Here is a 57,671-nt window from a genome sequence, read left to right as displayed (position 1 = left end):
GAACGAGTTCGAGCTTGAAGCAGAAGAGCTCTTTGCACGTGCAATATGCCATGAATGCGAACACCTTGATGGACATATGTATGTAGAAAAGGTTGCCGGCGGAGTAGAAGGACTTGTAGATAACGAAGAACTTTATAAGGACGAAAACTAATGAAAATAGTATATATGGGAACTCCTGATTTTGCTGCATATGCACTTAAAAAGCTCTATGAAGCAGGACATGAAATAGTATGTGTTGTCACACAACCTGACAAACCAAAAGGAAGAAGCGGTAAGCTCGTATGCTCTCCTGTTAAGGAATTTGCTCTTGAAAAAAATCTTCCGGTATATCAGCCTGAGAAGATAAAGGCAGCAGATAGTGTTGCATATCTTAAAAATATAGAGGCAGATCTGTATGTAGTAGCAGCTTTTGGACAGATACTGTCTCAGGAGGTTCTTGATATTCCAAGGCTTGGATGTGTTAATATACATGCATCACTCCTTCCTAAGTACAGAGGAGCAGCTCCTATTCAGCAGGCACTTCTTGATGGCAACAAAGAGACCGGTGTAACACTCATGCAGATGAATGCAGGGATGGATACAGGTGATATCCTCATGCAGGAAAGTCTTGAGATCACTGATGAGGATACAGCAGGTACTCTTTTTGACAAGCTTATGGAACTTGGCGGCGATATGATAGTAAGAGCTGTTCCCAAGATAGAAAAAGGCGAACTTACACCTGTGCCTCAGGATAATGATAAGGCAACCAAAGTTGGTAAGTTTACAAAAGAGATGGGACTGATCGACTGGACCAGGGATGCAGCATATATAGACAGACTTATAAGAACTATGGATCCATGGCCAAGTGCGTATACACATATGGGAGATAAGACTCTTAAGATCTGGAAGGCAAGACCTGTTGATAAGACATCTGATGCAAAGGCCGGCGAAGTATTTGAAGTATCCAAAAATACATTTATGGTAGCAACAGGCAAAGGAAGTCTTGAAGTTCATGAAGTTCAGCTTGAAGGCAAAAAGCGTATGCCGGCAGGTGATTTCATGAGAGGGAGCCATCTGGAAGCAGGCCAGCTTTTTAATTGATAGAAGATAATAAGTCAACATAAAAAATAAAAGACTTAAGATTAAATCTTTACATGATAATATGACTCGTGACCGTAGATATAGAGCCATAAGGAGGTATTATAATGGGTTATTATTATTATTTTGACTGGACATATATTCTTGTAATCGCCGGAGCGCTTCTAAGTCTTCTGGCAAGCTGGAATGTAAAATCGTCATACAACAGATATGCAAGGATTGCTAATATGCGAGGGCTCACAGGCGCAGAAGCAGCAAGACGCATCCTGGAAGCCAACAATGTGATGAACGTTCAGGTACAGCATGTAAGAGGTGAACTTACAGACCATTATGATCCGAGGACACAGACAGTTAACCTTTCTGATTCTGTCTACAATTCTACATCTGTTGCGGCGCTTGGCGTAGCAGCACATGAGTGCGGACATGTAATGCAGCATGAGACAGGATATGTTCCGCTTCAGATCCGAACAGCTCTGGTACCGGCTGCCAACATCGGATCAAGATTTGGTATATATATTGTAATACTTGGACTTATACTTGCATTTGAGCCGTTAACAACTATAGGAATCTGGGTGTTCTCACTTGCAGTTTTATTCCAGATAGTAACACTTCCTGTAGAATTCGACGCATCAAGAAGAGCACTTTCAATGCTTGAAGGCTACGGAATGATGGGACAGGAAGAAGTTGGCGGAGCAAGGAAAGTACTCACCGCAGCAGCTCTTACATATGTTGCAGCAGCCGCTGCATCTGTGATGAGTCTTGTTAGACTCCTTATACTTAGGGACAACAGAAGAAGATAATGATTAGTGAAAGAGAAATAGCACTTGATATAATAATGGAAACAGATAAGGGAGATGCATCGCACTCCCTTATTCGTGATGTTCTGGGAAAATATGACTATCTGGAGCCCAGGCAGAAAGCTTTTATCAAAAAGCTGGCCCAGGGAAGTCTTGAACGTCGTATAACACTTGATTATATAACAGATAGCTTTGCAAGTGTCAAAACTGCAAAGCAAAAGCCACTCATAAGAAGTCTTCTTAGGATGAGTGTGTATCAGATTTTCTATATGGATCAGGTTCCTGACAGCGCTGCGATCAACGAAGCAGTTAATCTGGCAGGCAAAAGAGGATTTAAGAATCTCAAGGGATTTGTAAACGGTGTTCTTAGAAATATCTCAAGGCAGAAGGATAAGATAACCTTTCCTGCGCCTTCAAAAAAGGATAAAAAAAGTCAGATCACCAGCCTTTCTGTAACCTATTCCATGCCAGAGTTTATATGTAATCTTTTCCTTAAAAATTATGGATACGATAAGACAGAAGACATTCTTAAAGCTTTTTTAAATCCGCGTCCTGTAACCATCAGGATGGACGAGAGACTGTCCAAGGAGGAAATGAAAAGACTTGCAGACTCTATGATAGAGGAATCCGGAGACAATTTTGCTATCAAGCAGCATGAACTTCTTCCATATGCATATGAGCTGATACACACAGATAATATCCAGTATCTGCCAGGTTATGAAGAAGGTAACTGGATGGTTCAGGACGTTAGCTCGATGCTTGTAAGTGAAGTTGCAGGTCTTAAAAAAGGAGATGTCGTAATAGATGTGTGCAGTGCTCCCGGAGGTAAAGCCCTGCATGCTGCAGCTAAGCTTGCAGCATTGGAAAAAAACGCTGAGCCCTGTGATGAAAAACCTCATGTCTATTCCCGGGATCTTACTGGCTTTAAGACAAGAATAATCGAGGAAAATGTTGATAGAATGGGGCTTTCTGATATCGTGACTGTTGAAGTTCATGATGCTTTGGAACATGATGAAGCTTTTGAAAATAAAGCTGACGTTCTGTACTGCGATCTGCCATGTTCAGGTCTTGGAATTATAGGAAGAAAGGCCGATATAAAGTATGGTGCATCCCAAAAGTCACTTAAATCGCTCTCTTGTTTACAGCAAAAGATCCTTGAAAATGTCTGGAATTATGTAAAACCTGGCGGAAGCATGATGTATTCGACCTGTACTATCAACCCTTATGAGAATGAGAAGATGGTTGATTATATCTGTGAGAATCTGCCCTTTGAAAGAGTGGATATTACTATGTCTGTTCCTTCTGCGCTTAGAAATGAAGAAAGCCTTTCAAAAGGATACCTTCAGCTTCTGCCTGGAGTATACGATACAGATGGATTCTTTTTGGCTAAGCTTAGAAGAGTCTGAATACATGATCTGATATTCAGAACATAATAAGATCGTGATATGAATACAAGCGATTAGTTAAGGATATCAGCTTTAAAGTAATATAGAATAATGGGATTAAAAGTAATATGAGCATTATCCCAAAATAGGAAAAAAGTAATGAATGATAGTAATATAGACAACAACATAGATAACAAAATATCAGATACACTTCCTGATATAAAATCAATGCCTCTTCCAGAGCTTACACAAGCTATCATAAGCCTTGGCGAACCTAAGTTTCGTGCTAAGCAGCTTTATGAATGGATGCACAAAAAGATGGCAGGAAGCTATGATGAGATGACCAATATACCAAAGTCTCTCAAAGAAAAGCTTAAAGCTTCGTATTCCTATACATCGCTAAAAGTAGTAGATGTTCAGGAATCTAAGCTTGATGAGACCAAGAAATTTCTCTTCGGACTTTCTGATGGCAATGTCATCGAAAGCGTATTTATGAAGTATAAGTTTGGTTGCAGCGTATGTATATCATCTCAGGTTGGATGCCGTATGGGATGCAGATTCTGTGCTTCTACTATAGACGGCGTAGTAAGATCCTTGATGCCCGGAGAGATGTTGGATCAGATATATGCAATTTCCAGGATCACAGGACAGAAGATATCTCACGTAGTAGTAATGGGTTCAGGTGAGCCTCTTGATAACTATGACAATCTACTGGTATTTATACGTATGCTTACAGGTGAAGATGGTATGAATATGAGCCAGAGGAATCTGACTGTGTCTACATGCGGCCTTGTTCCTAAGATCAGAGAGCTTGCAGGAGAACATTTTTCTATCAATCTTGCCCTGTCTTTACATGCTTCAAATCAGGAGAAGAGACAGAAACTTATGCCTATAGCCAATAAGTATGAGCTTTCTGATGTTATTGATGCCTGTCGCTATTATTTTAATGAAACCGGAAGACAGCTTACATTTGAGTATTCGCTTGTAGCCGGAGTTAATGATACTACGGAAGATGCCCAGGAACTGTCAGAACTTTTAAAAGGTCTTAATGCAATAGTAAACCTTATCCCTGTAAATCCGATCAAAGAGCGTGACTTTGCGGCTCCGACACGGGAGAATGCCCTTGCTTTCAAAAATAAACTTGAAAAAAGCGGAATAAATGTTACTATAAGAAGGGAAATGGGCAGGGATATTGACGGTGCATGCGGACAGCTTCGCAGAAGACACCTTAACGAAAATTGACCTGCTAATTTTAATCTCGGCTCAATTACGGCCGGATGGAGGAGTATCTTGATCAAATCGTTTTCCATAACTGACATTGGAAAAGAACGCGAGCTGAACCAGGATTATGTATTTGAATCCCAAGAGAGAATTGGAAATCTGTCCAATCTCTTTATTGTTGCTGATGGTATGGGAGGACATAATGCAGGAGATTATGCGTCACGTTTCAGTGTGAATAAAATAGTTGAAGGAATAGAAGGCTCTTTTGAACAGAGCCCTGTTAAGATTCTGAATCAGTCTATACAGAATGCTAATGCCAAGCTTCGCCGCGTTGCAGAAGAAGATATTAGTATGAAAGGTATGGGAACGACTCTTGTCGCAGCTACTATAATGGGACATTTTCTGCAGGTAGCCAATATCGGAGACAGCAGATTATATATCATAAATGGCGATAACATCAGACAGATTACCAGAGACCATTCTCTTGTTGAAGAGATGGTCAGAATGGGTGGTATCGACAGAGAAGCTGCGCGTAATCACATTGACAAGAATATAATAACCAGAGCTGTAGGAGCTACAGACAAACTGGATATCGACTTTTTCCAGGAAGAGATTAATGCTGGCGATATTATACTGATGTGTTCAGATGGTCTTACTAATATGCTGAGCGATGATGCAATCAGGGATATAGTCAACAGGCAGGGTGAGATAGAGGATAAGGCCCGAGTACTTGTAAATGCTGCCAATGAGAATGGTGGTAAAGACAACATTTCAGTTATCCTTATTGAAATCTCGGAGGAAGATAGATGATTAGAATCGGGATGATCATCGGCGACCGCTATGAAATTCAGGAAAAAATCGGAACTGGCGGAATGTCCGATGTATACAGAGCACTTGATCATAAATTAAATCGTCCTGTTGCAGTCAAGGTACTGAAGCAGGAATTTTCAGAGAACCAGAATTTTGTACAGAAGTTTCGTTCTGAAGCACAGGCAGCAGCTGGCCTGATGCATCCAAATATTGTCAATGTCTATGATGTAGGCAATGATAAGGGAGTCTACTACTTCGTAATGGAGCTTGTAGATGGAATAACTTTAAAGAAATATATTGAAAAGAAATCAAGACTTACAGTCAAGGAAGCTGTAAGTATAGGAATACAGGTCGCAATGGGACTCGATGCTGCTCATAAGAACAACATAGTCCATCGTGACATTAAGCCTCAGAATATCATGATCAGTAAGGACGGCAAGGTCAAGGTTACTGATTTTGGTATAGCCAAGGCTGCGTCCAGTAATACTATTACTTCAAATGTAATGGGATCAGTTCATTACACTTCTCCTGAACAGGCAAGAGGTGGTTTTTCTGATGCCAAGAGCGATATCTATTCGCTTGGTGTAACCTTGTTTGAGATGGTAACAGGACGTGTTCCTTTTAACGGCGATACAACAGTTGCTATTGCGATAAAGCATATTCAGGAACAGTTCCCGTCTCCTTCTATTTATGCTCCGGATCTTCCTATAAGTGTTGAGAAGATAATCCTTAAGTGTTGCCAGAAATCTCCTGATCGCAGATACCAGAATGCTACAGATCTTATTAAGGATCTGAAGCGCTCACTTATCACACCTAATGAAGATTTTGTGGTACTTGTTGATCCTGATGAAGAAGGTGCTACCAGAATAGCATCTGACGATGAGCAGGAGATGATCAGAAATGGTAACCCTCAGGGCGGTAAAACAGGTGAGATGCGCCTAAACGATACCGGCACGATAGGTTCTGATGATCAGATCAAAACTGTAAGGAACAACCGTAATAGCAGGGATATACAGAGCAGCCCTAATTCACAGCGTACATCAAATGACAAGAATTATCGTGATGAGTACGATGAAGGTGATTACGTTTATGACAGATCCTACAGACCCGGCAGCAAGAAAAGGAAAGACGTCAGATCAGACGATAGTCTTGACAAGATAATGATACTTATGGCTGTAGTTGCAGTTGTACTTGTATTTGTTATCATTGCTTTTATTGTAGGTGGACACATGGGGCTTTTTGGGGCAGGTACGACAGGAAGCTCAGCTACCGTTTCGTCTACTCAGGCAGCAGGATCTGATGCATCAGGGATCATAGTTCCTGATGTTGTAGGCATGTCCTACATAGAAGCCAAGACTACCCTTCAGGACAAGGGGTTTAAAGTTGAAAAAGTAGATGATAATGAAAGTTCTGAAGCTAAAAATGTAGTTGTAGCACAGACTCCGTCAAAGGATACAAGGCAGGCAAGCGGAACTACAGTTACCATAACAGTAAGTACAGGTGCGCATATGGCTGCATCTGATACCGCTTCTTCAGAGTCTAGTGCTAATGAAGTTGTAATGCCTAGTGTTATAGGTCTTGATGAAGCTTCGGCAAGACTTGAGCTCGTGGAGATGGGTTTTTCTAACAGCAATATCAATGTAGTTATGGTCAATAATGAAGATGCTTCACTTACAGATCTTGTGATCAATCAGACTCCTGCCAAGGGAACCAAAGTATCCACAGACTCAGCGATCAATCTTGAGGTTTCTGTAGGACCTAAGGCGGCAGCAGCATATGTATTTGTAGGCAATATAGAAGCACCTACAGAGAACACCTATTATACAAGCGGAACTACAGTTAATGTTACGATAACAGCAGCTGACGGAACACTTTTGTTCAGTTCTGCTACAAGTTCTTTTCCTATATCTGTGATACAGAGTCAGAATCAGGCGTACACATCCTCAACAACTGCAACTCTTGAGATGAGTTTTGTAGTCAATACCGAGTCTGGAACTGTGACACAGTCAGTAACAAGGACAGTTTCGCTTACGCAGATGCAATAATTGGAGATTTAATGCAAGGAAAGATTATAAAAGGAATAGCAGGTTTTTATTATATAGATACTCCTTCCGGCAAGCTGTATGAGTGCCGTGCAAAAGGTATATTCAGGCAACAGAAGGTTAAGCCGCTGGTAGGTGATGACGTTCTTATGGATGTAGTATCTGAAGATGATGCCACCGGCAATGTAATAAAGATCCTTCCACGCATGAATGAATTATTAAGACCACCTGTTGTAAATGTTGATCAGGCTCTTATAGTATTTGCAATAGTTCATCCGGATCCATCCTATAACCTTCTGGACAGATTCCTTATAATGATGAAACAGCAGAATCTTCCGGTTATCATATGCTTTAATAAACAGGATATAGCAGGTGAAGAAGAGCAAAGAGAACTGGAAGAAACCTATGAGAAGTGCGGATATAAGGTCCTTTTCATAAGCGTTGTAAACGGCAATGGAATAGATGAACTTAAGAGCCTTCTAAAGGGCAAGACTACAGTACTTGCAGGACCAAGTGGTGTAGGTAAGTCATCTCTTATAAATCTCCTGCATCCTAAAGCTATGATGGAAACAGGAGAATTATCCAAAAAAATAGAAAGAGGTAAGAATACCACAAGACATTCAGAACTCTTTCATGTAGAAGGTTTAAGTCTTGATACCTATATCATGGATACGCCCGGATTTACTTCATTGTACCTTAAAGATGTAACTACCAGAGAACTTCCCTTATATTATCCTGAATTCGAAGCTTATGAGCCGGAGTGCAGATTTGGAGGCTGTTCTCATATTACAGAACCTGACTGCGGCGTCAAAAGAGCTGTAGAAAAAGGCCTTATATCCCGTATCAGATACGAGAACTATAAAGTCCTCTATGATGAACTGAAAAATGCCAAGCCTGTCTATGGCAGAAAAGAAGGAAGAAAACCAATGTGATCATTACTCCCTGTGTAAGCAAAGCATAGGGAGTTTTACTTTGAATATAATCTCATCATCTGTACATTCTGCCCATATCATACCACCATGCTGGTTTATGATCTCCTTGGCTATTGATAGGCCAAGTCCATAGCTTCCATTATGAGACCTGGAAGAATCTGTCCTATAAAATCTTGTGAAAATATCTCTAAGCTCCTTATCAGAAAGCTTGTCACCTTTGTTGGACACAGATAACAGAATATTAGAAGAATATTGCTTTGAGAGTGACATCTTGATGGCTGTGCCGTCATAAGCATATTTTCCGGCATTATCAAGGAGAATATCGATGACTTCACGAAGTTTGCTGAGATCACCTTTGACAAAAAGTTTTTCATCTACACTTGTTTCAAGCAGGTGGCCTCTTTCGAAAAGTTCAACTTCCATAACCAAAGACTCATCTGTAACTAGTCCGGAAATATCTACAGGAATGAAGTTTTCTTTTGGTATACCCCTGTCTATACGGGCAAGATCAAGAAGGTGGGTTATAAGAGTCTTCATTTGATGAGATTCTGTGAGTATGTTTGAAATGTATTTCTTTTGAGAAGTGGAAGAGGTTTTTGTTTTGTTCAATAGCTCTGCATTGGTCAGGATGACTGTCAGAGGAGTCTTGAGCTCGTGAGATGCATCTGCTATAAACTGTTTTTGCTGGTTCCAGGCAAATTCCGTAGGTTTTATTATCCATTTTGAAAGATATATGGTCATAATACTTACAATGACAAGTGATACTACGTACATTAGCATACATGTTCTGAAAAGAGAATCAGTATATAATTCATCTTCCATGGAACTTTCAATAGCATACCAGGTTCCTGCAGCTGACTTTGAATAGTTGTAGTAAAGGTGGGAGTTTTCAAGCATAAAGTCTGATTCCCCGTAATAATCACTTTGTATCTCTCGATAGATCTGTTCGAGCTGGCTTCTACTGTACTGCATGCTGTAGTATCTTGTGATAGTTCCTACATGATTGACATAAAAAGCGGAATATGTAAGCGAGGAAGGATTGTCCCTTGGAGACAGGATCTCCTCAGGCTTATCAAGGATAACATTAAGAGCATTGGAAGCATTGCTTCTTGCAAGATTAGATTCTAATATAGGGATACTTACAAAGAGAATTCCAAGTAGTATCGTGGCTATGATAATCATTATTACGATAAATCTTTGCTGTAATCTTTTGATCATATAATCAATCCTTTGTCCCAAATAGATTTGGTATTCACTCCAAGTGATACCCAACGCCGCGAACTGCGCATATGTTTACGCTGCTCCCCAACTTTTTAAGCTTCTTACGAAGAAAAGCCACATATACTTCTACATTATTCTCAATAGCTTCTGAGTCATAGCCCCATACCTGATCGAGAATCCTTGATTTTGGAATGTTGCTGCTTCCGGCCTGCATCAGAAGTCGCAGCACATCGAACTCCTTAGAAGATAGTCTTATGCTTTCTGCTCCGCAGCTCATACTTATGCCTGTAAGGTCAAGTCTAAGGTCTCCAAAGGTTATCTCGTCCACCTGGTCCTTCTGACGCCTTGTAAGAGCGCGTATGCAGGCGATAAGCTCTCTTGATTCAAAAGGCTTTGTAAGATAATAGTCTGCGCCGCTGTCAAGGCCTCTTACTCTGTCATCCAGATCAGACTTTGCGGTAAGCATTAGAATAGGGGTTCCATTGTGCTCTCTTCGAAGAGTAGTAGCAACTTCAAAACCATTGATCTTTGGGAGCATGACATCCAGAACTATAAGATCATATATTTGCAGGCGTGCCTTATCAAGTCCGTCTACACCGTCATAAGCAGCTTCTGCTTCGTAGTTATTTGATTTTAATAGCTCTACTATTGAGTCTGCCAGAATCTGCTCATCTTCAACAACAAGAATTCTCATATGTATTCTCCATTTAAGGCGCCCCAGAGATGCTTTGGACACCTGCATCATTATGTGTTTTCAGGTAATAGTTACAGTTTTTAGAACATATGAATTTTAGCTTTATTATCTAGAAAAGACATATGTTTATGTAGCCCTATATCTTTACGACCGGTCCTAACATAATTGTACTATATAAAAAAAGAAAGAAGTAAAGTCTTTCTATGCACAGCTCCATCATACATTCTACAACATATCATCAGTTGCTGAAAAAAATCTTAAATCAAGATTACCATAAGCAGTGGTTTTAAAACGTAATAATAAATTGAATGTCATGATAAATAAAATATCTCATTAAGCCGATAACCATAGTGGACGATTTAAGAAAATATAAACGAGTGAGCACATCGATTTTGGGAGGTCTTTATGAATAAATCCAAATCAGTTAGATCAATAATAAAAAAAGCAGTCTCTATAATCATTGTAACTGCCTTTACGATGATAATGTTTTTTGAAAGTACATCCATAGTCAGCCGAGCAGAAGATCCCTATGAGATACTTCTGTCAGCTACTACTGTATATAATGGCGTTGATTATAGCGCAGAATATGATGCCTATTGTTATTACATGAACTATGCGGATATAAGAGCTGCATTTGGAATGGACCCATATGCGCTTATCATGCACTATGCCCTTTATGGAAGATTTGAAGGAAGGATAGCCAACAGGCTTATAGCTACAGAAGAAGTCGTAGTACCATCCGGAGACGATTCGGTATCCGTAATTGATATAAACAAGCATGATAACGGAGGCATGAGTGCCAAACAGGAACAGATAGCAAGAAGCAAAGCTTCACAGATAGCCACTGAGATCAAAAAGGCAGCTGCAAACTATACTCCCAAAAAAGGAACAGGAGTAGAAGTCCTTGAATGTGCATATGCTGCCGGAATAGTCCAGGCATACTGCAATGACGGTACATATACAACATCAGGCAAGAATTATAGAACAGCCTATGGAGTATTTGTAGCACGCGAATATTCAAGCGAAGGTGCTACAAGAGCTCTCGGACTTATCCTTGATTATCTTGGAATACGCTGGGAGCATGCCAATATAGGAACATACGCTGATCAGTGGTGCAGAGTCATAGTAGATGGTCAGGAAGGCTTTGCAGATGGTATAAACGGCGTTGCAGGCTATGGCAAGAGTTCACTTGAAGGCGGCGATGGCAAAGAGATAAGCTATGCTGATGTAAGAGCAATGTTCAGCGTATATTGATAAGCTGACAAAGGCTATATAGTGTGCGAAGGGATCGCGCTTTAAATCTATAAGCAGGGAAGCTGACAAGAGGCTGCATGTCATATACAAGTGTTACTAATATATCAGTAAAAAAATATTTGGCTCTAAATAAATTATTGAAAATGACTAGAAAAGCCGCAGTGGTAATCCTTGCGGCTATTCTTGTTGTAATAAATACACCCCTTTATTCAAAAGCAGAAGAACTAACTACTATTACAGTCAATACTTTTGATAAGCCTGAGAAAATAACAGCTATCCATATAGGGCAGAATGTTAACCAGATATCCAGCAATTCTTTTGTCAACATGTTCAATCTCAAAGAGATCACAGTTAGTGAGAATAACCGCTATTATTCATCCTATGACGGATGCCTTTATGATAAGAAGCTCACAACCCTTCTGTGTTTCCCTCAGGCAAGAAAGTCAGCATATATACCGGATTCTGTGGTCACTATAGGAGTAGATGCCCTCGACGGAGTAGAGACGGATCTTAAGAAGCAGGTAGAGAATACTATAGCCTACAATAGCGAAGCAGGAGCAGCAGAGCAGGATATATTAAATCCGCATCTTGTTTATACTGATAGCGGAGTCATGTGGGATGATGGCAGAGGCAATCTAATGCCTGTCAATGACGGCCTCATGCTCGTTGTAGCGCAGTTTGTAACAGACAATACAGATAGCAAGATGAGACAGAATGAACAGCTTAGAAGCTGCTACAATAGTCTCATAGAGAATACCACGTACTCTGACTATTTCTATGTACCTTCAGGTAACTGGACCGGTGAAAAAGCTCTATCGACTCTTTCAACCAAAGTAGGAGACTCTTACGGCATGTCTGCGGCCTTTGCATATATAGCTGCAAGCCTTGGCTACAAGACAAGAGTTATAGTTGGTGTGATCACAGATAGCGAAGGTAAGAGCCAGTCTGCGGCCTGGGTTCAGGTAGAAATTGACGGAACTTACTACGTATTTGATCCTGCCATGGAGAAAAACCTGGGAGAAGACTGCTATAAAATCTCTGCTACGTCAAGTACAAACGGAATTACGCGCAAAAATAGTGCGTCTTATACTGTGATTTTTTGACCAAACGTTCTAGCTTTTTAGCTAAATAATCCTCAGATATAGTATAATTATTAGGGATTTTATCTCAAATTATATTAAGGTATTGACTATACAACGCATTTTGCGATATTCTATATCGCGATGATTTTTTATGTTCTTTAATCATGAACATATAGATTCTCATTTTTTTGAAGAAAAACAGGAATCTATGGATTGTGTTTTATGCCCATTTTATCTTTGATCAGATAGTCAGCATTCATGCTTCAAGTTATAGTTATTTTCAGGAGGAATAAAGATGTCTAAGACACCGTTTATTATAGGAATCGCAGGAGGAACCGGCTCAGGTAAGTCCACTTTTACCAACAGACTCAAACATATATTCAAGGATCAGGTAACTGTCCTTTATTATGACAACTATTATAGAGCACATGATGATCTTCCCTTTGAAGAGAGGAAAAAGATCAATTATGATCATCCTGATGCATTCGAAACAGACCTTCTTCTCGAGCACCTTAAGATGCTTAAGGCAGGCAAGTCAATTGAGTGTCCTGTTTATGACTATACACAGCACAATCGTTCAAATGAAGTTACAGTTGTAAATCCAAGTAATATCATCCTTCTGGAAGGTATCCTTGTACTTGCAGATGAGAGACTTCGCGATCAGATGGATATTAAGATTTTCGTAGAAGCTGACGCAGATGAGAGAATCCTGCGCCGAGTAGTTCGCGATGTTAAGGAAAGAGGAAGAGATATAGACAATATCGTAGATCAGTACCTGACAACAGTTAAGCCTATGCACTATCTCTATGTAGAGCCTACCAAGATGTATGCAGATATTGTTATCAACAGTGGAATGAATGACATGGCTCTTGATGTTATGGCAACCAAGATCAATTCACTTATAGAAGAAAACTAAACATATTAGTATCAGAGCCGATGCGAATGCATCGGCTTATTTTATGACCTTTATTGCGGCGGTTCTGATTGCCTTTTATCGCATAAAAATGTCACCTGCCGGATGAAATGTGTAATTCGTCAGAAAACTATTTACAAGCTCATTATTGTAGGTATAATAGCAAAAGTTTATGTAATAGAATTGGAGCAAAGAAAGGACAAAAATATTAATGAAAAAAGTAATAAAAGTAATACTTGTACTAATGCTTATCTTCAATATCTTCAGCACAGTAAGATATGGTATAGATACTTTCGGAGAAAAGGATATTGACTGCGAGAGAGTGACTATAATCGACAAATATGAGATTGGATCAGGCGTAAGAGGAACTTCCGATTATATGAAAGGTGAAAATGAAGATGGATACTACAAGATAGTTGGATATGATTATGATATAGGAGATACTGTTAAGATATATCTGAACGTTGATTCAGTCGGTGCTAATGGAAGTGACCCTGAGTGGTATACATCCAGAGAGATGGCTGAAGGAGTATCTACAGCAGGCTTTGTATTCTTCATGATCCTGACAATTATCAATGTGATAATAGTAAAAAAAGTGTTCAAACCTCAAAAAAACGTTACCTAAGTATAATCCCGCATCAGGCCGTGTGTCTGATGCTTTTTTATGCTCTGCCTCGGAGGGTGGTGTATGTTTGGCAAGTGCGAAGTTTGGCTAAATAATACTCTTTTAACGGTTTATTTGTGGTAAACTAACACCGTTATATTAATCCGGTAAAGGGTATTGTATATGAAATGGTTTAGCAAGGGTAATATTCAAAAGCAGTTATTATCAATATATATGATCGCAGGATTGGTGCCTATTGGTATTATAGGCACTATTTTGCTTGTCAGTACATTTTCTATGTTCACGGGATATAACAGAAATCTCTTGGAATCTTATGGGCAGAGGGTGTCTACAACGCTTTTTGAAATAACTACTCAGGCTTATAACATATCAGAGAAGTTTGCCTACAGTCAGTCCATGTGGAATACTTTGTCATGTGAATATACAAGCTTTGATCAGGAAAAAGATACTATAGATGAAATAGATATAATAGACAGTTATAACTATGAATATACTGCTATAGAAAGTGTAGAGATCTACTCTGACAATCCCTACATTCAGGATTATAGGCAGTTCTATGAAGCTACGGATACCATCAAGGATTCAAAATGGTATCAGAAAGCTATAAGCCGTAAGGCTGCATTCTGGGAAGGGCTTCCTCGGCAGGATGAGAATGGGACGACCTACTATAATATCTGCCTTATCAGGCAGATCCCTCTTGTAGATTCCAAGTATCATGCGGTTCTTGTAATGAGGCTTAGTGATAACTACTTAAGGACCAGGCTTAGAGAGCAGCAGTATAGCGTGGTGATATCTGTCAATGAGGGCAGCGTATCTTTTTGCTCTGACAATTCATATTATGGGCAGGAGCTGACGAACCTTATACCTGTAGATTACAGCAAGGAGCATTATACCTATCAGGGTACTAAGCGCATAAATGGTCGTATGTCCATGCTAAATGGCAATACTCTTTCTGCTTACAGGGTAGATTCCAGACTATATATCACTACTATTGATTATAATTCTATAAGTAGATTTATTGTGATACTTGTATTTATCATAATAATCCTCTTGCTGGCTCTTATAGTGCCTTATGAGATACTGAGGCTTTTCTCAAGATATTTTTCTGATAGAGTTGTGACTTTAAAAAGTGCTGTACACAAGGTATCAAGCGGAGAGTATGATATCGTACCTTCCCTTGAAGGAGAGGATGAGATATCAGAAGCTTTCTCTGATCTTGTCATCACAGCCCATGAGATCAAACAGCAAAATGAACAGATGTATAAAGCGCAGCTTGACAAAAAAGAGCTTCTAAGCAGGCAGAGTCAGATGGAACTTAAGATGCTCACAAGTCAGATCAATCCGCATTTTTTGTATAACACTCTTGAAACTATCAGGATGAAAGCAGTAACTGCAGGTGACAGGGAGGTTGCAAAGGCCATCAAGATCCTTGGCAAGATGTTAAGATTTGTCCTTGATAAGGGCAATAGCGATGAAGTAAGTCTTGCAAGTTCTCTTGACCATGTAGAGAATTATCTTTCTATCCAGAAGATGAGATTTGGCGACAAGGTGGGCTATGAGATCCATATAGATGATGATATAGATCCTGAGTCTGTCACGACCATGCCTCTGATAATCCAGCCTCTTGTAGAGAATGCAATACAACACGGCCTTAGGGAAAAAGAAGGTAATGGCATCATAAGAGTAGACATTACAAAAGTTATGTTGGAAAGCCCTGAAAAAGATTCTAAAAGTGCTTTGAAGATAACCGTGACAGATAATGGTGAAGGTATGTCAGCAGAAAGGCTAAGTGAACTTAAAGAGAGTATCAAGACGCCGTCTGATGACGGCAGCAGTATTGGAATATCCAATGTTTATAACAGAATCAAACTAAAGTACAAAGATCCCTATACAATGACTATAGATTCCACCAAGGGCGTAGGAACAGTCATTAATTTATATGTTCCCATACAAATCCGGCATAATTAAACTAATGTTTAAAAATTACCGTATTTTTAGTTAAATAGTTTAGGTACTGAATCAGACCTCAAAAAGTTACACTTTTGATGTATGGTTCAGTACTTATTTTTTTACTGACTGGGAGGAACAAAGTGGGAAAATCAAAAATATCTGACAAGATTTATTATGTCTATCGCATTGTCGCGATGTTATTATTCGTCATTATCTTTTTGCCTGCTGTTAACCCTGCAAGGATCAGCGGCATGGTCAATCGTAGTATTTCACTCTTAACTGCCGGATTTTCATATGGAACGCTCATAGATAACTTCGGCCGTGCTTTTAGGAAGGAATGGATACTGGAGAGCACGATGAGACTTGATAATATTTCAAGTCTTCTTGTATGTATCGGTATATTTGCCTGCAGTATCGGTGCCTGCCTATCTATTGGCAATAACAAGTGCAAACGCCTGGGCAATATATTAAGTACCGCTGGAAGTGTCGTATCATTGGCAGCTCTTCAGGGTATCTATATAGCATATACACAGGTTTCGCTTACCAAGAAGCCTGAGAAGATAGAGCCAACATTCCCGCCATTTTATTATGGGCTCTTAGTAATTCTCATCGTGATGCTTATAGTATCAGTATATGAGCTGATCATATCTTATAAAGCCCCTAAGGAAAAGAAATTCTATATGGAGACCAAATACAGGCTTTTCCTTATGCTTATGCCTTTTTTACTTCTGACATTTGTATTTAGTTACCTACCACTTTTTGGCTGGAGATATGCATTTTTTGATTACAAGTCAGGTGACACACTTTCTATGGAGAACTTTGTAGGCTTTAAGTGGTTCACACAGCTTGTAAGAAATGCAGCCACAAGAAAAGACATGATAAGAGTTATGAAGAATACTCTTGGAATGAGTTTCCTTGGTATCCTCACAAGCTGGATGCCTATGGTCTTTGCAATCTTCCTTTCGGAGATCAAGAATTCAAGATTCAGAAGATTCGTGCAGACATTTACAACTATTCCTAACTTTATAAGCTGGGTTTTGGTTTTTGCCATAGCATTCTCAATTTTCTCAACGGATGGATTTATCAGTTCTCTTATGATAAATCTTGGAATTTGGGATCAGGGCAAGAACTTCCTTATGAGCAGCGACTATGTATGGCTCAAGATGCTTATGTGGGGCCTTTGGAAAGGACTTGGCTGGAGCGCCATCATTTATATAGCAGGAATATCAGGTATCGATCAGCAGCTTTATGAAGCAGCAACTGTTGACGGAGCCGGAAGATTCCAGAGGATGTGGCACGTAACAGTTCCAGGGCTATTACCTACATTCTATGTACTGCTTCTTATGTCTATCGCAGGAATCTTGTCCAATGGTATGGATCAGTACCTTGTGTTTGAAAATTCTACCAATACAACAGACATCATGGTTCTGGATCTGTATGTATACAAAATGGGTATCGTTAACGGAGCTATCCCCTTCTCAACAGCAGTTGGTATGCTCAAATCCGTAGTATCAGTGATCCTTTTGTTTACTGCCAATAACGTATCCAAACTTATACGAGGCGAGACAATCGTTTGATACGCCATTTATGCTTATATGATCAAAAAAATTGTCTAAGTATATCTATCTGATTGAACCTGATATAGATGATTGTGACAGGAAACAAATATATAAAACGTATTATCCCAAGTGGATAGCTTATCTTATAAGGAGAAACTTATGGCCAAAACAGCACAGGAAAGAGCTGATGAAAAAGCTGAAAGGCTCTATTACAAAAAGCATAAAAAGCCCGGAAGAGTAACAGCCGGAGATATCATTTTCAATATTATCAATTACCTTGTTTTTGCTCTGTTTACACTGATATGTATTTTTCCTTTTTACTATCTTTTCATTAATACAATTTCAGACAATGAACTGGTTAGAAAGGGACTTATCAACTTCTTACCGCAAGGAATCCATTTTGGTAACTATGTAAGACTTATGGCAGTTAATGATCTGTTCTTATCTACATCAGTTACTGTAGCAAGAACAGTTATCGGTACATTACTAATGGTAACAGCATCCGGTTTTGTAGGATATCTTGTAACACAAAAAGAGATGTGGGCCAGAAGCGTATGGTACAGATTCATAATAGTTACAATGTACTTTAATGCAGGTATCATCCCGTGGTATCTGAATATGTCTATGCTGGGACTTACCAATAGCTTTGCGGCGTATATAATCCCGGGAATCGTAGCTCCCTACAACATAATTTTGGTCAAGACTTACATAGAATCTTCCATACCGGCAGAGCTTGAAGAGAGTGCTCAGCTTGACGGAGCCAGCAAGATGAAGATCTTCTCATCAATCATATGGCCTTTGTCCAAACCTATCCTTGCTACAATAGCTGTCTTTGGTGCAGTAGGCCAGTGGAACTCATTTCAGGATTCACTTATTCTCATGCAGTCTGCTCCAAAGCTCTATACTCTGCAGCACAGACTTTACATCTACCTTAATACAACATCAAACCTTGCAGCGCTTATGTCTTCCGGTAATACATCAGGTATAAGCCAGACAGTACTTGAATCAGCGCTCAACGGTAAAGTTATAAAATATACTATTTCAATGGTAACAATAATTCCGATATTGTGCGTATATCCATTCATGCAAAGGTACTTTGAAAAAGGTATCATGATGGGCGCAGTAAAGGGATAATGCAATATAAACTTTAATATCACAGGAGGGTGAAAAAGAATGAAGTATAAGAAATTACAGGCAATTCTCTTGGCTGCTTCAATGACCCTGTCACTGGCTGCATGTTCTGATTCAGCTACAAACGCAGGCGGTGACTCACAGACAAGCGCCGACGGCGCAGGTGCAGAAGGCAGTGAAAATGCTACAGATGGTGATTCAGCCGGATCATCAGATCTTGATGGGGATCTTTCAGATGTTATCCCGGAAGAGACAGTAACACTTGACGTTTATGATCAGCTTGCTAACTACTCAGGAGAGCAGATCGGATGGTTCGCACAGATTATGCTTGATAAGTTCAATGTCAAGCTTAACATAATCCCTGAATCAGACGGTGTCTATGATACACGTATGGAGTCAGGCAATCTTGGTGATATCGTGATCTGGGGCGCTGACGGAGACGATTATGTTCAGGCAGTAAATAAGGGAATGCTCTTTGACTGGGAAGAGGATGACATCCTCGCAGATTATGGTCCATACATCCTTGCCAATATGGACAAGGCTCTTGAGAAGAACCGCGGTATCAATGCAGATGGCAAGATCTATGGCTTTGGACATGACGTAGCATATTCTGCAGAGGATACACAGTCAGTCATGTATGAATGGGATCTTAGATTCGATCTGTATCAGCAGATTGGTGCTCCGGAGATAACAGATTTTGATTCTCTTGTAGATGTACTTGAGAAGATGCAGGCAGCATGCCCTACAGATGACAATGGCAACAAGACCTATGCTGCATCACTTTTCAATGACTGGGACGGCGATATGGTAATGTTCGTTAAGTCAACAGCATCAGCTTACTATGGCTATGATGAGTTTGGTTTCGGACTCTATGATTCTTCTACAGGTGATTATCATCCTGCACTTGAAGAAAACGGTCCATACCTTACAGCTCTTAAGTTCTACAATGACTTATATCAAAGAGGTCTTCTTGATCCTGATTCTCAGACACAGGGCTACGATGGAATGTCTGAAGACTATCAGAATGGTACAGCATTTTTTAACGTATTCAACTTCCTTGGCTCAGCACTCTATAACTCTGATGCTCATATAGCTCAGGGCAAGATGATGTATCCTGTAAAGCCTTCAAATGCAACACCGATCATCTATGGACAGAACATCTACGGTTCTAACAGAATCTGGTCAATCGGTGCAAGTACTGAGTATCCTGAACTCTGCATGGCTATCATCAACTGGCTGTCTACTCCTGAGGGAAGACTTACTGCAGAGTACGGCCCTAAGGGAACATGCTGGGATTATGATGAGAACGGCGGAGCATATCTTACAGATCTTGGCCTTGCCTGCAAGACAGATTCTTCTACAACTCTTACAGGTGACTACAGCGGAACATTTGACGATGGTTCCTTCAAGATGAACAATACAACATGGGCACTTGATTCACTTAACCCTGACTCAGCTCTTTCAGAGACATACAATTACAAGACCTGGGAGAGTTACAAGGCAATAGATGCTTCTGATATAGAGAAGTCATGGATTGAATGGTCAGGAGCACAGACACCTGATGAGTATATCAAGAGTACTGATTATATACTTGCACCAGGAACAACCTATTCTGCAGGTACACACTCTGATGAGCTTCAGGTAATCTGGGATCAGGTTGCTACATGCATCAAGGACAACTCATGGAAGGCTATCTATGCAGAGTCTGATGAAGAGTTTGATGCAATCGTTGCTGATATGATCAAGCAGGCTACAGAGTACGGTTATGATGAGTGCGTAGAGTTCCAGCAAAATGAAGCACAGCTTCGTCATGCTGCAGAACAGGAAGCTCTTGCAGCTAACTGATAAGCTTTGCTAAGAACTAAAACTGTATGTATTTTTTTGATATAAATATGAGAATTAAAAGTATTATTTGATTCTTACATCTAACTTAGAAATTGACAAAAAAGTGGACATAATAGAGACTTTACTCTGTTATGTCCACCAAAATAAGTTACAATAAGAGCTGAATGCACATTTATAAAAGGAAAAGGGTGAAAATGAGAAGAAAAGTTTTATCTGTCCTAATACTGGCATCAGCTCTTTTTTTAATGTCAGGTTGTAATAGTAAAAGTAAATACCAGGAAGAATTAACAATAGATGTTTTTGCAAGCGAAGCAAACAGTCAGGGGATTCAGTCAGGATGGTTTGCCAGGTGTATACATGACAGATTCAATATGAATCTCAACGTCATATCTATCAATAATAATTATAACGGTGCAGTTCTCAAGGATGTCCGGGCAGCATCAGGCTATCTTGGAGATATCATCTTCATATCAGCCCAGAACAATGCTCTTAAGGATCTTGTAGATGCGGGACTACTCCTTGATATGACTCCTTATATCAAGGATAAGGACATAATGAAATATAAGGATGCGATAGAGAAGCTCAACAGCGGCCTTGATGGCATATATGCTATTCCTTCAAGTATATCAACACTTCCTCCGGATACCCCTTCAGATATCATAGATTCTACATATGCTCCATATCTAAGATGGGATATATACTCTAAGGTAGGAAGCCCTAAGATGGACACTTTAGAAGATATGCTTGATGTTCTTGAGAAGATGCAAGAAGCATATCCTACAACACAGTCAGGACAGAAGGTGTACGGTTTTTCACTATTTGATGACTGGGACAATAACATGATGACTCTTGCCAAGCAGCCCTGCTGTTTTTATGGATATGATGAAAATGGATTTGTGCTTTCTAAAGCTGACGGAAGTGATTATCAGTCCATACTTGATGATGACGGACTATATTTAAGATCACTGAAATTTTATTTTGAAGCTAATAGAATGGGGCTTGTGGATCCTGATTCAAGGAATCAGGATTATGGCGAAGTTTTTAGTAAGTATCAGGATGGAGCAGTACTTTTTAGTCCATGGCCATTCCTTGGCGCATCTGCTTACAATACTGATGAGCACATGGCTATGGGGCAGGGATTCATGATGGCTGATATAGGCGATATGCTTATATATGAGCATGGCAGCTCCCCTGACGGAGTATATAGTCAGGTTGTCTGCGTTGGCGCTGATGTCAAGGACCCTCAGAGAATGGTTGATTTTGTAGATTATCTGTACTCTGATGAAGGCGTCTATGAAAATCAGGCAGCAGAAAATGGCGGAAGTGCAGGCCCTGAAGGCGTTACCTGGGAGATGTCAGACGGAGCGCCAAGACTTACTGATTATGGAATTGATGTTTTTTATAATCAAAGCAGCGGCGTCATCCCCGGAGATCCCAATGGATATACCTATAGAGACGGAGTATCCATACTTAACTATACTGCAGTGCAGCTCTCGGAGACTGCAGCTAACGGATTCCCGTATTCATATCTTTTATGGGATAGTGAACTTTCAAGAACCTCAACAGTACTGCAGGATGAGTGGAAAGAGGTTATGGGCGCTGACAATACAATGGATTATCTTATAAAGAACGACAAGATCATAGTATCCCCGGGCTGTGAATATAACGAGATGGAAGAAAGCGCTGAGATCAAAGAGATAAGAGAAGCAGTAAAGCGTATCGTAGTCCAGGGATCCTGGGATATGGTATTTGCAAGTGACATAGATGAGTTTGAAGCTATCTGGGATGACATGAAGAGAAAGTGCATGAGCCTTGGATATGAAGATGTATATAGTTTCGATCTTCAAAATGCCATGGCCAAGGGCAAGCTCAAACAAGAGATAATGGAAGAAAAGAGAAAGTAACAGGAAAGATATATGCAGGATAGTAAAATTAGTGTAATGATAGCTGATGATGAAGAAAATATCAGAGCAGGGCTTAAATGCATCATGGACTGGGATGACCTTGGATATAGCGTAGATTATGAAGCTGAGAATGGCGAACAGGCTCTTGATATTATCGAAAAGTCAAAACCTGAAGTGGTAGTCATGGATCTGAATATGCCAAGGATACAGGGAATCGATGTTATCAAAAAGGCAAGGGAAAAAGGATATCCCGGAAGGTTCATAATACTAAGCGGATATTCTGATTTTAAGTATGCCCAGTCAGCTATAAAATACGGAGTTACGAATTATCTCACCAAGCCTGTAGATGAAGATGAGCTTCAAAAGACTCTTGAAGATATAGGCAGGGATCTTAGCCTTGAAAAAGAAGAAGAAGGAAAGCTTCAGAATATCCGTAAAAAGGCAAGAGACTCTGTGATACAGGATCTTCTAAGAAGTAATGAACTTGATCTAAGCATAGAAGAACTTGGCAAGATGAAACTTATGTATGATAAGTATCAGGTAGTTGTCTATGAAACTTATCATACTGACAGGCAAAGGCCTGAATATAAACTTCCGGAGCTTCTATCTGCTTTTATCGATGCCAGAGACTATGAATCCTGTATCATGAATGAAAGAGCAGTGATACTTCTAAAAGGTAAGGCTGCTGTATCCAGATTTAGGAAGTTCCTTGAATATTATGACAAAAGACCTATACAGGAAGATTCACCTCTTGATGCTATATTCCTTACATATGGAAGATGTGTGGATAAGGCCTGTGATATAAAGATATCCTGTGATGAAGCTATGAAGCTGAGTGACAGGAGATTCTTTGGAGATATGGGCGTTCATAAGATGGGCTATGAAGAGCTTCAAGTATTAAGCAGTCAGAATAAAAGCGTGATCACCAAGGATATACTAAGAGACTATACCCAGAAGATCATAGGTTTTATGCAGGCCGGGTCAATAGACAGAACCCTGGAAACCTTAAATGAGATGAAAGCCTGTCTGTGTGCTTCTAATGAGAATTCTACTGCCATAAGAATCTACATGACAGATATGATCCTTGAGATCAAAAATCAGATATCAAGGATATATCAGGAATCCGGAGATATTTTTGCAGAGAACTCAGAGATAATAGACTTTCTGGAGACGAGATTCTATCTGTATGAGATTTTTGAATACATTCAGGACATAGCTTTTAAGGTAGTTCAGATGGTGCGTGGAAGACAGGGTGCAAGGAGCACTATGGAAGATGCTGCAGCCTATGTTGATCACAATTATTTTAAGAATCTTACACTTGAAGTGGTTGCTCCTTTATTTGGTTATAACAATGTGTATTTTGGCAAGGTATTTAGTAAAGAAATAGGAGTAAGCTTTAATACTTACCTCAATAAAAAAAGGATCGAAGAAGCCAAAAAGCTTCTTACAAGCTCCGATATCAAGATCTATGATATTGCTGAAAGAGTCGGCTACAGCGATGTAGACTATTTTGGAAGAAAGTTCAGGTCCATGGAAGGCATAAGCCCCGCAGACTACAGAAAGAAGGCAAAAGGAAAATAGATCATTACAGGAAACTGCTATACTCTCTGCTGGGATGATGCGAAAGTCATCGATTGTAATATAATAACCTGATTTGCGTTTTCAAATCGGAATAAGTCTGTTATAATCATTTAGTTGGGAAAGAGATAATAGATATTCTTTCGCTTTGAAAAAAGACAAAGGAGCGATCATGAGTAAGAAAGCATTAGTGATTGGCGCTGGACCTGCCGGTCTTACAGCAGCCTATGAGTTATTAAAGCAGGATAAAGATATAGAAGTTATCGTCTTTGAGGAAACTGAGCAGTTCGGTGGTATTTCAAAGACTGTTAATTATAAAGGTAACAGAATGGATATGGGCGGTCACCGCTTCTTTTCCAAGATACCTGAAGTTAATGCATGGTGGGACAACATGCTTCCTATGCAGGGACACCCTACCTATGATGATATAGTACTTCACAGGGATATGCCCGTTCATGAGGGCGGCCCTGATCCTGAGAAGGAAGATCGTGTTATGCTCACTCGTCACCGCGTATCACGTATTCTTTTTGATGACAAGTTTTATGATTATCCGATCTCATTAAAGCCTGAGACATTCAAGAATTTCGGACTTCTTACAACACTTAAGGTTGGATTTTCTTATCTTAGATCAGTATTTCGTAAGCTTCCTGAGGATAACCTTGAGAATCTGTATATCAATTCATTCGGACGTAAGCTTTACAGCATGTTCTTTGAATATTATACAGAGAACCTTTGGGGCAGACACCCGTCTGAGATCGATGCTTCCTGGGGCAAACAGCGTACCAAGGGACTTTCTATCTTCGGAATCATCAAGGACTACCTTGGACGAGTATTTAAGGTCAAGAATCGTAAAGTCAACACATCTCTTATCGAGGAGTTCAAATATCCTAAGCTTGGTCCCGGTCAGCTCTGGGAAGTAACTGCTGATGAAGTAGTGAAGCTCGGCGGCAAGATCATCAAGAATGCCAAGGTTACTAAGGTTCACAAGTCTGAAGACGGAATCCTTACATCCTTAACATATGTAGATAGCAAGGACGGATCAGAGCATGTAGTAGAAGGTGATTATTTCATATCTTCTATGCCACTTCGTGATCTTGTAGGCGGTATGAACGATGTACCTGCAGAAGAGGCAAGGATCGCTGAAGGACTTCCATATCGTGATTATATGACTCTTGGAGTTCTGGTTCCAAAGCTTAAATTAAAGAATCTTACAGATATCAAGACTATCCAGAACATAGTTCCTGACTGCTGGGTATATGTACAGGATCGTAAAGTTAAGCTGGGACGTTTCCAGATTTATAATAACTGGTCACCATATATGATCAAGGATCTTGAGCACACTGTATGGGTTGGACTTGAGTACTTCGTAAGCGAAGGTGACAAGTACTGGAATATGACAGAAGATGAGTTTGCTAAGCTTGGAATCGATGAGATGGTCAAGATCGGTCTTATAGACAGCGCCGATGAAGTTCTTGATTATCATATGGAGAAGGTTAAGAAGGCATATCCTGCTTACTTCGATACATATAATGAGATCGACAAGCTTGTTGCATATCTTAACACTATCGATAACCTCTACTGCGTAGGACGTAACGGTCAGCACAGATACAACAATATCGACCACTCCATGGTTACATCTTTTGAAGCAGTTAAGTGCATCGTAACAGGAGATAAGAACAAGGATAAGATCTGGTCTGTTAATACAGAGCAGGAATATCATGAGACAGAAGAAGTCAAAGAAGAGGCTGAAGTAGACTAAATATTAAAAGCTGCTGTGCATTTGTGCGCAGCAGCTTTTTTGACCTTTGAGGTTGTTTGCAAACTGCCCACTTATCAAAAAGACACCATCCCATGGAGCATAATTCGTCTGGGTGGTTTAAAATGTATTGTCGTGTCTTGAAGGTGTTAAAATTCAAGGCATGATATCTGGGTATTTATATTCTAGGGTCTGAAACTCGCTTTGCTCAGACATGCAGACCCTAAGAAGAATACAAATACCCATCTATCACGCTCTTGAATTTATTAACACCTTCAAAAGAACACGACAATACATTTTAAACCACCCAGACGAACTATGCTCCAAGGGATGGAGTCTTTTTGACAAGTGGGCAGTTTGAGTTATTTATAATTTGAATAATGTGCTAAGAAGACCTCGTCCAAGGCTTGCGCCTACGTTGCCGCCAAGAGTCTTACCGAATTTGCCAAATGTGCTTCCGACACTCTTACCAACTTCGCGTCCTACGGTACCTGCAACAGAATTACCTACAGACTTTGCAACTCTCTTTTTCTGAGCTTCTGCAGCTTTTTGAGCTTTCTCTTTTTCTTTTGCAGCAAGGGCATCGGCTTTAGCCTTTTCCTTGGCAGCAAGAGCATCAGCCTTTTCTTTTTCTGCAGCAGCCTGCTCTTCAAGACCTTTTCTTTCAAGGAATTCATATGCAGAGTCGGGATCATATGCCTTTTCATATTTACTATAGAGCATAGCACCTTTTATAGCTCTGTCTCTTTCGATATCATCAATACTTCCAAGAGCACTTCTTGGAGGAAGGATTGTAGCGATATTGGCAATAGCAGGAGTTCCGTCTTCCTGAAGCATAGATACAACAGCTTCGCCTGTTCCCAGCTGCATGATAGCATCATAGGTTGAGAACTCAGGATTAGCTCTAAATGACTCGGCAGCAGCCTTAACAGCTTTCTGCTCGGCAGGAGAGTATGCGTGAAGAGCATGTTCTATCTTATTGCCAAGCTGAGCCAGTACTCCGTCAGGAACATCGCGAGGGTTCTGTGTTACGAAGTATATACCTACGCCCTTGGACCTGATGAGCTTGACAACCTGCTCTATCTTATCAAGAAGAGCTTTGGATGTACCATCAAAGAGAAGATGAGCTTCATCGAAGAAGAATACGAACTTGGGCTTATCAAGATCACCAACTTCCGGCAGGCTCTCAAAAAGCTCTGACATAAGCCATAGAAGGAACATGGAGTATAGGGTTCCGTTTTGCATAAGGCTTCTGGAATCAAGGATGTTGATAACACCCTTACCTTCAGGACTAAGTGAGAAGAAGTCCTGAATATTAAGTGCAGTCTCGCCAAAGAACTTATCCCCTCCTGCCATCTCAAGGGCAACTACAGCTCTCTGGATAGCTCCGATCGACTGAGGTGACATCTTACCATATTCTGCTGCGAACTCTTTGTTGTTGTCAGAGATATAGTTAAGAAGAGCTTTAAGATCCTTGGTATCTATTAAGAGAAGATCATTGTCATCAGCGATCTTGAAAGCTATCGTAAGGATATCGCTTTGAAGATCATTAAGATCAAGGATTCGGGACAGAAGAAGTGGCCCCATCTCTGATATGGTGGTTCTAAGCGGGATACCATTCTGACCATATATATCCCAGAATACAGCCGGATACTTCTGATAACTGTAGCCGTCAAGGTTTATGGAAAGCTTGGAAGCGCGATCTTCCATACCTGAGCCTTCCTTGATCATGCCTGCCAGATCACCCTTAACATCTGCAAGAAATACCGGAACTCCAAGATCTGAGAATGACTCTGCCAGAACCTTTAATGATACTGTCTTACCACTGCCTGTAGCACCAGCGATAAGACCGTGACGATTAGCTTTGTTTGGAAGAAGGAAGATCTCTTCGCCTGCGTTTGTCTTTCCAACAAGTATTTTACTGTCTTTGATCATATTGAATTCCCCCCTATCATGATGTATGAATATATGAATGGAACTTTGCACTTGCCAAACATACGTCAATTCTTACAGCTGTGTGGTGTGGGCGGTTTATAAAGTCTTTTCGTGTCTTGAAGGTGTTATAAATTCAAGGCATGATATCTGTAGCTTTATATTCTGGGGTCTGAAACTCGCTTCGCTCAGACATGCAGACCCCGGGCAGAATATAAAGCTACATCTATCACGCTCTTGAATTTTATAACACCTTCAAAAGAACACAAAAAGGCTTTATAAACTGCCCCCACCACACAGCTGTAAGAATTGACGTATGTTTGGCAAGTGCGAAGTTTAAGTTATATAAAAAGTGTATTTGGATTCGTTAATCAATAAACGATAGAATCATACATAGATGTTAGCACAAAAAAACTGTGAATAAAAGATAGTTACAATTGGCTTGCGAAGCTTGAAGAAACATAATGAATTATAGATGATTTGTGTTGTTAAGCACTAGATGTTTATGATATCATTGCCTCTGTGGTAGCAGTTTTCTTTGAAATACTGCGGGAAAGAACGAGTGACCTATGAACATTATGGAAATGCTTGGAGGATGATGATAATGAGTACAGATTATAAACTTATGGCAGCTCAGCTTAAGAGCCTTATGGAAGATGAGAAGAACTATATGCCGGTTCTTTCTAATGCATCAGCCATCCTTAATGACACACTTGATGATATCAACTGGGCAGGATTTTATCTTGTAGATAATGGAAGCCTTCTTCTTGGACCTTTTCAGGGACATGTAGCCTGCATCAGGATTCAGCCAGGCAAGGGAGTATGCGGAACTGCTTATGCCACAGACACAACCCAGCTTGTAGAAGACGTGCACCAGTTCCCCGGCCATATCGCTTGTGACAGCGCATCTAATTCAGAGATAGTAGTTCCGATCCATAAAGATGGCAAGGTTGTAGCCGTTATGGACATAGACAGCCCCTTGCTTTCAAGATTTACTAAAGAGGACAAGGAAGGTCTTGAAGCTTTTGCTAAAGTGATAGAAGAGGCGTCTTTTACCGACGTAGAATAATAAAATCGTGCTGGCTACATGTGCGATCAAACGTTAGGTCATCTGGGAGATGTTCCAACTTCCAGGTGATCTTTGTTTTTGCATTTGTACATCTCAAAGTCAGCTCTTGAGAATACATGCATGTAGTTACTATCCATATCCTTGTCGTAGACAGCCATACCGTATGCAATAGATACAGCTTCATAGAAATGCTTAGATGATTGCCTGTTGATCTTTTTCATATTTATGTTTACCGGCTTATATTAGTATATAATAAAGCCTGAGAGCATTGGGACATGCTTTTTAAAGTGACAAAAAATCCTTTATCTATATCGGATTATATATAAAATTTCATTACTATAACTTTTGATTTGAGTATTGAAGAAGTCTCAAAAGTTATGGGTGATACGCGGATCATCCAAATGGAAAGTCAGAGTAATAACAAACAGACAGGTATACCGGCAGTTAGATAGTAAGAAATGTTAAAGGATAAAATATAAATGGATATTAAGGATAAGATCTGTAGTAAGGAAAATGATAGTAATAAAGAAAATGATATTAATATAGCTAAGGATATAGAAGTATCAACATGGATCAAAAAAATGAATCAAATGATTCATAAACCAGACGTCAAGGCTATGGAAGAAGCTAAGAGTCATCTTGATGCTATAGCCAAGCCTCTTGACGGTCTTGGGAGATTTGAAAAGATGCTTGTGAAGATAGCAGGTATAACTGGTGATCCAAGGATTGACTTATCATCCAAGAAAGTTCTGGTATTGTGCAGCGATAACGGAATCGTAGAAGAGGGTATAAGCCAGTCCGGGCAAGATGTTACAAGAGCTGTTGCCATAAGCCTTGCCAAGGGTACTTCCAGCGTATGCCGTATGGCAATGGCAACAGGAGCTGAAGTGATACCTGTTGATATGGGTATAGCCTGTGATAAGACGCCTGAAGGAGTGAAAAGTGAGGTTTCGTCTGATAATATATCAGGCTGCGGTGACAAAGGTGATGTCTGTACATACTCAAGGCGGGGATCAAGGAATTTTGCCAAAGAACCAGCTATGACAAGTGATGAAGTTATACACGCCATAGGTGTAGGAAGACTCCTTGTAAGAGAAGAAGCTGCCAGAGGTACTAAGATAATAGCTACAGGTGAGATGGGCATAGGCAATACTACGACATCAAGCGCTATAGTAGCAAGGCTCTTACATAAGAATGCGGCGGATGTAACAGGAAGAGGAGCAGGCCTTGATAACCACGGCCTTAAGCACAAGATAGATGTTATTAATGCCGCAATAGATAAGTATAATGATGCATCTGAATCCGATGATGCGTCCTATGCTTTTAGAACACTTAAAACTTTCGGCGGATATGATATAGCAGGAATGGTAGGAATATTCCTTGGAGGAGCAATTTATAATGTCCCGATAGTTATAGATGGACTTATCTCAGCGACAGCTGCTCTTGTTGCATCATATCTTTTCCCGGGAGTGTCTGATTATATGCTTCCAAGCCATATTGGAAAAGAGCCTGCGATGAAAGAGATACTAGGTAAGCTGTCTCTTGAACCTGTGATCTGTGCGGATCTTGCCCTTGGCGAAGGGACAGGAGCAGTGATGCTCTTTCCGCTTCTGGATCAGGCTCTGTCTGTATATAATGGTAATACGACTTTTGATGATATCTCTGTAGGCAGGTACACAAGATACGATCATCAGGCAGATGATCACAAAGCAAATAAAAACGAGTGAAGAAGCGGTGACAGATAATGGTGTTTTTTATAACAGGCGGCAATGATAACGGCAAATCCGAATATGCAGAAGACCTTGTGATAAAGCTAAGTCCCGGAGGGAGATCTGCCGGATATACAAGGATCTACCTTGCGACTATGGGCGCCAGAGACGAAGAGAGCCTAAAGCGTATTAAGAAGCATATCTTTAGAAGAAAAGATATGGAGTATATCACTATAGAGAAGAGCTTTGATGTTGGAAGCATAGATATCGGTAATACAGGTATCAGAAGTACAAGTATTAGCAATACAAGTATTGCGGATATAGCTAATGGTAACGTAAAAAATGTTAATGAGGATAAAGGTGGCAAGAGGATACTTCTCATAGAAGATATTCCTAATCTTCTTGCAGGAGAGATGTTCAAAGGTACATCCTTTTATCCGAATGTTGCAGATAAGATCACCGCTGATATTATGAAGCTGATATCAGCCTGTGAACATACAGTTATAGTCACCAATGAAGTCTTCTCTGACGGCATGATCTATGATGAATATACTACGACTTATCTTAGAGAGTTTGGCACTATAAACAGAAGACTTGCCGGGTACTCAGACAAGGTAGTAGAGCTGGTCTGTGGGATACCTTGTATTGTCAAGGAATGAAATCTGTAAGAAGTGTATATGCTTATAACCAGAAGGAATGATTAAAATATGGAATTATATGTAGGCGGCGCCTTTCAAGGCAAAAAAGAATATGTAGACGATACTTATCGTGATATAAAGAAACTAAAATGGTGCAACGCAGAAAACTGTGATGAAGCAGCACTTTTTGATTGTGACGCAGTCTATAACTATCACGAGCTCATAAGAAAACAGGTTTTAAACGGGATAGATCCTGAAGATAAACTTTGCGACCTTATAGACCATAATCCTGATATCATAATAGTCTGTGATGAAGTTGGATGTGGTGTGATACCTATAGACCCAAAAGACAGGGCATACCGCGAAGCTGTAGGAAGATGCATGTGTAAGGCAGCTTCAAAGGCTGACAAAGTTATAAGGATCATATGCGGTATCGGACAGGTTATTAAATGATCTATATACTGCTTTGCAGCGACTTTGGTAATACTGAATTGTCCAAGTGGTAAGTTTGAGTCATTTACTATGGATAAGAGATAGAAGTTTGTAAATTGGTGTCGCGAGCCCCATCAATTTGAACCATTAGACACTTTCTTTGCTCGCAAGAGGTTGTTTATGGCAATATCGTCATTCATTATTTTTAATACAATATGTATACTTACAGGCATTGTCCTTGATCTTCTTGTGGGAGATCCTATAGGCTTTATTCATATTGTTATCGTGATAGGAAGGTATATATCTTTTTTAGAGAAAAAATTGTATAAGGATACAGATGATGATAAGACTATGGAGTTCAAAGGCTCTGTAATAGCCTTTATCGTGCCTGTTACAGTTATGATACTTGCAGGAATAGTTCTTGTTATCTCATTTAAGATACATCCTGCAGTATATTTCGTTATTGAAAGCTTTCTATGCTGGCAGGCGGTTGCTGCAAGAGATCTTGCATATGAGAGTATGCGCGTATATAAGGCTCTAAATGGTGAGAAGATAACAATTCCTGATTTTGAACACGGCGGCAAGATCGTTTTGGATGCTGTAAATAAAAGCGCTTTAGAAGGTGAAGATGTACAGAATCTGTTAAAAAAGCAAAAGCTTGAAAATGCAAGACGGGCTGTATCACTTATAGTTGGAAGAGACACAGATTCACTTGATGAGACGGGAGTTATTAAGGCAGCAGTTGAGACTGTAGCTGAGAATACTTCGGATGGGATTATTGCTCCTCTTTTTTATATGTTCCTGGGAGGAGGGACGCTTGCTGTTATGTACAAGGCAGTCAATACCCTTGATTCTATGCTTGGATATAAGAATGACAAGTATATGCATTTTGGAAGTGCGTCAGCTATCCAGGATGATTACTGGAACTACATCCCTTCAAGGCTTTCGGCTCTTCTTATGTGTCTGGCAGCTTTTTTTACAAAGATGGATCATAAGAATGCCTATAGGATATGGAAGAGGGACAGATACAAGCATGAAAGTCCGAATTCAGCGCAGACAGAAAGCGCCTGTGCCGGAGCCCTTAATATACAGCTTGCGGGCGATGCATCATACTTTGGACATATCAAGCACAAGGACACAATTGGAGATCCTGTCCGCCCTGTAGAAAGAGATGATATCAAAAGGGCCTGCAGGCTTATGTACGCGACGAGCTTTTTGATGATGATGATAGGACTTATTATTAGAATACTGGTGTACTGGATTATTCTTATCTGATCAGATTACTTGTTTGTGAATTAGTATCAACATATGATCATGACAATGATCAATACGGATACGGTTTACTATTTCTATAAAAGAGGATTACGATGATATACGAACATGGTGGTGACATTTACAATAATGATATAGAGCTTGATTTTTCTGTTAATCTGAATGCATTTGGGATGCCTGAAAGTGTGAAGAGAGTTATTGCAGGCAGCCTTGATAAGGCAGAAAACTATCCGGACCCTGATTGGCACGATCTTAGAGATGCTATAGCGGCGTGGGAGAAGACTCATACAGGCGCAGATCTTGTTCCTGAGCAAATCATATGCGGTAACGGTGCATCCGAACTCATACATACTATAATTCAGGCTTCCTGGCCTTCATCTGCAATAATCCAGACTCCGGGCTTTTATGGATACGAAAGGTCCTTGGAAGCCGCAGACTGCCGTATTATACGTGGGGACTCCATGTCAGTAATGCCGGGAGTCAAACTTAGAAGTGACAGAGAAGGTATATATTTTATGCCTACTGAGAAAATGGCGGATCAGATAAGGAGTCAAAGACCTGATATGGTCATCTTGTGCAATCCGTCTAACCCCGTAGGATCCTGTATAAATGAAGAGATACTAAAGAAGATCCTTGCAGCGGCACGTGAAGTTAAGGCAAGGATTGTGATAGATGAGTGTTTTCTGCCTTTTTGCTCAGATTTTGCCGGAAGGAGTGCTGTAAGGTTTCTAGAAGATTATCCCAATATGATGATCATTAGAGCTTTCACTAAGCTCTATGCAATGCCCGGGATAAGGCTTGGCTATGCTATAAGCGGAGCAAGGCTTTGGGGAGAGCAGACTCTTAAGCTCCTTCCGGAATGGAATGTTGGAACACTGGCGCAGGCAGCAGGAATCGCAGCTCTTAAAGATGAGGAGTATCTTAAAAAGTCTCTTTCTTATATTTCAAAGCAAAAAGAAGTCCTTATGCAAAAGCTTCTGTTCCTTGGAATGGATGTAATCCCCGGAAAGGCGAATTTCCTGCTCTTTAGAAGCCCGCACGAGGTAGATCTTAAACATGCTCTTATTCCCAAAGGAATACTCATAAGATCTTGCAATAATTATCCGGGACTTCCGCATTTTGGATTCTACCGAGTATGTGTAAAGAAGGAAGAAGACAATGACAGACTTATTGATGCCTTAAAATCAGCATTTTAACGAATTTTGTGGGATAATGACTTCAAAAGAACGTAAAACAATGAATATTACGAAATAACGATGATTTAAAAGAAAAAATTCAAATGATTATATTTAAAATATTTTAAATACAAAAACGCGTCTAAGACACTGTCATAGACGCGTTTTTGACGTGTATACCAATAGTATATGTGCGGAATGCAGCACAAATAGAAGCGTTATAACAGCTGAAAAATCCCAAAAGCAGATCATTAGCAGTTTTTAACAAAAGCAGCCTACTTGATACAGCATTAATGCTGCATTTGGTATGACAGACAATTGATTTTCGTGACAAATTAGCTATATTTCGAGCAATGTCATTTGATTTTTGTAGTAAATATGCTATATTTAGAGGGTGATTGTTATATAGAAGATTTAGTGATTTAAATCTGAAGGGAATACCCACCATTAAAAAAGAATAGAAAACTTTTTCACAGGGTGAATTGAATTTCATAGATGAAGTTCTTATTTGTGTTACGGTTTTTTAGGAAAAAGGGTACGGAGGGGAAATGTATGAAGAGACGACTTGTAAGAAACTTACTCTCAGGTGCAGTGGCTGCTACCGTTCTATTCCAGGTCATGGGAAGATGCGGTATAACAACCTACGCGGAAAACAGCTCAGATCAGATGATCGGAGACCAGACCATTTCAGACAATGGCGATAATAATACGGGTGATCAGACTACTGATAACGAAGCTACGGGTAATGATGTATCAGATAATGGTTCTATAGGTGATGGAATTATAGATGATGGTCAGGATGATTTAGATGATAGTAATGTTCAGGGTGGCAGTGAAGATCAGACAGAATCAGACAATTTAGATCAGGAAGGACAGGATATAGAAGATTCTGAAACAGATCTGGATAGTGAAGAAGCTATACCGGAAGAAGGATCTGAAAAGGATAATACCAAAACAAATAAAGAAGTCACTGAAGGTAAAGGTGATGACGAAGCAGAATATAAGGTTGTAACTATAACTTATATAGCAGGAGAGGGTGGAACTCTTGAAGGGATTACTAATGGAGAGACATCATTAACTGAAGAAGTTGTTATAGCATTAGATGATGATAATACAGATGAAACAGCTTCAGAGGAATCAGCAGATACTTCTTATACTGATGAAGAGGACATTGCGGATTCATCCGCAGACGGTTCTGCAGAGCTTACTTCTGTTCAGGAAGATACAAATACCAGTGCTGATACAGCGAAGGCTCCAGATGAAGTGGTAGAAGAATCTGTAGATGCTGCACCTGCAGAAGATAGTGAAGCTGCATCTGCAGATGAGACAGTTGAAGGAGCTACAGCTCTTCCTGAAGAAGGATATGAATTCGTAAGCTGGACACTTGCTGATACTGACAGCCTCGTATCAACTGAAGAAAGTCTTGAGCTTTCTGCCTCTGATATAGAGACTCTTAGCGGCGATGCTAATGAGCTTACATTCATGGCAAGCTTTAAGCAGGCTGATGTCTATACATCTGTGGATTTTACACCAACAGTTTATTCTTCTCTTTCAGGTAAGGATCTTACTGCCGGAGAGTTTAATTACTACATGGTAAGTACTGATGCAAATGGTAATAGTATAGATGGTTATGAAGCTACTGCTTCAAACCAGGCAGATGGAGTTGTACAGTTCCCAAGCATAACCTATGACAAGCCCGGAACATATTATTACAAGATAACACAGACAGATGAAGGAAAAGAAGGCTATACTTACGACAATAACTTTTATTCTTTAAGAGTGTATGTAGCCGAGGATGCTGATAAAGCCGGCGCTCTTAATGCAAATGCTGCATATTTTAAAAATGCAAGTGCACCTGCAATTACTGTTAGAATGTATGATTATGAAGAAGATTCCAGTAATGGAAGCCCTATAAATGATGGTCACGCATTTAAGTTTTCCAATGGATCGAAGTATCAGGGCTTTAACAAATGGGTCGGATCTCAAAAAGGAATATATCAGGGTATCGTATTAACAACTCTTGGAGAGGATGGCTATCCGGTATTAAACAGTGCTGTTACTAAAAGTAGTGAAAGTCTTGCTTACCTTTTTAACGGAACTACTGATGGCGTAGAATCATATAATGAGAACGCTACTTTATATAACGCTGATGGTAATGGAATGTATACCTACAATAGTAGCAGTTTCTATCCTTTTGGCACAGGCAACAATCTGTTTGGAGTAGTTACTGAGACAGCCTTTATAATACCTGAAGACGGCAAAGCCGGTGATAGTGATATGGTCTACCGCTTCTCAGGAGATGATGATGTATGGGTATATGTTGATGGACAGCTTGTTATAGACCTTGGTGGTATACATGATGCCTATGGCGCTGAAGTTAACTTTAATTCAGGTGATATCTCATATTTCAATCCAGGTGGAAACGGCATTGCACCAGATAACAAGTATATCAATAATTTAAGTGAAGTCTTTTCAGAAGGATGGAAAGACGGACAGATGCACCAGCTCAAGATCTTTTATTTTGAACGTGGTAAGTATAAGTCAAACTATAACTCAATGTTTAATCTTAATCTGATCGCTAACTTCAGCAATACATATGAACAGGTTATAGTTCCTGATGTTCCCAAGGAAGATCCGCCAGTAACACCTGAAGAACCCACTGTAACACCGCAGGATCCTCCTGTAGTACCTGAAACACCTCAGGAGCCTGCAACTCCAACAACTACTACAACAACTACTACAGAAACTCCTCAGACAACTTCTGAGCAGGCTGTGACTAAGGAGACACCTATAAGCACACCTCCAATAGCAATGGTGGATGAAGAGCCTGAAGTTCTTGGTGAAACAAGACTTGCAGTTACTGATGAAGGCGAAGAAGAAGCAGTCCTTGGAGAGTCCAGAAATCGTACAACAGGTGATGATTTCAATATTGCAGGGAACATTATAATAATAATAGTTGCAGCTATGGCAATTGTCGTACTTGCGGCTCATGCCAGAAAGCGCAGAACCATTGACTGATTAGAATATTGATCCAAGAATCTTGGTCCAAGATTCTCTATGAAATAGTAATCGCATAAGGTTAAAAAAGTCGCCCGGAGACAACATCTCGGGCGACTTTTTTATGGTATGAGACGCTTTATTATCTCTTTGTAATTGTCCGCTTCATGAGGGAATGTACAGCTCATACAGCTTTTAATGATCTTATCGCCCTTTTGGATATATTCAGGGCTTCCCGGACATTCATCCTTGAAATATAAAGGGCAATAACAAAAAAGACAGTTCATATGCTCCATCCCGTTATGACAAGGGTAGTATTTGCAATCTCTGTTTTCAAAATACTTAAATGAATTCTCCATAAAAACTCCGCTTTGAATAAATACTTTTACGCGATAATTATAACACATTGCATTTCGTCGTATAAAATATGCTTTCTGTCGAAATATGCTTTACATCTTAAAAAAAGTGGTATTCTGATAACTGTCAGCAGGGAACAAGTCGCTGACCGATTCCAACAATCAATTTTAACAATGAGAGGAAATGACAATGAGAAAAAAGATTGTAACTTTGTTTTTAACCGGTTTGTGCTCAGCATCCATGGTATTTGGCTGCGTGGGAACTACAGCATTTGCACAGAAGGGATCTTCAGATAGTAAAAAGTCTCAGACTTCTAAAGATAGTGATGATAAAAAGGATTCAAAGAAGGATTCCAAGGACGATTCCAAGAGCGATTCAAAAAAGGATTCCAAGGACGATTCAAAAAAGGATTCCAAGGACGATTCAAAGAAAGATTCTAAGAGCAGCTCAAAGAGCGGATCAGGAAGCAGTTCCAAATCAAAGTCCAAGGATTATGGCGATGCAGAAGAAGTCCTTGCAGAGGCTTTTGAGACAATCTATGATTCAGAGTGCATTGGATTGTCAGGCACTAGCACAGTGACATATGATGACGGAGAAGAGGCTTTATTTGATTCATATATCCTTGCAGATGATAGCACATATATCGAAGTTCTTTCTAACGAAGACGACAGCGACATAGCATATCTTGTTGTTGCATATGAGAACAAGAAGTCTTGGGACAAGTATATCATCCCTGCAGGTGGCGCAGAGGACGATATTACAATTGACGAGGTCGACTTTGGAGATCTTGAAGAGAGCGGATATTCAATAGCTGTAGGAACACTTGCTGATGTTTCATCTGCTGAGTGGGAAGAAGGCAGTGAAGGTGAGACCATCGAGGCTGAGATAGATGATTATGATCTGACCTATACAGCAGATCTTGATGATGATTCCAAAATCGAAAGAATAGAAACATCAAACGGAGAGGATTACGAGATCTATTACGATGAAGAGATCCAGTACATCGTCAAGGATTTCCTGAATGTTCTCGACGAGATGGAGCCTGATGACGGGGGTTATATCGAATCATTCAGAGAAGGTATTGAAAGTTCTGATGAATACGACTATGACGATGACTATTCAGACTATGAAGTCGATGGTGATAAGCTTGGAACATATGTAGATACACCTATCTATTGGCTTGAAGATCTTGTAGAGCTTCTTGATGAAGATGACTATAGCTATGATGAAGTATATGAAGCTCTTGAAGCTCTTGATGGAGCTGTAGAAGATGGCCTTGATTATTACAGTAGTGATGCAAGCGGAATGTTTTCTGCAGGTTATGATGACAATGCATATGCTAAGGTAAAGAAGGGTAAGACAGCTACATATATCCTCCTGTTCTATATACCTGAGACAGACAGCTATGGACAGATTGAAGTAACTGTAAAGAATACTACTAAGAGTGATCAGTATGCTATCGATTGTGAGATTACAGGTTATTCTGTAAGTGAAGAGTAATAAATAGCTATAGCTAAGATAAACTTGGATAATAAAAAATAAAGTATGAAAAAAGGGTGTGGTCAGATTGACCACACCCTTTTTAAAAGACTATTATTCAGCGTCACGAACGAATGTTATTTCAGTTTCTTCATCTAAATTATCTTCATCCATATACTGGATACCTGTAAGATTACCATCTTCGTAAGTAAGGACCCAACCTTCACCTTTGTTGCCATCTTCATCAACAGTATCTACACCTTTAAGAGTGATTGAATCTCCATCTATTTCATATTCGCCGCTTTCTTTTTCTTCGAAATCAGAAGCATCATAAAGTGTCATGAAATCTGCGATGAAGTCTTCCTGAGTTTCATATCCTTCATACTCCCATATTGAGGAATATCCATAATCAGCTAATTCGTCTTCTGTAACACCATAGACATAATAAAAAACGTCGACATTGTCATTCATGAATTTCTCTAAGTTATCTAATGTAGCATTAGCATCTGATGAATATGTATACTCTCCTTCAGAAAGCTCAAGATGTACAGTTTCAACCCATGATCCTTTCCATTCATAACCTTCAACGTCAACTGATTCTGAAAGACCATTTATAAAGCCATCTGTCAGATCAACCTCTGCAGTATAATTTCCGTCAAAGTTTTTCTTGCTGCAGCCAATAAGTGAAAGCATCATTGTTGCAGCGAGTGCAATAGCACTTAATTTCTTCATCATAATAATTTTATCCTCCTAATTAATTAAAACGCAACTATTCTTTTTTACCATGTTTGGAGTATAAATGCAAGATAATATCTGATTTAAAGTGCTTTTGTGTTTTAAATTAAGAATGCTTGGGACTGTATTGTAAGCCCCAAGCATTCTTAGTAGATAGCTTTTATAGATTATTTATTCTTCTGCTTCACGTACAAATGTGATATCTGCATCTTCATCTACGCCAAGATCACTAAAGTTAATGCTGCCTTCAAGATTACCTTCATTATATGTGAGGGCCCAGTCTTCGCCTTCTTTATCAGCTGCATCTACATCCTTAAGTGTGATTGAATCTCCATCAATTTCATATTCACCGGAATCTTTTTCTTCAAAATCTGAAATACTGAAATTGGCCATATATTCTTCAACATATGCTTCTTTGGATTCATAACCTATTGCTTCCCAAACTGAAGAATAACCGGCAGCTTCAAGAACTTCTTCAAGAGACATTCCTTCAACATCAGGATTTGAAGCAAGACCTTTTTCAATAATACTTACAATGTAAGACTCAATGTTATCGTTTATATAAGTTTCAAAATTGTCTAAGGTTGTCTTTGCATCGACAGCGATAGAATATTCTCCTTCTGAAAGCTCAAGCTGATAAGGCATGATAAGAGTGCCTGTCCACTCATAGTCGCTTGAACCTTGAGATGATGCAATAGCATCCTGAATAACTGATGCCATGTTTACAGAATCATCACGAACAAATGATATTTCTGTGTCTTCATCTATATCAAATTCACTCAGGTCAAGAGTTCCTGTGAGAGTATCATCTTCGGATGTGAGGCTCCAACCATCGCTGCCGTCAGTTCCCGCACCTTTAAGTGTGACTGTATTTCCATCTGTTTCATATTCGCCGGATGTTTCTTCGTCGAAATTAGAAGTATCGAAGTAATCCAGATAGTCTTCAATGAATTCTTCTTTAGATTCATAACCCATTGTCTCCCAAATAGAAGAATAGCCTGCAGCTTCAAGAACCTCATCAAGAGTCATTCCTGAAAGAGAAGGCTCTGAAGAAATCTCGTTTTCAAATACACTGACCATGTAAGGCTCGATATTATCGCTTATGAAAGTCTTGAAATTGTCTGATGTAGTCTGACCGTCGATAGAGAGAGTAAATTCTCCATCTGAGAGCTCGAGCTGCATAGGAACAACAAGAGTTCCTGTCCATTCATAATCGCTGGAACCTAAAGTATCTTCAATGGAACTCTGTATGGCATCACATATGTAATCAGCTATGTCAACTTCAGCAGTGTATGCTCCATCAAAGCTTTGACTTGAGCCTTTCCCAAATGTAAGCGAACTCTGAATTGTTGAAGCCATGATCTTGGATAGATCGATATCAGCATTGTAGTCGCCATCAAAGTTCTTCTTTGAGCATCCAACAAGTGACAGAATCATTGTTGCAGTAAGTGCAATAGCACTGAATTTTTTCATCATATTTTTTCCTCCTTAAAACTGACCATTTTTTATAGCATTTTGTGAGCAAAAAAACAAGTTGAATTGAATAGCTTATCGTTTTATTGAAGGAGAATAGTGATCATTTTTATTGCAGATGTTTGGCTGCGTTTGATCACTATATCATAATATAATGCGTGACATAATAGTATAGAACTTGACACACTGACTTTATTTTGCTAAAACAGATAAGGTTATTAATTCATAAAAAAGGGTAAATTAACGATAAATGTCCCCCGTTTTGCTATAACAGTGGAACAGGCGTTTATCGTTTTTGTATGTTAGAGGAAAAGAGGACAAAATTATGGAAAAGTATGAGTTTTTGAAAGATCTGGCGATCATATTGTTATCAGCCAAGTTCTTCGGTATTGTCGCTAAGAAGTTCAAGGCACCTCAGGTAGTTGGAGAGATCATTGCAGGTCTTATTGCGGGTAACTGCCTCCTGGGTCTTGTACAGGAGTCTGATTTTATATCAGGTATAGCAGAGATCGGTGTTATCATGCTCATGTTTGAAGCAGGACTTGGCACCAATATGAAGAAGCTTAAAGAGACAGGTGTTAAGGCTACTATCATAGCCTGCTCAGGTGTATTTATTCCACTTATTCTGGGCGCTATATTGTATATGTCTTTTTATGGTTTTGCTTCCTATGGTACAGAAGAATTCACCAAGGCTCTGTTTATCGGAACTATCATGACTGCTACAAGTGTTAGTATCACAGTTGCTGCTCTTAAAGAGATGGGCAAGCTCTCAAGCACTGTAGGAACTACAATCATGAGTGCAGCTATCATAGATGATGTTATTGGTATCATCGTACTTACTATGGTTCTGGGCCTTAGAGATACTACTCAGAATCCCGGAATGGTAATCGTTAAGTCTGTTCTTTTCTTCGTTATAGCAGCTGTTTCAGGTGTTGTGGTTTATAGAGTATTTGCATGGCTTGATACAAGATATGAGCACACAAGACGTATCACAATAGCCAGCCTTGCATATTGCCTTGCAATGGCATATATTGCTGAGAAGTATTTTGGAATCGCTGATATCACAGGCGCATATGTAGCCGGTATCGTTCTGTGCAACCTTGCAGATGCTTCTTATATAGAGCGCCGCATAGATATAAGTTCATACATGGTATTTGCTCCTGTATTCTTTGCAGGAATAGGTCTTAAGACAAGCTTTGATTCTATGAACAGTACGCTCCTTGTCTTTTCTATCGCATTTGTAATAGTCGCTCTTATTGGCAAAATTATTGGATGCGGACTTGTATCCAAGGCACTTAAGTTCAACTGGTCCGATTCACTTAAGATAGGACTTGGAATGATGACAAGAGGAGAAGTAGCGCTTATTGTAACCAATAAGGGCCTTGAAGCCGGGATTATCTCTAATGAATACTTCTCTGCCGTAATCCTCCTTATCATAATCAGTTCTATTTCAACACCACTTCTTCTTAAAGCGGTTTACAACAAGGATGAGAAAAAGAAGCTGGCAGCCTGATCTTTATTATAATGTTAGTGCAGTTGTTAGAGAGTAAGTTACTCTGACAACTGCATTTTTTTACCCGAAATAAGTAATAAGGTTAAATAATTACAGTTCTTTTTTTATCTTGTAAATAAACATTTATAGATTTATCATTAGTATATATAAGATTTTGTCTTCAATAATTGTAAACAATTTAAGAAAATGTTCTTGGGCAGTCATCAAATGCCCTATATGCCAGCATTAGATGACTAACATAAGGCATTTTCTAAAGTCGTTTACTATGGATTATGAAAAATTTTTTGTAATCGGCAGGTTGTAATCGGCGTTTATAACATGGCAGACTATAAATGATCGGTACAGCAAAGAAAGGAGACAGTCTATGAAATACATTTGTCAGATATGTGGTCACATATATGACGAAGAAAAGGAAGGAGTTCCTTTTGAGCAACTTGGAGATGACTGGACATGTCCTAAATGTCATCAACCAAAATCTGAATTCAAACCCGTAGAAGAGAAAGAGGATACAGACATGGCAAAAACAAATCCATACGCAGGAACCAAAACAGAGAAGAATCTTGAAGCAGCATTTGCAGGTGAATCTCAGGCAAGAAATAAATATACATACTTTGCTTCTGTAGCAAAGAAAGAGGGATATGAGCAGATCGCAGCTCTTTTCCTTAAAACAGCAGACAATGAAAAAGAGCATGCTAAGATGTGGTTCAAAGAGCTTAAGGGCATCGGCGATACCAAGGAGAATCTTGCAGCAGCTGCTGATGGTGAGAACTATGAGTGGACAGATATGTACGAGGGCTTTGCTAAGACTGCCGAGGAAGAGGGTTTCCCGGAGCTTGCTAAAAAGTTCCGTGCTGTAGGCGAGATCGAGAAGCATCATGAGGAGAGATATCGTGCTCTTCTTAAGAATGTTGAGACTGCTAAAGTCTTCGAGAAGAGTGAAGTTAAGGTTTGGGAGTGCAGAAACTGCGGTCATATCGTAGTAGGAACCAAGGCTCCTGAAGTATGCCCTGTATGTAATCACCCTCAGTCATACTTCGAAGTTCACGAAGAGAACTATTGATAATAAACTCCATAGCTTACTAAAAGGATGTCATAAATGTGACATCCTTTTTTTGAAAGTGCGTGCAAGGCCAGTGCGGTATCCCCTAAAGCTTTGCCGGGGCGGATGATATATAAACCATTGACGTGCTGTTAATCGTTTTTCAATTCATGGCATGATATCTGTAGCTTTTTATTCTGGGGTCTGAAACTCGCTTCGCTCAGACAAGCAGACCCCGGGCAGAATAAAAAACTCCATCTATCACGCTCATGAATTTGTAAAAACGATTAAAAGCGCGTCAATGTTTTATATACCATCCGCCCCGGCAAAGCTTTAGGGGATACCGCATTGGCTAAGTTGTGGAAGTTTGCAAATAGAGCGTGTATTAATAAGTTTTGTTATTTATATCAAAAGTTCCAAGCTTTTTTGTAATGTAATTTTTAATATTATTAGTATTGGTTACTCAAGTTCGCACTTGTACGGTGCAGCAAAAACTTTGGTGATGCTGTATTGTACAAGTGCGAGGGGGCTGCATTTAGAAATATGGTAGAAGGTATTTATCAAAAGGAGAGAACTTATGGAAGAAGTATATGCATTTCAAGTGAAGGTAAGAGGGGATTCTTTTAACGGACATTATACTAATGGTATATCGCTTGCTAATAGTGAGAGTGTCAGAAGATGTAAGCAGGTATATAAGGATGCTGAGAAGACTGTATATGAAGCTGATAATTATAAGGTTACAGCTTATCATATACCAAAAGGTAATGTGACACAGTGTTACACTGTCTTTGAGAATACATCAAGCAAGGATATCACAATAGATCTCCTGTCATCTTTTTGTATTGATAATATAGAAGCAGATGTCCTTCATAGAGCGACGTCTTTCTGGAGCGCTGAAGGTAAGCTTCTAACACAGAAACTTACTGATCTTAACATGGAACCATCCTGGAACAAGCATGGGACCAGAATCGAGAAGTTCGGACAGATAGGTTCTATGCCTGTCCGTAAATGGTTCCCATATGCTGTTCTTGAAAACACTGCTACCGGTGAATTTATCGGTGTGCAGATATATTGCGCCTCCAGCTGGCAGATAGAGGTCTTTAGGACAGCTGATCCTGTTTCGCTGTGCGGAGGTCTTGCAGATTTTGATTACGGCCACTGGTGTAAGTGCATCAGAAGCGGCGAGAGCTTCACTACGCCTAGGGCAGTCGTTGCTAAGGGTAAGTCTTTACTTGAAGTGAGTGATAAGCTTGTAAAGGCGCAGAACCCTCGTATAGCAGATGTAGATAAGGATATGCCTATTATATACAATGAATACTGCACGACCTGGGGCAATCCTACTCTCGATAATGTTAAGAAGATATGCGAAGCACTTAAAGATACTAAGGTCAGATACCTTGTTATAGACAGCGGCTGGTACAAACAGCCTGATAAATTCTGGTGGGATACGATAGGAGACTGGGACGAAAGTCCTGAGCTTTTCCCAAATGGAATCAAAGAGATGACAGATATGATAAAGTCTTATGGCCTTATCCCCGGCATCTGGTTCGAGTTTGAAAAGGCGGCAACACTATCACAGTTGTATGAACAGACTGAGCACCTGTTAAAGCGTTTTGGTGATCCTATCAATGTTGATGGTCAGAGATTTCTTGATATGAGAGATGACTGGTGCATAGATTATCTGTCAAGGAAGGTAATAGATTTTTTGAAAAAGAACGGATTTGGGTATATCAAAATTGACTATAACGATACTATAGGTGTAGGCTGCGATGGCGCAGAGAGCCTTGGAGAAGGCCTTAGACAAAGCGTTCTTGGAACTCAGAAGTTCTTCAAAAAGCTTTCTGATGAAATTCCGTCTCTTGTAATAGAGAACTGTTCAAGCGGCGGACACAGACTAGAGCCTTCTATGATGGAACTTGTATCACAGGCCAGCTTCTCTGATGCCCATGAATGCAAGAGCATCCCTGTAATAGCCGCTAACCTTCACAGAGTCATACGCCCCGAGCAGAGCCAGATATGGGCAGTTCTAAGAGCAGCAGATGACATCCATAGGGTCAATTATATCCTAAGCTCAGCATTCCTTGGAAGAATGTGCCTTAGTGGTGAGATATTTGATATAGACCAAAGAGCCTGGGACACTACACATAAGGCTATAGATTTCTATGATGAAGTTAAGCATATCATAAAAAATGGCGTGACAACTGTAATAGACTGCAAATGTAATGACTACAATAATCTTACAGGATATCAGGCTGTGCTTAGAGAGTACGGAGATGAAGCGCTTCTGGTAGCACATACTTTCGAAAATGGCAGTAATCCTGAAATAGATAAGTATCTGTCCGGATATAACATCATAGATACCTTTGGCAGTGAGCTGGATGGAGATTTTAGAGGAAAAGCTTTTTTCTTAAGAAGATAATTTTATAATTAAATTTGCCTGAAACTTCGCTAAAAAGGTCCTGCCCCGGATTTTTATCCGGCGGCAAGACCTTTTATTTTAAACACTTTTATGACTCCGTTATGTGAGCTTTATGAAAGGATTATTTCTCCCATTTCCAATTAGCTACTTCAGGAAGATCAAGACCAACCTCGTGGATGTACTGCTTGTGCTCAACAAGCTTGTCGCTCATGCGCTGATACAGATATGCGCCGCGGTTTCCAAGCTGTGGAAGATACTTAAGAGCATCCTGTACAAGGTGGAATCTATCGATATTGTTCTGAACTCTCATATCGAATGGAGTTGTGATAGTTCCTTCTTCCTGATATCCGCGAACATGCATAAGTCTGTTGTTGTGACGACGATATGTAAGCTCGTGAATAAGTGTAGGATAGCCGTGGAAGTTGAAGATTACAGGCTTATCAGTTGTGAAGAGCATGTCATATTCAGCGTGTGACAGACCATGTGGGTGCTCTGATGCAGGCTGAAGTTTGAACAGGTCGACAACGTTGATGAATCTGATCTTAACTTCAGGAAGCTCCTTGTTAAGGATTGATACAGCTGCAAGTGCCTCGAGTGTAGGTGTCTCACCTGCACAAGCGAAGATGATATCAGGTTCCTGGCCCTGGTCATTGGAAGCCCAATCCCAGATACTGATACCCTGTGTGCAGTGCTTAACAGCCTGTTCCATAGTGAGCCACTGTGGACGAGGATGCTTAGATGCAACGATAACGTTTACATAGTTACGGCTTCTTACGCAGTGATCGAAAGTAGAGAGCAGGCAGTTAGCATCTGGTGGAAGATACAGACGTACTACGTCAGCTTTCTTGTTAGCGATATGATCCATGAAACCGGGATCCTGATGTGTGAAACCGTTGTGGTCCTGCTGCCATACGTTAGATGACAGGAGGAGGTTAAGAGATGCGATCTCTTCTCTCCATGGAAGCTGGTTGCAAACCTTCAGCCACTTAGCGTGCTGAGCTACCATTGAGTCGATGATACGGATGAATGCCTCGTAGCTTGCGAAGAAACCGTGACGACCTGTAAGAAGGTATCCTTCAAGCCATCCTTCGCACATATGCTCTGAAAGCATTGAGTCCATAACGCGACCATCAGCGTTAAGAGCATCATCTATATCAAGAGTATCTGCATTCCAAACTCTGTTTGTCTCCTCAAATACAGCATTAAGTCTGTTAGAATTGGTTTCATCAGGTCCAAATACACGGAAGTTGCGTGATTCCTTGTTGAGCTTGATGATATCACGAACGAACTTACCAAGTTCTGTCATATCCTGTCCGTCTTTTTCGCCGGGAGCTGTTACATCGAAAGCGTACTTGCGGAAGTCAGGCAGACGAAGGTCACGAAGAAGCAGACCACCGTTACCATGAGGGTTAGCACCGATACGTGCATTGCCTGTAGGAGCAAGTGCCTTAAGTTCAGGGATAAGCTTACCATTCTCATCGAAGAGTTCTTCTGCATGATAGCTCTTGAGCCACTTTGTAAGGATCTCAAGGTGATCATCATGATCCATCATTACAGGAACCTGATGTGCTCTCCAGTAATCTTCAACCTTATCGCCATTTACATAATCAGGGCCTGTCCATCCCTTAGGAGTTCTAAGGACGATCATAGGCCATACAGGACGAGTTGTATCGCCTGTCTCACGAGCGTGCTTCTGGATAGCCTTGATCTCTTCGATGACGCTGTCCATAGTTTCAGCCATCTTTCTGTGCATATACATAGGGTCTGAACCCTCTACGAAATATGGCTTCCAGCCCATACCTTCGAAGTACTTCACAAGCTCTTCGTGTGAGATACGTGAAAGGATAGTAGGGTTAGCAATCTTATATCCATTGAGGTGCAGAATAGGAAGAACAGCACCGTCTGTCTTAGGGTTAAGGAACTTATTGGACTGCCATGATGTAGCAAGAGGTCCTGTCTCAGCCTCACCATCACCAACAGTAACAGCTGCAATAAGGTCCGGGTTATCAAATACAGCACCAAATGCATGTGCTATAGAATAGCCGAGCTCACCACCTTCGTTGATAGAACCGGGAGTCTCAGGTGCACAGTGGCTTGGAACACCGCCTGGGAATGAGAACTGCTTGAACAGCTTCTGCATACCTTCTTCGTCTTCGCTGATGTTAGGATAGATCTCGCTGTAAGTGCCTTCAAGATATGTGTTGGCAACATAGAAGTTTCCGCCATGTCCGGGACCTGATAATAAGATCAAATCAAGGTCATATCTCTTGATAGCACGGTTTAAGTGAACATAAACAAAGTTCTGTCCAGGTACAGTTCCCCAGTGACCAACGATCTTCTTCTTGATCATATCCATTGTAAGTGGCTTCTTAAGAAGAGGATTATCAAGCAGATAAAGCTGGCCGGCTGAAAGATAATTGGCTGCACGCCAGTAGGCGTTCATTTTGGTGAGTAGCTCGTCTGTGATAGGTCCTTTTTCTTCACAGACAGTTGTCTTAACGTCTTCCATTTCTTCTCCTTTAATACTTGTAAATACCAGTAAATAACAAATTCAAAATGTCATCTACCATATAGTTCTTCGTGTTAAAAAATTAACACGAACACGATAATATAACATTGTGGGAAAAATTACAATAGGAAACTAAAATATTTTATTTGTACCTAAAAATATAGCAATTAATGAAAAAAATAAAGCAAGCATTAAGTATACTTGATAGTCGGAATGTTATATGATAAAAATTTTGAATAATAGGGCGAATAATTTGGAATACATAGAGCAATACTTGACCAGATAGGAACAAGATATGATAAGAATGATACCATATTTGTGTGTTATTGTAAATCGTCAGAAACCATTATTTGCTTCTATTATTTGGCATATGCTAAAATAATTTAGTTAGCTGTTTCCGAAAATTGCAAAAATACTTCAAAAACAAAAAGCGGATAGGCCGAAAGGTCTATCCGCTTTTTGGAAAGTGATATTTACTATAATTATTATTTGAATGACGTAAGGGTCAAAAGTCATTTCGATTCGAGCTTGCTCGAAATCGAATATGAATTTATGACCCGCAAAACATGAGCAAAGTAGCACGTAGTGCGGATTTGCGAATGTTTTAGGATTGTGAGAGTTTCGAAGAAACGGAACAATCCGTTAGTCATAAGGTGTCAAAAGGAACTTTTGACACCTACCTCATTTGAATTGTATAAGTATAAAAACTAAAGGAAGTGCATTGCCTTTTGTTTACTTAAGCAGTGTATCCTCAAGATATTTGATCAAAGACTTAACAGTCTCCTGATTTTGTTTATAGAAGATCTTAGAATCTACTTTCTCAATCTGTAAGAGACTTTGTTCAAATAAAGCTGAAGTGTGATGTGATATAGTAGCTGTCGTAAGCCCTATCTTATTGGCAAGTTGTGCTCCATAATATGCCTCATCCCTGGTCAGCTGTAGGATTTCTAATTTACTCTTATCAGACAGAAGTTTTAAGATCGTAAGAGCCTTATCCTGCGTTATGCTCGTTCTCTTGATCATGATTTTGTCATATGTCAGATTGTCGCTGTATATAGCTCCTATCTGGGCTATAGGCCTTGCTGTTTTGATATCGTCCCCTTTAAAACTCAGACTGACCTTCATGCAGTTTAGATAGGAGAGAGTGATATAACAATCATTTGAAGAGTTAAAACCGGAAGATGAATATCCCATTTTCTTCATGACATAATCTACATATGGCTCATCTGCGGCATCTTTTTTGGCATAATCGATAGTATCTTTACCGAACTCTTCGAGCTTTTTTTCATATCTTTTAAGAACTTTGGCTGCGCGGCTTATGATAGTTAAGAGCTTTGGTATATGCTCACTGCGGTGTATATAGAGCTGCTGAAGTTTTAATTTGTCACTGTCAGCTATATCCATTTCATAGATAGCATCGATAATATCACAGATACCGGCATATTCTGCATCATCATTGTCAGAAGCGTTTTTGCCGGCTCTTCTTATAAGCTGATAGAAATACTTATTGTAGCTTTCTTCTGGTATATCTTTAATATACTTTTGATAATCTTTGATAGATATGTTCTCCGGAATATCATTCATAGCAGGACATACGCTATCGTGGAGTAGGAGCATACTTGCAAATGAATAGCTTATCTTATCTTCAAGGGCATAATAGCTTTTTATATCGTCAATATCTTGTGCAAATTCTTCTCTTGCATCGTCTTCTATACGCTGGAGCAGTTCTACAAACTTTTCTTCCCTTGGCCCCGGGATGATGTCATAATCGACAGCACTTTTGTCCATATGCGGCTTAAAATATGGAGCTGGCTCCACCAATACATTTAAAAGGGATAGGCTTTCGTATACATAATGTATTTTATAAGAATAATTGTTCATAAATAGAATCCTTTCGTGTTCGTAGGCGGAAAACCACTTCCCTTGGGAGAGTCCGGCGATCTTAAGCTATTATTTCATCTGCACAGCTTTTTTCATCAGCCAGAGCAGAAGACTCTTTGTTTTCTCTTTCAGCTTCTACAATAGCCTTGGTTCCTGATGTGAGCATGTACATGCCAAAAAGGAAAGCAACAACACCTGCCATAACCAGTATAACCTTTGTAGAAGTTAATTTTACCACAATACTTATAATAAAAGCAGTTACGGGTGTAATTCCAACAGAAATGGCACTTCCTATGCCTGAAACTCTTGCAAGGTAAGATCTGTCAATAACATTGAACATCTCAACATTTATATACATATTGCCAAGAGATATACCAAAGCCAAGTGCTATAGACAGGAGTAATAGTGTTATAGCAGCTCCGTATCTAGTTTCATACAGTGGCGCTGCGCCTACAAGACCGAGATAGAAGGTTATGATAAGAGCAATCATCATTATTATAGTCTTCTTGCCATTCAAAAACTTTCTAAATACCGGGAAAAGCAGTGATCCCAGAAGCATTGATACTGTAACAGCAATTCCGAAGATAGATAAAAGTTCAGGTCCTCCCTTAAGTACTTCTGTGACTATAGGTGTCTGAAGAGAGTTGATAGGAACAAGTATACCATTTAGAAATAGTGCAACGAAAGCAAACACTACAAGAATCTTTTTTCCTTTACAGTATACAAACCCGTCTTTTAACTCCTTAAGATATGCACCAGCGCTGGCAGATACCTTAGTATTAAGAGTTTCTGCAGGTATCTTCATCCATGCTATAAGAAGTGCTGAGATTACAAAAGTTGCCATATCAAGATATATAGCTCCGGAGCTCCCTATAAGAGCGATGATGGCAGCGGCAAGACCGGTACCTATAAGCTCTGTGATGGATGATACTGAGCTGTTAAGAGATATAGCTTCGTTGTAGGAGTCCTTATCTACAACCATAGGGAAAAAAGCTGATGAAGCAGGACCGCGGAAAGCTTCTGCAGTAGAGATGATGAGATTTAAAAGTGCTATAAGCGGAGCACTTAAAAAGCCCATCAAAAGGCCGGTAGCCATGACACCTACGCATATTGCGCGGATAAGGTCGGTTACAACCATGATGTTTTTCTTACTGTGATTCTCAACCCATGGTCCTACAAGAGGAGTCACGATGATGGTGGGGAGACGGTTGATAGCATAGATGATGGCAGACCAGGATGCCTGACCGGTAAGTTCATATACTATCCATGATGATGCGATAGCATCTACGGAGTCTCCGAAACGATTGACGATGGTTGATGCGAGATTTTTGCGGTAGTTTGGATTTCTGAATAGCTTGCCATACTTAAAACTCATGATTAACCTCATGTCGCGAGTGAAACGAGTGACTAATGGTTCAAATTGATGGAGCTCGCGTCATCAATTTGGGTTTGAAAGTGGAACACTTTCAAACTTGATCCTCCTGTGAGAACTGGTTGAGCCTATCTGTTAAAGCTGTTCATATAGCTTAGATGAGGCGATGTTTGATATTTGTCTCTTGGAGAGTTAGATATACATCTAACGCCTCCTTGATCAGTATAATACATTGATGTTAGATGTATGTCAAGCATTGAATTAGATGATGATAATATTACTACGATACAGAATAAAAAAGATCAAGGAGGCAATACATGATTCAAGCGATTCTGGATTTTATGTATCCCCAAATAGTTGATAAAAATGATCATTTTGAATGTGGTCTAAAGAGAATTTCAATACAGTTTTTGATGAAAATGGCAATTTAAATAACTGGTGGCTTGATGAAGATTGATATACAAACAATAGTGGCAGGAGTTTTTTTGTACGTGGTAAAATGAATTGTAGTGTGATTTTATGGATAATATACGAGGAGTAGTTTATGAGGTGTTATAAGATAAGTGAAAAGTTAGAGCCTATAGAGCTTAAAACATATAAAAATCTTGATTTCCAGTATGTCATAGTCATGACAAGCGATGAATGGAAAGATAGAAGTACGGATTTTGATATGGGTATTGAATGGGATATATATTCAAGATCCGGAAGTGGTACCAGAGCTGAAGTTAACTACGATTCCATAACAGGTAAGTTCTCTGTACTTGATAGGCAGAACATGCCGGAGAAAGCAGGTGAGTTTTCTTTCTCACTTGATGAAAAAGGTATAATCTTCGTAGACGATCAGGGACTTGCAGGAGAGATCATAGACAGGATTTCTTCTTCAAAAAAACTGTTTAATCCATGTCTTGAAAGATTCCTTTATGATTTTTTAGAGCAGATAATCTATAACGATGCAGATCTTCTTGCATCCTATGACAGAACTCTTGATGAGATAGAGAAGAAGATATTTGCAGGGTATACAGATAATGTACTTATGAAGATAGCTGATATGAGAAATCAGCTGCGAGATCTTAAGATTCATTATCTGGAGCTTATGGATGTATGTCAGGAGTTTGAAGAGAATGAGAATGAATTCTTCATGGCCAGCAATGAAAGATACTTCCATCTTGTTAACCAGAGAATCCAGAGACTGTATGAAAGAGTAACATCCCTTGTAGAATTCACTATCCAGCTGCGCGAGTTCTGTCAGTCCAAGACTGATGAGAAGCAGAATAGTAACCTTGCTTATCTTACTGTAATATCAAGTATTTTCATGCCTCTTACTCTTATCGTAGGATGGTATGGCATGAACTTTAAATACATGCCTGAACTTGACGAGAAGTGGGCATATCCTGTGACAGGTATCATATGTATACTAATTGTAGTAGTATGTATAACTTTCTTTAAGAAAAAGAAACTTCTGTAAAAGTCACATAATTACATTGCCTTTCTATAATGGCGCAGTAAACATAGAAACTGCGCTATTTTTTATGGTAATAATTGGGCAGATAATAGCACAGAGTGACATTGTTTTAAGGCTGTAGATATTGGAAAATATGCATTGGTACATAGTACAGATCACATAATATGAGGTAGGTGTCAAAAGTTCCTTTTGACACCATATGACTACCGGATTGTTCCGTTTCTTCGAAACTCTCACAATCCTTAAACATTCGCAAATCCGCACTACGTGCTACTTTGCTCATGTTTGGCGGGTCATAAATTCATATTCGATTTCGAGCAAGCTCGAATCGAAATGACTTTTGACCCTTACGTCATAATATTATGGGTACAGTACCTTGGGCAATTGGCAACAAAGTATGTATGGAAAGGACATAACATGGCTTCAGATAAGATCACTAGAACATCAAGAGAACACCCTCAGGTAATTAGCAGTAAAGATTACAGATATGATTCTTTTAATAATGGAAAGACTTTTGAGGGCAAAAAGAAAAGACTCCCTGCAATGGGCTGGAACAGCTGGAATGCATTTGGAAGCGGTAATACAGAAGCTCTTACCAAAGCTATGGCTGACAGATTCATAGAACTGGAACTTGATAAGGCAGGTTATGAATATCTTGTTCTTGATGATGGCTGTTACAACTCAGAAAGAGTAGATGGAAAGCTTACTAATGAGCCGCTTAAGTTCCCAAGCGGATTTAAGGCACTGGCAGATTATATCCATGCTAAAGGCCTTAAGTTTGGAATGTACAATGATATAGGAACCAACCTCTGCGCAGGATCAGCAGTTGGAACCTGCGGCTTTGAAGATGTTGATGCAGTAAGCTATACAGATTGGGATATTGATTTCCTTAAGGTTGATAACTGCTACTATCTATGGGATAATGCAACATTCTCAAATGGTGAGAATGCAAGATACACTTATGCTCCAAGGATTAAGGCAGTAAAGCTTGTAAGCCAAGATGGAAGCGAATATACATATAATGCAGTAACTGATGGCGTGATAACAGGAAGACATGCAAGGATCGAAGAATCCTATGTTACTAATATAGGTACTTTTGATGGAACTAATATAGGTAACACACCGGTTGGAGACCAGAGTAGCGAGCTTACCTTTGATCTAAAGAATGTAACAGAAGGTTCTTACAAACTGTATGTAACCTATGCTACAGGAAAAGAAGCCGGCGTTGGCGAGTGGCTCCAGGTTGCTGTATCAGATGGAAGCATGTCAGATTTCTTTTTTGATAACCTTGTAGAAAGTACACAGGGACCGGAAGACTTTAAGGAAAACTATGTGTGCGATATAGCTGTAAAAGGCAGCGATACAGTTCTTAGACTTATGAATCACAGACGTCAGGAAAACACACTGTGCTCTTATGCGGCAATGTATAACTCCTTGAAAGAAGCCGATCCTAATAAGGACATACTCCTTTCAATCTGCGAATGGGGCAAGACAATGCCTGGCGATTGGGGATACAAAGTAGGTGATTCCTGGAGAATCCTTAATGATATAACATTCCAGGTAGGAAGAGACGGGGACCCTGGAAGAGGATACTGGGAAGCAGACGGAACCTGCAGTATCACATCACAGTATGACAAATGCGTAATAATGGATGAATTCGCCAGCCTTGAAAGAGGCTGGAACGACCCGGATATGATGGTTATTGGAATGGGAGATGTTGATGAAACTATGGCCAAAACTCATTTTGCCATGTGGTCTATGATGAACTCACCACTTATGCTAGGCATGGACCTTAGAAAGGTCGAAAAAGGTGACTATATCTGGAACATAATAACCAACCAAGATATCATTGCCCTCAATCAGGATGAGCTGGGCGTTCAGGCTAAGAGAGTATGGTCAAGCCTTGCAGACAAGGATGCTGATAAGGTATACCTTATGAATCATGACAGGGTAGATATCCTTGCAAAGCCCCTTTATGGCGGCGATATCGCAGTATCATTTATAAATCTGTCCGGCGAAAACAATACTAATAAGATAGAAATCAGCCTTGATAATATAGTAAGCGCTATTGAGGGCAAGATGGCAGATCCTGAGATCTTCAAAGATGCACAGTCATATAAGATCAAAGATCTCTGGACAGGCGAAGAGAATAGTCTTTCAGGAAGAATTGTTTCAGTAGATGGGATTAAAGCTCATGACAATGTGACACTTCGCGTATCACCGATCAGATGATTTCAAAACAGGTATTTATGGCATGAAAGCAACAGTCAGAGAATTTACCCTCGCCATAATGAGAGATGATCATATCGGCGGCGAGATGATGACAGATGATGAGCTTTTTAGAGAAGCTTATACTATGAATGTCATCGACAATCAGGATTATCTCCATCCGGATGATTACATTACAAGGAAGGCAGCAGCCAGAATATTACATCATACGCTTCTATATCTTTTGGAAGAAATAGATGTAAGCGATATACAACGTGCAAACGTACTTGTAGACCTCTATGACTGCAGGACCTGCGTACTTCATATAGCTCAGGTTTATTGTAAAGGAATTATGGGATCAAAGACGATCACTGATAAGTCTTCCGGCAAAACATTTGAAATCTTCGATATGAACTCCGGAATTGAGCATGAGGAAATGAAACAGATCTTATCTAAAATATGGAATAGCTCAAAGTAAATGTAAATGAAGCGATGTGTTTTAAACATGTCGCTTCATTTTTTTTTGAGCATTTGGTAGAATGGTGAAGCTGGTGCCATTATCGCACAGATTCTACAATCTGGCTGCAATAAGACATAAAGCATAATCGTGTATAGACAACAATAGTAAACGAATTAAGAAAATGCACTTTGTTAGTCATCAAATGTCATATATGACATTTGATGATCTACATGTACTTTAGTCGTCTACTAAAGGTATTAACAGAAGGAGGCACATCTATGCTTGGAAGAACACATTTTTTTGTAGGAATGGCGGCTGCGCTTATAACCTTAAGACCTGAGTCACTGCCTGTTGTAGTAGCAGGAACTGGAGTTGCAGCAATAGGAGGCGTCATAAGTGACATCGATTCCGGAACATCCACAGCTCATAAGGAAGCTGACAAGATAGTTATGGCGGCTACACTGGCCTTGGGAGCAGTGATCATAATAGAGTATAACTTTCATATAGGTATATACAGAAGACTGCTTGCTGATAGTAATATCTATCGGATCATAACAGGAAGCGCAGCTTTTCTTTTACTATGTGTATTTGGAATGAGGCAACCTCACAGGTCATTTATGCATTCGCTACTGGCACTTTTATTATTTTCATCATGTGTAGGGATAATATTCCCTGAGGTGGTGCCGTACTTTGCGGTCGGGTATGCATCACATCTGATAATAGACCTTCTAAACAGGAAGCGTGAAAAGATACTCTGGCCCATGAAAAAAGGATATAGCTTCAATCTCTGCTCATCAAAAGGTTATGTAAATAAACTGATGATGGCTGCCGGAATGCTTATATCAGCGATTTACATTTCGACACTTCCATATGTGCAGGAGGCATATGCAACTATGCTGACAGTACTAAGGCTGAATTAGTCATCTATGTGAAGTAAAGGTGAAAATGGTGCCAGGAGAAAAAATAAGCAGCTAATCGTTTTGTCATGTACAGCATAAAGCAAAGAGAAGATAACAATAATTAAGAAAATATTGTCATAAAATAATAAGAATTCAGTATCCATCCGCTTTATAGTGTTATTTAGAGAAAGGTTTTTTCTTTAGTAAAACTTATAACCCTGGCGGTGCAGTATCTTCAAGGATTTTGCCGGGGGACTTGACACTCAGGCGGACAGAATATAAAGCATTGCCACGCTTTTAATTGTTTTATAAAATTCATGAGCGTGATAGATGGAGGTTTTTATTCTGCATGGGGTCCACATGTCTGAGCGAAGCGAGTTTGGACCCCAGAATAAAAAGCTACAGATATCATGCCATGAATTTATAAAACAATTAGCAGCGTGGCAATGCTTTATATTCTGTCCGCCTGAGTGTCAAGTCCCCCGGCAAAATCCTTGAAGATACTGCACCGTCAGAGTGCTAAGTTGTAGTTATTTATTAGGTATTTGCGAAACTCATTAAAAGTTTAGATGTAACCTTAACAAAAGCATTCTGGAACGCTTTTGTTGAGGGCAAAGACGTGAACTGGGCTGATAAATCTTATCTTAGGCGCACTTGAATAAGGCTGATGCCTTATTAAGTTGGTAAGCCCTATGCTATGAGGGGCTTGAGGCTTCTGATGTATTCATGGTGATGAATTTTGTCAGCAAGTACTACAGATATAAGCTGAGTGATTCCTGCAAGTATCAGATCAGCATGCAGAGTCTTCTCATTTTGAGTGCGGCGTCCAGCCAAACAAAGATTATCCTTCATATGGTTGATATCG

At 39.8% G+C, this 57,671-nt stretch carries 44 protein-coding genes and 2 pseudogenes (1 of these 46 running past the window's edge); 35 read left to right on the top strand and 11 right to left on the bottom strand.

Annotated elements, in window-relative coordinates; translation table 11 throughout:
• The 8 genes from def to rsgA form a co-directional block, all read left to right on the top strand.
• On the top strand, window positions 1-151 hold the end of the coding sequence (gene def, locus BMX21_RS15435) for a peptide deformylase (protein WP_207647649.1). The gene continues 341 nt to the left of window position 1, outside the view; only the last 151 of its 492 coding nucleotides appear in the window; the start codon falls outside the window, past its left edge; its stop codon occupies window positions 149-151.
• Window positions 151-1,080: a methionyl-tRNA formyltransferase gene (gene fmt / locus BMX21_RS15430; protein WP_092045712.1), complete on the top strand. Its 930-nt coding sequence runs from the start codon at window positions 151-153 to the stop codon at window positions 1,078-1,080. The genes def and fmt overlap by 1 nt, the downstream gene beginning before the upstream one ends.
• A 104-nt stretch (window positions 1,081-1,184) precedes the next feature.
• On the top strand, window positions 1,185-1,877 hold the full coding sequence (locus BMX21_RS15425; RefSeq protein WP_092045710.1) for a zinc metallopeptidase: 693 nt from the start codon (window positions 1,185-1,187) through the stop codon (window positions 1,875-1,877).
• On the top strand, window positions 1,877-3,280 hold the full coding sequence (rsmB, locus tag BMX21_RS15420) for a 16S rRNA (cytosine(967)-C(5))-methyltransferase RsmB (RefSeq protein WP_092045708.1): 1,404 nt from the start codon (window positions 1,877-1,879) through the stop codon (window positions 3,278-3,280). The genes BMX21_RS15425 and rsmB overlap by 1 nt, the downstream gene beginning before the upstream one ends.
• A 138-nt stretch (window positions 3,281-3,418) precedes the next feature.
• Entirely contained in the window at window positions 3,419-4,501 is a 1,083-nt protein-coding gene (gene rlmN / locus BMX21_RS15415; protein ID WP_051199459.1) for a dual-specificity RNA methyltransferase RlmN, read from the top strand.
• Between the two features lie 48 nt (window positions 4,502-4,549).
• Window positions 4,550-5,290, top strand: a complete 741-nt coding sequence (locus BMX21_RS15410) for a Stp1/IreP family PP2C-type Ser/Thr phosphatase (RefSeq protein WP_022755451.1) — start codon at window positions 4,550-4,552, stop codon at window positions 5,288-5,290.
• Window positions 5,287-7,335 (top strand): Stk1 family PASTA domain-containing Ser/Thr kinase, encoded by a 2,049-nt coding sequence (pknB, locus tag BMX21_RS15405; protein WP_092045706.1) that lies wholly within the window; start codon window positions 5,287-5,289, stop codon window positions 7,333-7,335. The genes BMX21_RS15410 and pknB overlap by 4 nt, the downstream gene beginning before the upstream one ends.
• An 11-nt stretch (window positions 7,336-7,346) precedes the next feature.
• Window positions 7,347-8,264, top strand: a complete 918-nt coding sequence (gene rsgA / locus BMX21_RS15400; RefSeq protein WP_022755453.1) for a ribosome small subunit-dependent GTPase A — start codon at window positions 7,347-7,349, stop codon at window positions 8,262-8,264.
• A 3-nt stretch (window positions 8,265-8,267) separates the two neighbouring features.
• Here rsgA and BMX21_RS15395 read toward each other — a convergent pair whose 3' ends face one another.
• Together BMX21_RS15395 and BMX21_RS15390 are read right to left on the bottom strand one after the other, a co-directional pair.
• Entirely contained in the window at window positions 8,268-9,482 is a 1,215-nt protein-coding gene (locus tag BMX21_RS15395) for a sensor histidine kinase (protein ID WP_022755454.1), read from the bottom strand.
• Between the two features lie 34 nt (window positions 9,483-9,516).
• Window positions 9,517-10,179: a response regulator transcription factor gene (locus BMX21_RS15390; RefSeq protein WP_022755455.1), complete on the bottom strand. Its 663-nt coding sequence runs from the start codon at window positions 10,177-10,179 to the stop codon at window positions 9,517-9,519.
• 405 nt (window positions 10,180-10,584) lie between these two features.
• Between BMX21_RS15390 and BMX21_RS15385 the strand changes: the two genes are divergently transcribed.
• The 11 genes from BMX21_RS15385 to BMX21_RS15335 all read left to right on the top strand — a co-directional run bounded on the left by BMX21_RS15385 (window position 10,585) and on the right by BMX21_RS15335 (window position 25,779).
• Window positions 10,585-11,433 carry a hypothetical protein gene (locus BMX21_RS15385; protein ID WP_022757848.1) on the top strand — a complete coding sequence of 283 codons (849 nt, stop codon included), beginning with the start codon at window positions 10,585-10,587 and terminating at the stop codon, window positions 11,431-11,433.
• A gap of 77 nt (window positions 11,434-11,510) precedes the next feature.
• Window positions 11,511-12,536: a transglutaminase domain-containing protein gene (locus BMX21_RS15380; RefSeq protein ID WP_022755457.1), complete on the top strand. Its 1,026-nt coding sequence runs from the start codon at window positions 11,511-11,513 to the stop codon at window positions 12,534-12,536.
• 274 nt (window positions 12,537-12,810) lie between these two features.
• A complete protein-coding gene (udk, locus tag BMX21_RS15375) occupies window positions 12,811-13,431 on the top strand; it encodes a uridine kinase (RefSeq protein WP_022755458.1) in 621 nt (206 codons plus the stop codon).
• A 208-nt stretch (window positions 13,432-13,639) separates the two neighbouring features.
• The gene (locus BMX21_RS15370) at window positions 13,640-14,053 is read left to right on the top strand and encodes a hypothetical protein (RefSeq protein ID WP_092045704.1); all 414 of its coding nucleotides are present in this window, start codon (window positions 13,640-13,642) and stop codon (window positions 14,051-14,053) included.
• A 162-nt stretch (window positions 14,054-14,215) separates the two neighbouring features.
• Entirely contained in the window at window positions 14,216-16,021 is a 1,806-nt protein-coding gene (locus BMX21_RS15365) for a sensor histidine kinase (RefSeq protein WP_092045702.1), read from the top strand.
• A 122-nt stretch (window positions 16,022-16,143) separates the two neighbouring features.
• Window positions 16,144-17,580, top strand: coding sequence for an ABC transporter permease subunit (locus tag BMX21_RS15360; protein ID WP_022754923.1), 1,437 nt, complete (start codon window positions 16,144-16,146; stop codon window positions 17,578-17,580).
• Window positions 17,581-17,721: 141 nt separating this feature from the next.
• Window positions 17,722-18,696, top strand: coding sequence for a carbohydrate ABC transporter permease (locus tag BMX21_RS15355; protein WP_022754922.1), 975 nt, complete (start codon window positions 17,722-17,724; stop codon window positions 18,694-18,696).
• A gap of 39 nt (window positions 18,697-18,735) precedes the next feature.
• Entirely contained in the window at window positions 18,736-20,538 is a 1,803-nt protein-coding gene (locus BMX21_RS15350) for a type 2 periplasmic-binding domain-containing protein (protein WP_092045700.1), read from the top strand.
• Window positions 20,539-20,732: 194 nt separating this feature from the next.
• Window positions 20,733-22,442: a type 2 periplasmic-binding domain-containing protein gene (locus BMX21_RS15345; protein ID WP_177174065.1), complete on the top strand. Its 1,710-nt coding sequence runs from the start codon at window positions 20,733-20,735 to the stop codon at window positions 22,440-22,442.
• 12 nt (window positions 22,443-22,454) lie between these two features.
• Window positions 22,455-24,023 (top strand): response regulator transcription factor, encoded by a 1,569-nt coding sequence (locus BMX21_RS15340; protein ID WP_092045696.1) that lies wholly within the window; start codon window positions 22,455-22,457, stop codon window positions 24,021-24,023.
• A gap of 169 nt (window positions 24,024-24,192) precedes the next feature.
• On the top strand, window positions 24,193-25,779 hold the full coding sequence (locus BMX21_RS15335; RefSeq protein WP_092045694.1) for an NAD(P)/FAD-dependent oxidoreductase: 1,587 nt from the start codon (window positions 24,193-24,195) through the stop codon (window positions 25,777-25,779).
• 363 nt (window positions 25,780-26,142) lie between these two features.
• On the opposite strand, the gene BMX21_RS15330 is transcribed toward BMX21_RS15335, so the two are convergent.
• On the bottom strand, window positions 26,143-27,711 hold the full coding sequence (locus BMX21_RS15330) for a helicase HerA-like domain-containing protein (protein WP_092045692.1): 1,569 nt from the start codon (window positions 27,709-27,711) through the stop codon (window positions 26,143-26,145).
• Window positions 27,712-28,312: 601 nt separating this feature from the next.
• On the opposite strand from BMX21_RS15330, the gene BMX21_RS15325 reads away from it, so the two are divergent.
• Window positions 28,313-28,777, top strand: coding sequence for a GAF domain-containing protein (locus BMX21_RS15325; protein WP_330390248.1), 465 nt, complete (start codon window positions 28,313-28,315; stop codon window positions 28,775-28,777).
• Window positions 28,778-28,815: 38 nt separating this feature from the next.
• Here BMX21_RS15325 and BMX21_RS15320 read toward each other — a convergent pair whose 3' ends face one another.
• Window positions 28,816-28,998, bottom strand: a complete 183-nt coding sequence (locus BMX21_RS15320) for a hypothetical protein (RefSeq protein ID WP_092045688.1) — start codon at window positions 28,996-28,998, stop codon at window positions 28,816-28,818.
• 258 nt (window positions 28,999-29,256) lie between these two features.
• Between BMX21_RS15320 and BMX21_RS15315 the strand changes: the two genes are divergently transcribed.
• The 6 genes from BMX21_RS15315 to BMX21_RS15290 all read left to right on the top strand — a co-directional run bounded on the left by BMX21_RS15315 (window position 29,257) and on the right by BMX21_RS15290 (window position 37,021).
• The gene (locus BMX21_RS15315; RefSeq protein ID WP_092045686.1) at window positions 29,257-30,504 is read left to right on the top strand and encodes a nicotinate-nucleotide--dimethylbenzimidazole phosphoribosyltransferase; all 1,248 of its coding nucleotides are present in this window, start codon (window positions 29,257-29,259) and stop codon (window positions 30,502-30,504) included.
• A gap of 17 nt (window positions 30,505-30,521) precedes the next feature.
• Window positions 30,522-31,145, top strand: a complete 624-nt coding sequence (locus BMX21_RS15310; protein ID WP_051199455.1) for a bifunctional adenosylcobinamide kinase/adenosylcobinamide-phosphate guanylyltransferase — start codon at window positions 30,522-30,524, stop codon at window positions 31,143-31,145.
• Between the two features lie 48 nt (window positions 31,146-31,193).
• Window positions 31,194-31,577: a bifunctional adenosylcobinamide kinase/adenosylcobinamide-phosphate guanylyltransferase gene (locus BMX21_RS15305; RefSeq protein ID WP_092045684.1), complete on the top strand. Its 384-nt coding sequence runs from the start codon at window positions 31,194-31,196 to the stop codon at window positions 31,575-31,577.
• Window positions 31,578-31,736: 159 nt separating this feature from the next.
• Window positions 31,737-32,831 carry an adenosylcobinamide-phosphate synthase CbiB gene (gene cbiB / locus BMX21_RS15300; protein ID WP_092045682.1) on the top strand — a complete coding sequence of 365 codons (1,095 nt, stop codon included), beginning with the start codon at window positions 31,737-31,739 and terminating at the stop codon, window positions 32,829-32,831.
• A 92-nt stretch (window positions 32,832-32,923) separates the two neighbouring features.
• Entirely contained in the window at window positions 32,924-34,024 is a 1,101-nt protein-coding gene (locus BMX21_RS15295) for a pyridoxal phosphate-dependent aminotransferase (protein ID WP_092045679.1), read from the top strand.
• Between the two features lie 531 nt (window positions 34,025-34,555).
• The gene (locus tag BMX21_RS15290; RefSeq protein WP_177174064.1) at window positions 34,556-37,021 is read left to right on the top strand and encodes a PA14 domain-containing protein; all 2,466 of its coding nucleotides are present in this window, start codon (window positions 34,556-34,558) and stop codon (window positions 37,019-37,021) included.
• Between the two features lie 101 nt (window positions 37,022-37,122).
• Here BMX21_RS15290 and BMX21_RS15285 read toward each other — a convergent pair whose 3' ends face one another.
• Complete coding sequence (locus BMX21_RS15285) at window positions 37,123-37,359, bottom strand: cysteine-rich small domain-containing protein (RefSeq protein ID WP_022754909.1); 237 nt, start codon at window positions 37,357-37,359, stop codon at window positions 37,123-37,125.
• Window positions 37,360-37,546: 187 nt separating this feature from the next.
• Between BMX21_RS15285 and BMX21_RS15280 the strand changes: the two genes are divergently transcribed.
• Entirely contained in the window at window positions 37,547-38,857 is a 1,311-nt protein-coding gene (locus BMX21_RS15280) for a hypothetical protein (RefSeq protein WP_092045675.1), read from the top strand.
• Window positions 38,858-38,950: 93 nt separating this feature from the next.
• Here BMX21_RS15280 and BMX21_RS15275 read toward each other — a convergent pair whose 3' ends face one another.
• Both BMX21_RS15275 and BMX21_RS15270 read right to left on the bottom strand, forming a co-directional pair.
• Complete coding sequence (locus BMX21_RS15275) at window positions 38,951-39,571, bottom strand: hypothetical protein (RefSeq protein WP_022754907.1); 621 nt, start codon at window positions 39,569-39,571, stop codon at window positions 38,951-38,953.
• 171 nt (window positions 39,572-39,742) lie between these two features.
• The gene (locus BMX21_RS15270; protein ID WP_022754906.1) at window positions 39,743-41,047 is read right to left on the bottom strand and encodes a hypothetical protein; all 1,305 of its coding nucleotides are present in this window, start codon (window positions 41,045-41,047) and stop codon (window positions 39,743-39,745) included.
• 322 nt (window positions 41,048-41,369) lie between these two features.
• Between BMX21_RS15270 and BMX21_RS15265 the strand changes: the two genes are divergently transcribed.
• From BMX21_RS15265 to BMX21_RS15255, 4 genes and pseudogenes are all read left to right on the top strand, one after another.
• Window positions 41,370-42,557, top strand: coding sequence for a cation:proton antiporter (locus BMX21_RS15265; protein WP_092045673.1), 1,188 nt, complete (start codon window positions 41,370-41,372; stop codon window positions 42,555-42,557).
• 364 nt (window positions 42,558-42,921) lie between these two features.
• Window positions 42,922-43,029: pseudogene (locus BMX21_RS20085) on the top strand (rubredoxin); the annotation flags it as partial.
• A gap of 42 nt (window positions 43,030-43,071) precedes the next feature.
• Window positions 43,072-43,617 carry a rubrerythrin gene (gene rbr / locus BMX21_RS15260; protein ID WP_027204281.1) on the top strand — a complete coding sequence of 182 codons (546 nt, stop codon included), beginning with the start codon at window positions 43,072-43,074 and terminating at the stop codon, window positions 43,615-43,617.
• A 556-nt stretch (window positions 43,618-44,173) separates the two neighbouring features.
• Window positions 44,174-46,015 carry a glycoside hydrolase family 36 protein gene (locus BMX21_RS15255; RefSeq protein WP_092045671.1) on the top strand — a complete coding sequence of 614 codons (1,842 nt, stop codon included), beginning with the start codon at window positions 44,174-44,176 and terminating at the stop codon, window positions 46,013-46,015.
• Window positions 46,016-46,136: 121 nt separating this feature from the next.
• Here BMX21_RS15255 and BMX21_RS15250 read toward each other — a convergent pair whose 3' ends face one another.
• From BMX21_RS15250 to BMX21_RS15240, 3 genes are all read right to left on the bottom strand, one after another.
• The gene (locus BMX21_RS15250) at window positions 46,137-48,524 is read right to left on the bottom strand and encodes a phosphoketolase family protein (protein ID WP_022754901.1); all 2,388 of its coding nucleotides are present in this window, start codon (window positions 48,522-48,524) and stop codon (window positions 46,137-46,139) included.
• A 732-nt stretch (window positions 48,525-49,256) separates the two neighbouring features.
• Window positions 49,257-50,405: an ArsR/SmtB family transcription factor gene (locus BMX21_RS15245; RefSeq protein WP_092045669.1), complete on the bottom strand. Its 1,149-nt coding sequence runs from the start codon at window positions 50,403-50,405 to the stop codon at window positions 49,257-49,259.
• 61 nt (window positions 50,406-50,466) lie between these two features.
• Entirely contained in the window at window positions 50,467-51,780 is a 1,314-nt protein-coding gene (locus BMX21_RS15240; RefSeq protein WP_177174063.1) for an MFS transporter, read from the bottom strand.
• A gap of 541 nt (window positions 51,781-52,321) precedes the next feature.
• Here BMX21_RS15240 and BMX21_RS15235 point away from each other — a divergent pair.
• The 4 genes from BMX21_RS15235 (at window position 52,322) to BMX21_RS15220 (ending at window position 56,827) form a co-directional block, all read left to right on the top strand.
• Entirely contained in the window at window positions 52,322-53,242 is a 921-nt protein-coding gene (locus BMX21_RS15235; protein WP_092045662.1) for a magnesium transporter CorA family protein, read from the top strand.
• A 414-nt stretch (window positions 53,243-53,656) separates the two neighbouring features.
• Complete coding sequence (locus BMX21_RS15230) at window positions 53,657-55,471, top strand: glycoside hydrolase family 27 protein (RefSeq protein ID WP_092045660.1); 1,815 nt, start codon at window positions 53,657-53,659, stop codon at window positions 55,469-55,471.
• Window positions 55,472-55,493: 22 nt separating this feature from the next.
• Window positions 55,494-55,925, top strand: coding sequence for a hypothetical protein (locus BMX21_RS15225; protein ID WP_027204276.1), 432 nt, complete (start codon window positions 55,494-55,496; stop codon window positions 55,923-55,925).
• A 260-nt stretch (window positions 55,926-56,185) separates the two neighbouring features.
• Window positions 56,186-56,827, top strand: coding sequence for a metal-dependent hydrolase (locus tag BMX21_RS15220; protein ID WP_051199451.1), 642 nt, complete (start codon window positions 56,186-56,188; stop codon window positions 56,825-56,827).
• Between the two features lie 669 nt (window positions 56,828-57,496).
• On the opposite strand, the pseudogene BMX21_RS20080 reads toward BMX21_RS15220, so the two are convergent.
• Window positions 57,497-57,671, bottom strand: a pseudogene (locus BMX21_RS20080) (ISNCY family transposase); the annotation flags it as partial.

Origin of the sequence: Butyrivibrio sp. TB (genome assembly GCF_900110805.1) — a bacterium.
Classification (GTDB): Bacteria; Bacillota; Clostridia; order Lachnospirales; family Lachnospiraceae; genus Butyrivibrio; species Butyrivibrio fibrisolvens_C.
The sequence above is the reverse complement of the archived record's forward strand: the minus strand, read 5'-3'. Positions and strand labels throughout refer to the sequence as shown.

What these genes read in the sequence shown, in the direction of transcription:
- BMX21_RS15295 (WP_092045679.1), top strand. Translation starts at nt 32,924, where the DNA reads ATGATATACGAACATGGTGGTGACATTTACAATAATGATATAGAGCTT.
- BMX21_RS15270 (WP_022754906.1), bottom strand. Translation starts at nt 41,047, where the DNA reads ATGATGAAAAAATTCAGTGCTATTGCACTTACTGCAACAATGATTCTG.
- BMX21_RS15230 (WP_092045660.1), top strand. Translation starts at nt 53,657, where the DNA reads ATGGCTTCAGATAAGATCACTAGAACATCAAGAGAACACCCTCAGGTA.
- BMX21_RS15330 (WP_092045692.1), bottom strand. Translation starts at nt 27,711, where the DNA reads ATGATCAAAGACAGTAAAATACTTGTTGGAAAGACAAACGCAGGCGAA.
- BMX21_RS15385 (WP_022757848.1), top strand. Translation starts at nt 10,585, where the DNA reads ATGAATAAATCCAAATCAGTTAGATCAATAATAAAAAAAGCAGTCTCT.
- BMX21_RS15325 (WP_330390248.1), top strand. Translation starts at nt 28,313, where the DNA reads ATGAGTACAGATTATAAACTTATGGCAGCTCAGCTTAAGAGCCTTATG.
- BMX21_RS15380 (WP_022755457.1), top strand. Translation starts at nt 11,511, where the DNA reads ATGTCATATACAAGTGTTACTAATATATCAGTAAAAAAATATTTGGCT.
- BMX21_RS15220 (WP_051199451.1), top strand. Translation starts at nt 56,186, where the DNA reads ATGCTTGGAAGAACACATTTTTTTGTAGGAATGGCGGCTGCGCTTATA.
- cbiB (WP_092045682.1), top strand. Translation starts at nt 31,737, where the DNA reads ATGGCAATATCGTCATTCATTATTTTTAATACAATATGTATACTTACA.
- udk (WP_022755458.1), top strand. Translation starts at nt 12,811, where the DNA reads ATGTCTAAGACACCGTTTATTATAGGAATCGCAGGAGGAACCGGCTCA.
- fmt (WP_092045712.1), top strand. Translation starts at nt 151, where the DNA reads ATGAAAATAGTATATATGGGAACTCCTGATTTTGCTGCATATGCACTT.
- BMX21_RS15340 (WP_092045696.1), top strand. Translation starts at nt 22,455, where the DNA reads ATGCAGGATAGTAAAATTAGTGTAATGATAGCTGATGATGAAGAAAAT.
- BMX21_RS15390 (WP_022755455.1), bottom strand. Translation starts at nt 10,179, where the DNA reads ATGAGAATTCTTGTTGTTGAAGATGAGCAGATTCTGGCAGACTCAATA.
- rlmN (WP_051199459.1), top strand. Translation starts at nt 3,419, where the DNA reads ATGAATGATAGTAATATAGACAACAACATAGATAACAAAATATCAGAT.
- BMX21_RS15225 (WP_027204276.1), top strand. Translation starts at nt 55,494, where the DNA reads ATGAAAGCAACAGTCAGAGAATTTACCCTCGCCATAATGAGAGATGAT.
- BMX21_RS15350 (WP_092045700.1), top strand. Translation starts at nt 18,736, where the DNA reads ATGAAGTATAAGAAATTACAGGCAATTCTCTTGGCTGCTTCAATGACC.
- rsgA (WP_022755453.1), top strand. Translation starts at nt 7,347, where the DNA reads ATGCAAGGAAAGATTATAAAAGGAATAGCAGGTTTTTATTATATAGAT.
- rbr (WP_027204281.1), top strand. Translation starts at nt 43,072, where the DNA reads ATGGCAAAAACAAATCCATACGCAGGAACCAAAACAGAGAAGAATCTT.
- BMX21_RS15365 (WP_092045702.1), top strand. Translation starts at nt 14,216, where the DNA reads ATGAAATGGTTTAGCAAGGGTAATATTCAAAAGCAGTTATTATCAATA.
- BMX21_RS15245 (WP_092045669.1), bottom strand. Translation starts at nt 50,405, where the DNA reads ATGAACAATTATTCTTATAAAATACATTATGTATACGAAAGCCTATCC.
- BMX21_RS15335 (WP_092045694.1), top strand. Translation starts at nt 24,193, where the DNA reads ATGAGTAAGAAAGCATTAGTGATTGGCGCTGGACCTGCCGGTCTTACA.
- BMX21_RS15255 (WP_092045671.1), top strand. Translation starts at nt 44,174, where the DNA reads ATGGAAGAAGTATATGCATTTCAAGTGAAGGTAAGAGGGGATTCTTTT.
- BMX21_RS15320 (WP_092045688.1), bottom strand. Translation starts at nt 28,998, where the DNA reads ATGAAAAAGATCAACAGGCAATCATCTAAGCATTTCTATGAAGCTGTA.
- BMX21_RS15305 (WP_092045684.1), top strand. Translation starts at nt 31,194, where the DNA reads ATGGAATTATATGTAGGCGGCGCCTTTCAAGGCAAAAAAGAATATGTA.
- BMX21_RS15240 (WP_177174063.1), bottom strand. Translation starts at nt 51,780, where the DNA reads ATGAGTTTTAAGTATGGCAAGCTATTCAGAAATCCAAACTACCGCAAA.
- pknB (WP_092045706.1), top strand. Translation starts at nt 5,287, where the DNA reads ATGATTAGAATCGGGATGATCATCGGCGACCGCTATGAAATTCAGGAA.
- BMX21_RS15285 (WP_022754909.1), bottom strand. Translation starts at nt 37,359, where the DNA reads ATGGAGAATTCATTTAAGTATTTTGAAAACAGAGATTGCAAATACTAC.
- BMX21_RS15290 (WP_177174064.1), top strand. Translation starts at nt 34,556, where the DNA reads ATGAAGAGACGACTTGTAAGAAACTTACTCTCAGGTGCAGTGGCTGCT.
- BMX21_RS15265 (WP_092045673.1), top strand. Translation starts at nt 41,370, where the DNA reads ATGGAAAAGTATGAGTTTTTGAAAGATCTGGCGATCATATTGTTATCA.
- BMX21_RS15250 (WP_022754901.1), bottom strand. Translation starts at nt 48,524, where the DNA reads ATGGAAGACGTTAAGACAACTGTCTGTGAAGAAAAAGGACCTATCACA.
- BMX21_RS15235 (WP_092045662.1), top strand. Translation starts at nt 52,322, where the DNA reads ATGAGGTGTTATAAGATAAGTGAAAAGTTAGAGCCTATAGAGCTTAAA.
- BMX21_RS15345 (WP_177174065.1), top strand. Translation starts at nt 20,733, where the DNA reads ATGAGAAGAAAAGTTTTATCTGTCCTAATACTGGCATCAGCTCTTTTT.
- BMX21_RS15310 (WP_051199455.1), top strand. Translation starts at nt 30,522, where the DNA reads ATGGTGTTTTTTATAACAGGCGGCAATGATAACGGCAAATCCGAATAT.
- BMX21_RS15395 (WP_022755454.1), bottom strand. Translation starts at nt 9,482, where the DNA reads ATGATCAAAAGATTACAGCAAAGATTTATCGTAATAATGATTATCATA.
- BMX21_RS15315 (WP_092045686.1), top strand. Translation starts at nt 29,257, where the DNA reads ATGGATATTAAGGATAAGATCTGTAGTAAGGAAAATGATAGTAATAAA.
- BMX21_RS15280 (WP_092045675.1), top strand. Translation starts at nt 37,547, where the DNA reads ATGAGAAAAAAGATTGTAACTTTGTTTTTAACCGGTTTGTGCTCAGCA.
- BMX21_RS15275 (WP_022754907.1), bottom strand. Translation starts at nt 39,571, where the DNA reads ATGATGAAGAAATTAAGTGCTATTGCACTCGCTGCAACAATGATGCTT.
- BMX21_RS15355 (WP_022754922.1), top strand. Translation starts at nt 17,722, where the DNA reads ATGGCCAAAACAGCACAGGAAAGAGCTGATGAAAAAGCTGAAAGGCTC.
- BMX21_RS15425 (WP_092045710.1), top strand. Translation starts at nt 1,185, where the DNA reads ATGGGTTATTATTATTATTTTGACTGGACATATATTCTTGTAATCGCC.
- BMX21_RS15370 (WP_092045704.1), top strand. Translation starts at nt 13,640, where the DNA reads ATGAAAAAAGTAATAAAAGTAATACTTGTACTAATGCTTATCTTCAAT.
- rsmB (WP_092045708.1), top strand. Translation starts at nt 1,877, where the DNA reads ATGATTAGTGAAAGAGAAATAGCACTTGATATAATAATGGAAACAGAT.